Source organism: Mycobacterium sp. NGS54 (assembly GCF_059812465.1).
The window spans coordinates 56,213-109,408 of the sequence record NZ_JCALCS010000007.1 but is presented as its reverse complement, the minus strand read 5'-3'; the positions used below and the strand labels follow the sequence as shown (position 1 = coordinate 109,408).

The following is a 53,196-nucleotide window of genomic DNA, read 5'->3' as shown; positions in this document are numbered from 1 at the left end:
AAGGCCTCCCTGGCGCACGTTCCGGGGCTCTACCGCTTGATGCGGATCCCGCCCGAGGCGGTCGACTACTTCGCGCACCCCACCACGTACCTGACCGAGCATTGCCGCGCCGACCTCGAGGGCAGCGGCATCGATGCGCCCGCTTTCGGAAGCTACGTCGATCGGCTGGTCGAGTACATGCGCGCCCATCCCGAAGTCGGCTCGGCGGCGATGTTCTAAGAGCCCTTCGCGTCCCGCGCCGTTCGCGGTCTAATGGGTGGATGGAAATGATGGCCCCCGCCGACGGCGTATTTCTGTTCGCGGAAACGCGCGAGCACCCTATGCACGTGGGGGGCCTGTCGTTGTTCAAGCCACCCGAGGGCGCCGGACCGGAATTCGTCCGTGAGTTCACCGACGCCCTGATCGCCAACGACGAATTCCAGCCCACGTTCCGCAAGCACCCCGCGACGGTCATGGGCGGAATCACCCCCATGGCGTGGGCCGTCGACGACGAGATCGACGTCGACTACCACGTCCGGCGCTCGGCGCTGGCCTCTCCCCGGCGCGTCCGCGAATTGCTCGAGCTCGCCTCGAGGCTGCACACCAGCCTGCTCGATCGCCACCGCCCGCTGTGGGAGCTGTATGTGGTGGAGGGGCTCGACGACGGCCGGTTCGCCTTGTACAGCAAGATGCATCACGCGCTGATCGACGGCATTTCGGCGATGAAGCTGATGCAGCGCACGCTGTCGGTCGACCCGGACGACCGCGAGGTGCGCGCGATGTGGAGCCTGCCCCGGCGACCACGCCCCAAGCCGGCCGCCTCGTCCCCGTTGAGCTCGCTGGTCAAGGCGGCGGGATCCGTTGCGGCACTTGCCCCGTCGACGGTGAAGCTGGCCCGCGCCGCCCTGATCGAGCAGCAGTTGACCCTGCCGATGGCGGCCCCGCACACCATGTTCAACGTCAAGGTCGGCGGTGCGCGCCGCTGCGCCGCCCAGTCCTGGCCGGCCGATCGGGTCCTGAGCGTCAAAAGGGCCGCCGGGGTGAGCTTCAACGACGCCGTCCTGGCGATGTGCTCGGGTGCGCTGCGCTATTACCTGCTCGAGCAGAACGCGCTGCCGGAGGCCCCGCTGATCGCGATGGTGCCGGTGAGCCTTCGCTCCAAGGAGGAGGCCGACGCCGGCGGCAACATGGTCGGAAGCATCCTGTGCAACCTCGCCACCGACGTCGAGGATCCGGCGACGCGGATCGAAGTGATCAGCCAATCGATGCGCGCCAACAAGAAGGTTTTCGCCGAACTGCCGCGGCTGCAGGTGCTCGCGCTGTCGGCGCTGTACATGGCGCCGCTGACGCTGGCCGGCGTCCCGGGTTTCATCTCGTCCACCCCGCCGCCGTTCAACATCGTCATTTCGAACGTCCCGGGGCTGGCGGAGCCGATGTACTACGGCGGCGCGCGCCTCGACGGCAGCTACCCGTTGTCGGCCATCCCGGACGGGCAGGCGCTGAACATCACCCTGGTGAACAACGCGGGCAACCTCGACTTCGGTCTGGTCGGATGCCGTCGCAGCGTCCCGCACCTGCAGCACCTCCTCACGCACCTGGAGTCGTCGCTGAAGGACCTGGAACGCGCCGTCGGGGTCTGACCGCCCATGCCCACGCTGAGTGCGGGTGTGCTGTTGTACCGGGCGCGTGACGGCGTCGTCGAAGTCCTGATCGCACATCCCGGCGGTCCGTTCTGGGCCCGCAAAGACGAGGGATCCTGGTCGATACCCAAGGGCGAGTACGCCGACGGCGAGGACCCCTGGACGGTCGCGCAGCGCGAGTTTTCCGAGGAGCTCGGGTTTTCGGTGCCGGCCGGACCGCGACTCGACTTCGGCGCTCTGAAACAACCCAGCGGCAAGGTCGTCACCGCGTTCGCGGTCGGGGGCGACCTCGACGTCACCGACGCGCACAGCAACACCTTCCAGATCGAGTGGCCGAAGGGCTCGGGCCGGATGCGGGAGTTCCCCGAGGTCGACCGGGTCGGCTGGTTTCCGGTGGCGCAGGCGCGCACCAAGCTACTCAAGGGGCAGCGTCCGTTTCTCGATCGATTGATGGCAGATCCGGCATTGGCGGGCTTAACCGAAGGGGACTGATATGCAAACACTGCGCACACCCGACGAGCGGTTCGACGACCTGCCCGACTTTCCTTATGCCCCAAGCTATTGCGAGATCGCCGACGGCGACGGCGGGACGCTGCGCGCCGCCTGGGTCGAGGACGGCCCGCGGGGCGCCGACCCGGTTTTGATGCTGCACGGCGAGCCGTCGTGGTCGTACCTGTACCGCAAGATGATCCCGATCCTGGCTGCCGCCGGGCATCGCGTCGTCTGCCCCGACCTGGTCGGGTTCGGGCGTTCCGACAAGCCGACCCGCCGCGAGGACCACAGCTACGCGCGCCATGTCGAATGGATGCGCACCGTGGCCTTCGACGTCCTCGACCTGCGCAACGTGACCCTGGTCGGCCAGGACTGGGGCGGGTTGATCGGCTTGCGGCTGGCGGCCGAGCACCCCGAACGGTTCGCCCGGCTGGTGGTCGCCAACACCGGGCTGCCGAACGGCGAGCAGCCGATGGCCGACGTGTGGTGGCGCTTCCGCGAGGCCATCACTACCGCACCGAATCTGAACATCGGCTGGTTCGTGCAGGGCGGGTGCCGCCAGGAGCTGAGCGGCGAGGTGCGCGCGGGCTACGACGCACCGTTCCCGGACGACCAGTATTGCGCCGGGCCGCGCGCCATGCCCGGCCTGGTGCCCACCTCACCGGACGATCCCGCGGCGCCGGCCAACAAGGCGGCGTGGGCCAAGCTGTGCGTGAGCCCGACGCCCATGCTCGTCGCGTTCAGCGACAGCGATCCCATCACCGGGCCGATGGCCGCGATCTTCCGGCGCGAGATGCGCGGCGCGCAGGGCATCGATCACCCGACGATCGCCGGGGCCGGCCACTTTCTGCAGGAGGACGCCGGCGAGGAACTCGCCAACCACATCGTCGAGTTCCTGCGCCGCTGAGCCGCCCCGCGCGGCGCGGGCAGAATGTGGGGCATGACGACCGCCGCCCAGGCCGAATCGCAGGCGCTGCTGCTGCAGCTGCTCGACCCGGCCAATCGCGCCGACCCCTACCGGCTGTTTGCGCAGTTTCGCGACCACGGACCGATCGTGCTGCCGGAGACGACGCTCGCCGTCTTCTCGGCGTACCGGGACTGCGACGAGGTTTTGCGGCACCCGTCGTCGAGCAGCAGCAACGCGAACTCGACGGTCACCAAGCGCCAGCTCGAGGCGGGTGTGGTGCAGCCCCGGACGTTCCCGCCGGGATTTTTGTTCCTCGATCCGCCCGACCACACCCGGCTGCGCAAGCTGGTCAGCAAGGCGTTCGCGCCGAAAGTGGTGAGCGGCCTGCATCCGGAGATCACCGCGCTGGTGGACGGGCTGCTCGATCGGATCGCAGAGCAGGGTGAGTTCGACGTCGTCGACGATTTCGCCTACCCGCTGCCGGTGGCGGTGATCTGCCGGCTGCTCGGAGTGCCGCTGGACGACGAGCCGCTATTCAGCCGCGCGTCGGCGGTGCTGGCGCAGGCGCTGGACCCGTTCTCGACGCTCACCGGCGTGCCGCCGGACGTGATGAACGAGCGGATGCAGGCGGTGAAGCGGCTGCGTGGATACCTCCACGAGCTGGTCGACCGGCGCCGGTCTGAGCCCGGCGACGACCTGCTGTCGGGCTTGATCGCGGTGGAGGAGTCCGGCGATCAGCTGACCGAGGAGGAGATCGTCTCGACCTGCAATCTGCTGCTGATCGCGGGACACGAGACCACGGTGAACCTGATCGGGAACGCGGTCTTGGCCATGCTGCGCAACCCCGTTCACTGGTCCGCGTTGGGTGCCGACGCCGGCCGGGCGCCGGCGATCGTCGAGGAGACCCTGCGTTACGACCCGCCGGTGCAGCTGGCCGGGCGAGTCGCCCTCGCGGACATGACGATCGGGGACCTCGACGTGCCGGCGGGCGACATCATGATGGTCCTGCTGGGCGCGGCCCAGCGCGATCCCGCCGAATTCGACCGGCCCGACACCTTCGATCCGGATCGAGGGACCTTGCGGCACTTGGGTTTTGGCCGCGGCATCCACTACTGCCTGGGTGCGCCGCTGGCGCGACTGGAAGCCGGCGTCGCCTTGTCGGCGGTGACGGCGCGCTTCCCGAACGCGCAACTGGCCGGCGAGCCGCAATACAAGGCGAACGTCACGTTACGCGGCCTGTCGGAGCTGATGGTCGCCGTCTAGTTCGCGCCTGGTCCACGGCGCTCGGACGTTTGAGTGTTAAGTCGTGGGCGTCGTGCGGGAGTTCTGGGCGGACGGACCGCCGAAATCCCCCTGACCTCACGCTGAAAACCGCCATTGCACACCGAAAGTCCTGAACGCCCTCTCGCCGAAGGGTCACATGATGCGCTGGCGGTACGTCTCGTCGTTGATCCCGCTGCGCACCACCGGCCAGGCGGGGACGGACGGGTTGTTTTCCGTCCCGTGCGATTTCAGGTGGCGTGCGGTAAGGGCTATGACCATGGTTGCCTGGGTGGCCCAGCAGTACCACGTCATCGGGGTGATTCTCGTCCTAGCATGCCATCACCGTACGAAACCGCTGTTGCGGCAACGCTGCCCGCGATGATCGACTTGCTACAACCTGCTCACTGGCAACCGCCGCGGCCGGTGAGTTCAGCCGCGTTCCCACGGCGCGCTTTCGTCCATTTTGCGGTAGTACTTCGCCAGGTGGCTCTTGACGCGGTCGACGTCGGCCTTCGGTAGGTCGATGCCGCCGCGCGCACCGTCCATGATCGCGCCGGCGATCATCACTCCCCGCGGTACCGCCTGGAGTTTGCCGTCGATCACGTCGGCGAACAGCAGCTTGTAGCCGGTGAAGTTGTCCTTCTTGTCGCTGTCGTACCAGATGTGAGCGTCCCGGTATTTCTGGTTCGGCTTGTCCTCCGCGCCGGCCCACTTGCGCACCCGCTTTTCGGCGGCGCCACCGTCCCACTTCCGGTCGCGATCGGCCAGCGGAAGATCCTTGAATGCTGTTACTGACATCCTTTTCGCGTGCCCGCTCCCGGGCCCGGATAAACGCCGCCTAGCCTTCGGGGTCGGTGCCGCCCCCGCCTTCGCCGCCCGGATTCGCCGCGACCAAAGAAATCGAAATCGGTATCGGTGTGGCCATCTCGATTTTGCCGTGCGGGTCGTAATAGGCGCCGATTGTGTACTCGCCTTCCGCTTCGACGGAGATGACGAGGTCTTGGGTAAAGCAACGGTACTTCGACGGTTTATCGGCTTCGTCCGGCCAGTGCCAAGATCCCTGGAGGCTGCCGCGCGGCACCCCCGCCGGGTCTTTGCACACGACATGCAGTTCCGCGTCGTAGTCACCGCCGCAGCGCGCGTGCACCACCAGGACGACCGGAACCTTTGCCGTCAAAGGGATTTGCGCGACCTGAAAGTCCGTCGTGGGCACGCGGGTGGCATAGATCGCACCGGTCTCGTCGAGGGTGGCGGTACCGGCCACGAACAGCGCGGCGACATTCAGCATCACGACAGCTTAGTGGTCGTAATCGCAAGAATTTCGCAAGTCGGGGGCGATACCTTACGGCCCATAGCGGCGAAAGGAACCCATATGGATAGCACCCGCACCCTGAAAGCGATTTTTGCCGGCGCGCTGCTTTCGGGTGGGCTGGCGGCGGCCGGGCTCGGGCTGGGGGCGGGCACCGCCCACGCCGACGGCCCACACCGCTGGTGCCCGGGGAATCCGAAGAACATGCCCTATGTGGTCAACGGCTTGATCGACTGGGATTGGAACGTCTGCCACACCTGGTACCCCACCAATTACGGGATGGGCAACGTGACCAGCCAGGGCCGGCCCATTTCCATTTGGGACGGCGATAACCCGCCGCCGGAGGCGATCACACCGCGAGGGTGTCCACCGATCTCGTTCATGTGCCCGTAGCCGAAATTGGGACCGGTAGCGACGCGGGCGATGTCGACTTTGCACAGCAAACGCGGCCCACAGGACCGCAATCACCGGAAAGGACAACGATGAACAACGTTCGTTCCATGACAGGGCGCATCGCTCGGCTGGCGACCACCGCGCTGGTGGCCGGCGGCCTCGGCGTTGCCGGTTTGGGCCTGACCGTGGGAACCGCGTCGGCCCATCCCGCTCCCGCGCCGCTGAATGCCTGGCCCGGTTGCCCGGAGGACCACCCGCAGGGGCCGTGCCGCTGGTGCCCGGGGCAACCGCTGCCGCCGACCGGCAACCACGTCACCAACCCGGTGATCTGGGACAACAACATCTGCCACACCTACTACTACGTGTACTTCGGGCAGGGGAATGTCGCCCAAAACATCTGGGACGGAGAAAATCCGCCGCCGCCGCCCCCGCCGGCGCCACCGGGCCTGATCAACAAGGACAACTGCCAGCAGATCCTCGGGATGTTCTGCCCTCACGCGTGATCGGAGCCCGGCCCCAGGCCGGGCACGATGTCGCCGAGGCTGAAGGTGACCGGCTGTTCGAGTTGCGCGTAGGTGCACGAGCGCGGGTCGCGGTCGGGGCGCCAGCGGCTGAACTGGGCGGTGTGGCGGAACCGCGGGCCCTCCATGTGGTCGTAGCGCACCTCGACCACCCGCTCGGGCCGTAGCGGCACGAACGAGAGGTCCTTGCCGGCGTTCCAGCGCGAGAACTCGTTCTTGCGCGGCGTCCGTTCACCCGCCTCGTGCGCGGCCCAGTTCCACGGGTGACCCTCGAAAGTGGTGACCAACGGCTGCAATTCGGCGAACAGCCGCCGCCGTTCGGCCATCGGGAAGGCGCCGATCACGCCGACCGACGCGAGCTGGCCGTCGTCGGTGTAGAGCCCGAGTAAAAGCGAGCCGATCGCGTCACCGCCGGACTTGTGCACCCGGTAGCCGGCGACCACGCAGTCGGCGGTCCGCTCGTGTTTGACCTTGAACATGACGCGCTTGTCCGGCTGATAGGTGATGCCCAGCGGCTTGGCGATGACGCCGTCGAGGCCGGCGCCCTCGAACTCCTCGAACCAGCGCTGCGCCGTTGCCATGTCGGTGGTGGCCGGCGTGACGTGGATCGACGGCCCGGAGTGCGCCAGGGCGTCGACGAGGGCCGCGCGCCGCTCGCTGAACGGGCGCGCGGTGTAGTCGTCGTCGCCCAGGGCGAGCAGGTCGAATGCGATGAAGGACGCGGGTGTCTTCTCGGCGAGCATCCGCACCCGCGAATCGGCCGGGTGGATCCGTTGTTGCAGCGCCTCGAAGTCCAGGCCGTGGCCGGTGGCGACGACGATCTCGCCGTCGATCACGCAGCGCTCCGGTAGCTCCGCCTTGGCGGCCGCGACCAGCTCGGGGAAGTAGCGCGTCATCGGGCGCTCGTTGCGGCTGCCGAGTTCGACTTCCTCGCGGTCGCGGAAGCAGATGGACCGGAAGCCGTCCCATTTGGGTTCGTACGACGCGTCCGGCGGCATCGAGCGCACCGGCTTGGCCAGCATCGGCGACACCGGCGGCATGACGGGCAACTGCATGAGGTCATTGTGCTGGAATCAGAATGTGGCGGCTGCAGCGGAGGAAATCGACGTCGACGGCATTGCGGTGCGGGTGACCAACCCCGACAAGGTGTACTTCCCCGCCCTCGGGTCGCAGGGCACCAAGCGCCGGCTCGTCGAGTACTACCTGGCCGTGGGCGGCGGGCCGATGCTGACCGCGCTGCGCGACCGGCCCACCCATCTGCAGCGCTTCCCCGACGGCATCGACGGCGAGGAGATCTACCAGAAGCGGGTGCCGCAGCACCACCCCGACTACCTGGAGACCTGCCGGGTGACGTTCCCGTCGGGGCGCACCGCCGACGCGCTGAAGGTGACCCATCCGTCGGCGATCGTGTGGGCGGCGCAGATGGGCACCGTCACGCTGCATCCCTGGCAGGTGCGCTGCCCGGACACCGACCATCCCGACGAGTTGAGGATCGACCTGGATCCCCAGCCGGGCACCGGTTTTCAGCAGGCGCGGTCGGTTGCCGTCGACGTGCTGCGTCCGCTGCTCGACGAACTCGGTCTGGTCGGGTACCCGAAGACGTCCGGAGGACGCGGGGTGCACGTCTTCCTGCGCATCGCCACCGACTGGGACTTCGTCGAAGTGCGCCGGGCGGGCATCGCACTGGCCCGCGAGGTGGAACGGCGCGCCCCCGACGCGGTGACCACGTCGTGGTGGAAGGAAGAACGGGGCGAGCGGATCTTCATCGACTTCAACCAGAACGCCCGCGACCGCACCATGGCGTCGCCGTATTCGGTGCGGCGCACCCCGATCGCGACGGTGTCGACGCCGCTGACATGGGACGAACTCGCCGGTGCCGATCCCGACGACTTCACGATGGCTACGGTGCCGGATTTCGTGGCGCGCCGGGAAGACCCGTGGGCGGGCATGGACGACGTGGCCCAGTCGATCGCGCCACTGCTCGAGCTGGCGTCGGCCGATGCGGACCGCGGGTTGGGCGACATGCCGTATCCGCCGAACTATCCGAAGATGCCCGGCGAGCCGAAACGTGTTCAGCCGAGCCGGGATACGGATCTAACCAGGAAAAACAAGCCGAAGTGAACAGTCGGACTGCTGGCGGCTTCCCGACACCCGATTGTCAACCTAACCGCCGGGCGCATTGCGCTTGATCTCATCGGCCCTACACTGGTGGGAAATGACCGGCTATCAGACCATCGTGGTCGGCACCGATGGCTCTTACACGTCGATGTTTGCGGTGGACCGCGCAGCGGCGATCGCTGCGGATCAGGGCGCGAAATTGATTGTCGCTACGGCCCATGCCCCCGTCCGCGAGGAAAAGGGCCGCTACGCCATTCCGCCGGGGAGCGACCATGGCGCGGACTACCGGACGCAGCGCGAAACCCCCTTCCGCGAGATCCTGCGGGACGCCAGCGAGCGGGCGTACAAAGCCGGGGCCAAGAACGTGCTGCAGGAGGCGATCGTCGGCCATCCGGTCGATGCGCTGGTGCAGCTGGCCGAGGAGGTCCATGCCGACCTGCTGGTCGTCGGCAACGTCGGGCTCAGCAAGGTCGCCGGGCGGCTGCTGGGAGCAGTCCCATCCGAAGTCTCCCGCAGGGCCAAGACCGACGTGTTGATCGTCCACACCAGCGACTGAGGCACCGTCAGAAAGGCGCGTAGTGCGCGTCTGCTCTGTTAGATGTGCCATTGCAGGGTAATGAGGGCGGTTTGCGTGCTCACGGTCAGGCTTGCACGAGCAGGCTGATCGCCAGCCGGTCTACGGCTTGGTCGATCCTGTCTTGGCTTTGTAGCTCTATGGCGACGAACGCGCGGGTCAGCTGATAGTCGATCCGGTCGGGCGTGGCGTGGATGTTCATTTCAAGGCTCCGATCTTTTCGCGTCCCTCGTCGAAATGAACGGTTTACGATTCCGAATTGATCTCCGCCCAACCGGCATTCATTAGAGATCATGATCACAAAGCTTCGTTGTGCCGTACTAGGTGCGCCATCGGTGAGCGCCCCGACGTACCGGCCTAGTTGCGCGACGGCCCCGCGGGCGGTGCCCGACGCAAAACGTGCCCAAAATTCGCCCGATACACCCGCACAACGCCACCGACGGATCTGCGTTCTGTTAGTGAGAACAACGCTTAAGGGCTAGCCGCCCAAACCGCCGTGGCCGCCCGTGGCTTTGCCGAGGCCGGAGCCCGCGACGGTGGCGCCACCGCCGCCGCCGCCGCTGCCGCCGCTGCTGCCGGAGGCGGCGTTGGTGCCGCCGCCGATGCCGCCGGTGCCGCCGCCGGTGCCGCCGCCGGGGTTGCCGAAGCCGCTGAAGCCGCCGGCGCCGGGTATGCCGCCGGTGCCGCCGAGGGGCTGCCCGAAGCCCGCGATGCCGCCGCCGGTACCGCCGGTGCCGCCCGTGCCGCCGGTGAATGCGGACCCACCGCCTCCTCCGCCGCCGCCGGCGGCGTCGATGGTGCCGAGGCCGCCGTTGTAGCTGGAGTTGCCGCCGACGCCTCCTCCTCCGCCGCCATTGCCGCCGCCGGTGCCGCCGGTGTTTCCGGTGACGTCGACACCGCCGCCGACCTGGCTGGAGGCGCCGCCACCGCCGCCACCGCCGAAACCGCCGATGCCGCCCGCGGTGCCGCCGCCTTGGCCACCGCTGCCGCCGAAGGCCTGGAGGCCACCGTTGCCGACGATCTGGGCGCCGCCGCCGGCACCACCGGCGCCGCCGACGCCCGAGGTTCCGGCGAGCACGTCGCCGCCGAAGCCCCCGCTGCCACCGCCGCCGCCTATGGCGAAAGCACTGATACCGCTGGCGGTGACGGTTGTGGTGGCGCTGCCGGCGTCGCCGCCGTTGCCGCCGTTGCCGCCGGTGCTGCCGAAGCCGCCCTGACCACCGTTGCCGCCGTTGCCACCAACGACGCCGCCGTCGACGCCGGTGGTGAGGGTGGCGTTGCCGCCGTGGCCGCCGTCGCCGCCGGCGCCTCCGGTGCCCGCGGCGCCGCCAGCGCCGGCCAGGCCGGCGGTCCCGCCCCTGCCGCCGTCCCCGCCGCTGCCGGCGGTGCCGGTGCCGGAGAGGTCGGCGCCGATCCCGCCGTGGCCGCCCTGGCCGCCCGTGCCGCCGCTGCCGCCGGTGCCGTTGGCCCCGGCATGGCCGAGGGCCCCGGTTAGGCCGCCGGCCCCGCCGGCCCCGCCGGTGCCGCCCTGGCCGCCATCGGTGCCGCTGCCGCCGTTGAGGGAGCCGGCCGTGCCGTCGATCCCGTGCCCGCCGGTGCCGCCCGTCCCGCCGATGCCGCCCACACCGCCGGCGCCGCCGTTGCCGAAGATCAGCCCGCCGGTGCCGCCGGCCCCGCCGGCTCCGCCATTGCCGCCGATGCCGCCGTTAATTTTGGTGGGGTCCGGGCTGCCGGCGATGCCGGTGGCGCCGGTGGTGCCCTGTCCGCCGGCCCCGCCGTGGCCGCCGTTACCGAAGAACCAGGCGTTGCCGCCGCGGCCGCCCGGCTGTCCGGGCGCGCCGGACCCGCCGTCGCCGCCGGGCCCGAACAACAGCCCGCCCGGCCCGCCGTTCTGCCCTGTCCCCGGCGCACCATCGGTGCCCTTGCCGATCAACGGGGTGCCCAGCAACAACTCGGTGGGCGTGTTGATCACCCCGCGCACGTCTTGCCAAACGGTCTGCAGCGGTGAGGCGTTGGCGGCCTCGGCGGCCGTGTAGGCACCTCCGGCCGCGGTCAACGCCTGGACGAACTGAGCGTGAAACGCGGTCGTCGCAGCGCTCACCTGTTGATAGGCCTGCGCGTGCCCAGAAAGCAGCGACGCCACCGCCGCCGACACCTCGTCCGCGCCCGCGGCCAATAGCCCGGTCGTCGGGCCTGCCGCGGAGGCACTCGCCGCGGTTATGGCCGAACCCAGACTGGCCAAGTCGGATGCTGCCGTTGCAAAAACGTCGGGGGCTGCTACCAGGTACGACATCGCTATCCACCTACCGTCGCGACCCCCGGGCAAATCAGATCGTATCGACGGACCCGCCCGACCGCCATCCCTGGCGATGCATTCGCACCGTTGCCACGAGCAGTACCGCGCCTAAACAGGCTGCGGGACGAATTCCGACCGCGAGGCCTCGTTGCTCGGCCGCGATACCCGGGCGGTGAGAAGCGCGACCAGCATCCCGGCAAGACCGGCGACCGTCGTCACCGGCGACGACCCGGACAGCATGAAGTACCCGAACGCGGCACCGCCGATCAGCAAGGCGACCCGCGTGGGGGTCCAGGCGGCCGTCGCAGGCAGCCGATAGGACAGACCGATCCCGAGCAGCAGCGCCAGCACGTGGCCGACGGCCGTGAAGTCCGCTCCCGCGGCCGCCATCAGCGCGATCCCGAGCCACCACCCGACCCACGCCGGTCGCCAGCCCGACGGAATGGAGGCCGTCAGAGCGCCGAGGACACAAACCGCGCCGTAGCTGACCCCCACGTCGCTCGCGTGCGCAATGGAGAACGGCAGCCAGCCGACCTCCACCGCGACGACCAGCCCGGCCGCCACGAGGAGGGTGGCGCCGATATGACCGACGGCGAACGCGATGATCAAACCCCTGCCGCGCCAGATCAATTCGCCCAAAGCCAGCAGGCAGACGAGTCCGGGCAGGCAGGCGCAGATCTCGCCGCCGTCGTCGACGAACGCGCTGCCGATCAGCGTGCTGAGGCGGCCGTGGGCCAAATTGTGGAGGTTGGTGCTCATGCGGCTCACGGCGACTTCGCGCGCGTGCGGACCGAGCGCGTTCAACCCGAGCGAGATCGCGGCCAAGAGGACGGCGTACGCGGCGGTGATGCGCACCGACGCCGCGCCCGACAGGGTCCGCGCTGCCCAACGCTCGGTGCTGTCGCGAATAGTCATGGTGGCCACGGCTATTCGCCTCGATCCGAATGGCCCGACCAGCCCCGGTCCCGGCCGAGCAGGTCTGCGGTGGTTTCGCGGCGCACCAGTTCGCGCGCTCGGCCCGCGGTGACCGCGACCAGCGGCGGGCGTCCCACCACGCTGCAGCTCGATCCCATCGAGTAGTGGTAGGCGCCGGTACAGGCCACCGCCAGCAGATCGCCGGGATGGATGTCGGCGGGCAGCTCGATGTCGCGAGCGATCTCGTCGCCGGCCTCGCAGTGCCGGCCCACCACCGTGACCGGGGCGGTGGCCGTCGACGGCTGCCGGTTGGCAAGTGCCACCGTGTATTTCGCGCCGGCAGGAGCCATCCGGGGGTTGTCGCTCATCCCGCCGTCCACCGCGACGAGGGTGTGCCCGTCGGGCCGGCGCTTGACGGCGACCACCCGGTACAGCGTCATCCCCGCCCGCGCCGCGATCGCGCGGCCCGGCCCGATGATGATCCGTGGTCGCGGATAATCGTATTGGGCGCAAGCGGATTGGAGCGCGGCGTCGATGACCGTGCCGAATGCCCGCGGGTTGAAGGCGGGTTCGCCGCTCCGGTAGGGAACCGCATGTCCGCCGCCGAGGCTGAGTTCGGTCAGCACGACGTGATGGCGATCGCGGACCTCCGCCATCAACGCCAGAATCTGCCGGATGGCGGCGCCGTACAGCGCGGCGTCGGCCAGCTGCGAACCCAGTTGGCAGTGCAGCCCGACCAGGTCAAGCCACGGCTCGCCCAGGAGGCGCTTGACCGCACCGGCCGCCTGGCCGCCCGCCAGGGCGAAGCCGAATCTCTGGTCGCCGGCGTCGATGTCGGGGATCACCCGGATCAGCACGCGTTGACGACGGCGCACCCGCCCGGCGAGCAGCGCGATCTCGTTCGGGGTGTCGATCACGATTCGGCCCACCCCCGCCGCGACCGCGTCGTCGAGTTCCGCGGCGCTCTTGGCGGTGCCGTTGAGGACGATGTTCGACGGCGGCACCTCGCCGGTCAGGGCGGTGGCCAGTTCGCCGCCCGAGCAGACCTCCACGCCGGCGCCCTCCTCGGCGGCCCACCCCGCGACGGTCGCACTGAGCAGGGCCCGGCCGGCGTAGATCAGCTCGACACCGGGCAGCGCCGCGCGATAACCCCGGATGCGGGCCCGGAAGTCCTCCTCGTCGAGCACGTAGGCCGGCGTGCCGAACTCGGCCGCGAGCTCGGTGACCGCCAACCCGCCGATGCACAATCGGCCCGTTTCGTCGACGGAGCTGCTCAGCGGCCAGATCGCGCGGTCGAGGTGCGGTCGCACCTCGCGCCGCTGCGACGAAAGCAGCTCGGACAGCGTCATGCTTCCACGGTGCAGGCGCAAAGCGGGCTCTGCCGCCTTCTTAACGAAGCTTTCACACGCGTGTGATTAATCTTCACGGAATCATCACGGCGGGCCGGCTGACCGGGGTCCGACTAGGCGAAATAGGCCGCCGGGATGAAGGGAACGTCGTCGGGCGCCGCGTGACGGGAAGACAGCAATGCCCGCGCGGCGTCACCGATAGGGATACGCAGCGGAAGTTGCGGTTTCTCTGCCCCTTTCACAACGCGGCCGTGGAATCCGCCGGGTCGCTGCCGAGCGCGGACGAGATCGTGCGGGCGCACAAGCAGGAGTTCACCCGCCGCCTCATCGCCGTGGCGCAGCAGGCGGGTGCCGCCGATCCGCACCTGCTCGGCCAGCAGCTGGCCGTGCTGTTCGAGGGCGCCGCGGCGATGGCGACGTCGCTGAACGACACCGCGCCGGTGGTCCACGCCCGGGCCGCCGCCGCCACGCTGATCGATGTCGCGTTACGCCCTTGACGAGCGCCTCCCGGGGCTGCTACACATGGCGTGCGCCCATATTTGGGCGATCGCCCAAATATGGGGATCGAGGTGGCAATGGGCCGGATGGAGGGCAAGGTCGCGTTCGTGACCGGCGCCGCGCGCGGGCAGGGCCGCAGCCACGCCGTCCGGCTCGCGCGGGAGGGCGCCGACATCATCGCCGTCGACATCTGCCGCAAGTTCGAGGCCTCGCCGGCCGACGGGGCGACGCCCGAAGACCTCGACGAGACGGCCGGATTGGTGAAGGACGCCGGTGGCCGCGTCGTCACCGCCGAAGTCGACGTTCGCGATTTCGACGCGTTGCGCGCCGCCGTCGACAGCGGGGTCGAACAGCTGGGGCGCCTGGACGTCATCGTCGCCAACGCCGGCATCGGCACCACGGCGGGCAAGCTGCACAAGACCGACGAGGCGCTGTGGCAGGAGATGATCGACGTCAACCTCAGCGGGGTGTGGAAGACGGTGAAGGCCGGCGTCCCCCACGTTCTCGATGGCGGCCGCGGCGGGTCGATCGTTTTGACGTCGTCGGTGGCCGGCAACAAGGCGTATCCGCACGTCGGGCATTACGTCGCGGCCAAGCACGGTGTGATCGGGCTGATGCGCTCGTTCGCGGTCGAATTGGGCCAGCGCATGGTCAGGGTCAACGCCGTCCTTCCGACGCACGTGAATTCGCCGCTGCTGATGAACGAGGCGACCTACCGCGCCTTTCGGCCCCAGCTGGAAAACCCGGGGCCCGACGACCTGGCGCCGGTGTGTCAGAGCTTCCACTACTTGCCGATCCCCTGGGTGACCCCCGAAGACATCAGCAACGCCGTGCTGTTTTTGGCCTCCGACGAAGCGCGCTACATCACCGGCGTCGCGCTGCCGGTGGATGCCGGCAGCTGCCTGAAGTGAGGAAGCATCGATGACCGTCACCAGCGACACCGACGTCTATTACGACCCCTACGACACCGGCATCATCGCCGATCCGTACCCGACCTACGCGCGGCTGCGCGAAGAGGCGCCGATCTACTACAACAAGCGGTACGACTTCTGGGCGGTATCACGGCATTCCGACGTCGAACGGGCGCTGGCCAACTGGGAGACGTTCTCCAACAGGAGAAGCGACATCCTCGAGCTGATCCAGTCGAAATTCGACATGCCCGGCGGCGTCATGATGTTCCAGGATCCGCCCGAACACACGCGGCTGCGCGGCCTGATGTCGCGGGTGTTCACGCCGCGCCGGATGGCCGAGCTCGAGGACCAGATCCGGAGGTACTGCGTGCGGTGCCTGGACCCGCTGGTCGGGTCGGGGGGATTCGACATCATCGCCGAACTCGCGTCGATGATGCCGATGCGGGTGATCGGCATGCTGCTGGGAATCCCCGAGTCCGAACAGGTTTCGGTCCGCGACGCCAACGACGCCAACCTGCGCACCAAGCCGGGGACCCCGATGAAGGTCGCCGACGCCGACTCGATCGCCGACGGCCGGATCTACGCCGACTACGTCGAATGGCGTTCCAAGAACCCGTCGGACGACCTGATGACCACGCTGCTCAACGTCGAGTTCGGCGACGAGCGCGGGGTGCACCGAAAGCTGACGCGCAAGGAGGTGCTGCACTACACCCAGGTGGTCGCGGGCGCTGGCAACGAGACGACGGGCCGGCTGATCGGCTGGCTGGCCAAGGTGCTCGCCGAGCACCCCGACCAGCGCCGGGAGGTCTACCAAGACCGGTCGCTGCTGACCCGGACCGTCGACGAGACGCTGCGGTTCGAGCCCACCGGCCCACACGTCGCCCGTTGGATGGCAAAGGATTTCGAGTGCTACGGCAGGACCGTCCCGGCCGGCAGCGCCATGCTCCTGCTGTTCGGCGCCGCCAACCGCGATCATCGCCGCTACCGGGATCCGGACACGTACAACATCCGCCGCGACAACATCTCGCACATCACCTTCGGCAAAGGTGTGCACTACTGCCTGGGTGCGAACCTCGCGCGCCTCGAGGGCCGCGTCGCGCTGGACGAGATCCTTAACCGGTGGCCCGAGTGGGACATCGACTACGACACGGCGCAATTGGCGTCGACGTCGACCGTGCGCGGCTGGGAGCGCCTGCGGGTCGTACTGCCCTAGGTCAGCCGCGCGGCTTCTTCGGCGCCGGCATCTCGAATCGGTCCAGGAACCGGTTGACCAGCTCGATGGCCTCTTCGTGACCGCCTTTGGTGCCGAGAGTCTGCTCGAGGATCAGCGTGCGCCCGACCGCGGCGATGACGACCGCGATACCGGCGGGCGAGAATTCGCTTGTGTCATAGCCGTGTTCGCGGACGATGAAGTTCAGCGCGGTGATCTGCTGCTCGCGCCACCGCTCCTGCCACGCGGAGATCTCCGCCCGGATCTCCTTGCGGTGGTTGGCAAGTCCCATGAACTCCAGCAGCAGCCGGGCGTCCTTGGGTTCGATGAGCGTCTGCCAGAAGGCGTGCAGCGGCCGGTCGGAGGCCAGCGCTTGGCTCTGCCGTTCCAGGTAGGCGGCGGCCCCGCGCCGGAACACGTCGAGGTACAGCTCGTCCATCGTGGGGAAGTAGTAGTGCACCAGGGCCGGTTTGACGCCGGCTTCGGCCGCCACCCGCCGCGACGTAGCGGCGGCGTAACCCTCGTCGACCATGATCCGACTCGTCGCGTCGATCAGCATGTCCCGCGTCGTCGAGTCCCTGGCCATCCCCGACCCTAAATTGGGCGATCGCCAAAAATCAACCGGCCGCCGCGATGACCGGGGGACCACTTGACCGACCTCGCGGAGGGGTGATAGGCAGTGTCGAGCCCACGTGCTGGGCGATCGCTCAGGAAGGCGGGTGGGCGCGGGTGAAGACGGCGGTGGTGACCGGCGGCGCCTCCGGGATTGGCCGCGCGGTCGCGGAGCGATTGCGCAGCGACGGATTCCGCGTGGCCGTCATCGACTTGTCGCCCACCGGCGACGGCTTCGGTTACGTCGCGGACGTCACCGACCGCGCGCGGGTCGACGCGGCGGTAGCGGCCATCCGCGACGCGCTCGGCCCAGTCTTGGTGCTGGTCAACGCGGCCGGCGTGGAAGGCTTCAAGAAGTTCCTGGACATGTCCTTCGAGGCGTGGTCGAAGGTGATCGACGTCAACCTGAATGGTGTGTTCCACACCATTCAGGCCGTGCTCCCGGACATGGTCGAGGCGGGATGGGGGCGCATCGTCAACATCTCCTCGTCGAGCACTCATTCCGGCCAGCCGTTCATGGCCCACTATGTGGCGGCCAAGTCCGCGGTCAACGGCCTGACCAAATCGCTGGCCCTCGAATACGGTCCGAGCGGGATCACCGTCAACGCGGTGCCGCCGGGGTTCGTCGACACCCCGATGCTGCGCAGCGCCGAGCGGCGCCAGCTGCTCGGCGGCACCGTGGAGGACCACATCGCACGCACGCCGGTGCGCCGGGTGGGCAGGCCCGAGGACATCGCGGCGGCGTGCGCGTTCTTCGTGTCCGACGAGGCCGGCTACATCACCGGTCAGATATTGGGGGTCAACGGCGGTCGCAACACCTGATAAGCATGAGGTGTGGCTCCCAGTTTTCAGGACGTGATCAAGTCCAAGTACCTGCTCCTGACCACCTTCACCAAGGACGGCCGCCCCAAACCCACGGCGATCTGGGGAGTGCCGGACGGCGACAAGCTGCTGGTCATCACCGACGACGGGTCGTGGAAGGTGAGGCGGATCAACAACACGCCCCGGGTGACGATCGCTCGCAGCACCGCACTCGGCAAGCCCAAGGGCGAACCGGTCGAAGGGGTTGCCCGGGTGCTGCCGAAATCCGAAACACAGCGGGTCTACAACGCCGTGCTCAAGCGGTACTGGTACCACGCCTGGTGGTTCTATGCGCACTCGATCGTGCGCGGCGGCATCGACAAGGTGCACGTCGGGCTGGAGATCACCCCGGCTGCTTAGCGTCGCTCTTGGGGTCGATCAGAATCTTCGCGTGCGCCTCGGGATCGCCGAGCGCGTCGAACGCGGCCGCGACGCCGGACAGCCCCACCGTCCCGGTGATCAACGGGGTGACGTTGACCTTGCCGTCGGCGAGCATGTGCAGCGTGTCGCGGAACTCCAGCGGGGTGTAGCCGAGCACGAATCGAAGGTCGGTCTCCTTGTTGATCGCCATCGCCGGGCGGATGTGGTCCGAGCCCATGCAGACGCCGACCACGACGATGCGCGAAAACAGCGGCGCGCCCGCGATGATGCCGTCGATAATGCCTGGGACGCCGACACATTCGAAGATGATGGGGTGCTTCGGCGTCGTGGCGCCGGCGGCTTCGGCGGCGCGCCACACGTGCCACCAGGGCAGCCGCAGCCGTTGCAGCTTTTCAATGGTGCCGACCGCCAGATCGAACGCCTCGAGGATGCCTTGCAGGTGTTTGCCGCTCGCGTCCGTCGTGTAGGGGGAGTCCTGCGCGGGATCGACGACGGTGTCGGCGCCGCAGGCTGTCGCCAGCGCGCGCCGGCCGGGCGAGAAGTCGCTGGCGATCACGGTGCGCACACCGTGCGCCTTGAGCATGCAGATCACCGCGAGACCGATTGGCCCGCAGCCGATCACGATAGCGACGTCACCCTTGCCGACCTCGCCGCGCCGCACCGCGTGCCAGCCGACGGCCATCGGCTCGGTCAGGGCGGCCACCTCGGGCGCCAGCCCGTTGGGGACGGGCAACGTCAGCGACTGCTCGACGAGGAGCTGCTCGGCGTAGGCGCCCGGGGCCATCGTCGACAGCCCGATCCCGTGCACCTCCTTGCCGCGGCGCAGCAGCGGCAACGCGACGACGCGGGTGCCGGTCCGCGGAGCCTTGCGGGTGCCGGGCCCGTAATCGAGCACCTCGCCACAGAATTCGTGACCGAACACCACGTGCTGGTTCGATCGCATGAACGCGTCGTACCCAGATTCGGCCATCACGTCGGCCAGTTCGTCGCAGTGGTGGCGCGCATGCAAGTCGGACCCGCAGATGCCACACCGCAGCGCCTCGATGAGCAACTGGCCCTTCGCCGGGGTCGGGGTCGGGGCGTCGACGACTTCGAGCTTTGCATTGGTGCACGTGACGCTCTTCATGCTTCGGATAGTCCTCGGGCGATCGCGAAAGTGCAATGGGCGACCCGTTTCCCGAGTGGACCCGTCGGTAGTTGCATTTCGCGGGGCCCTAAGAGCCGGCGCTACGCAGGGCCTCGAAGGTGTCGGCGACGGTTTCCTTGGGGTCCCGATAGGTGATGCCGAGCTCCCGCTCGCTGGGCGAGTCGTCCGACGCCGGCATCTGCGTGTAGTACTGCATCCCCGCCGACGTGAACGGCGTGTCGAAGGGCAGGAACCGGCCCGCCCGGTCCAGTACCGCCCCGGCGACGCGCAGCGCGGCGTCCGGGATGGGAACCGCGACCATCGGGGTGCCGGCGACCTCGCCGAGCATGGTCGCCAACTCGGCGGCGGGGACCCGATGACCTCCCGCGGTGTAGCGGCGCGGCCCGCGCCCCGGCTCGAGGAGCGCGGCGTGCAACGCGGCCAGATCGCGGGCGTCGACGATCAACCAGGCCGCGCTGCGCCCCGGAATCGCGTGCATCTGCACCGCCGCCCTGACGCCCTCGCCGGCCTCACCGAACTGATCGCCGACCGGCGGGCCGAGGACCATGCCGGGATAGGTGATGTTGACGGGTGCGCCGGCGTCCTGCAGCCCGCGCGCATAGATTTCCACCTGCGCCTTGGACGTTCCGTAGCCGTCGGCCCCGCCGACGACCGGCAGGTCCGCGTTGAGCGTTTCCAGGCCGGGATGGAACAGCGCCGTGAAGCTCGAGACGTGAATGATCGGATCCAGACCCAGCTCGACGGACTGGCCGAGGACGTTCTGCGCGCCCTGCATGTTCGTCGTCAGCATCTCTTTGGTCTGGCGCGGGTCGGTCGCCACCAGGGCGGCGCTGTGCACGACGGCGTCGCAGCCGCGCAGCGCCTCGCGCACCGACACGCGGTCGGTGATGTCGCCGACGGCGAAGTCCGAGATGTCGACGCCCAACTTGGCGACGGACGTCTTCAGCCGATCAGGATTGCGAACCAGGAACCGGATGGAGTGCCCGGCGTCCGCGATGACCTTGGCCGTCCAACCGCCGACGAATCCCGTGCCGCCCGTGACCAGAACATGCATGCTGCGATTCTGCACGGAGCTACAGATGGCTCGCGGCGTAGGTCGCCGCTTGGTCCGTCATCCCGTTCACCGAATAGGACACGTGCGCGAAGGCGTCGTTGCCGTTACCGCAGATCCCGTCGCCGGGCGCGCACAATTCGAGGGTCTTGGGCTGATACAGCGGGCCGATGGCGATCACCGGTGCGCCGTACTTCTGCAGCCACGGACCCGACGGCGTCCCGAACAGCGTGACGGCGGCGACATGGTTCGCGACCTCCCTCGGCATGGGCTGGGGCACCACCGACGCCGGTACGCCCGGCGGCACGGCCGCTGAGGTGACGAAACCGGCCACCGCCGCCCCCTGGGAATACCCGCCGAGAACCTCGCGGGTCTTGGGGCAGTTCGTCGCCATCGACTCGATGTGCGACCCCGCGTCACGGATGCCGTCGATGACGGTCAGTGGGAAGTCGCTGTTGGAAAAGTCGGTGCTGGCGGGGTAATTGACCGGATAGACCCCGAGTGACCGGCCGCCGATCTGCCCGCGCAGCGCATCGACGAACGACCCGCCGATGCCGCCGACACCGGGCGGCTCGCCGGAACCGCGGGCAAACACCACCTCGACGTCGGGGCAAGGGTCGGCCGACGAGGCGGGCGCGGGGGAGCCCAGCAGTGCGAAGGCGGCCGACAGCGCCGCCACTCCCAGGGATGTCGCGAATCGGCGCATGTTCGTAGACCTTCGTCTCATCGGTGTCCTTTACCTGACATTCGACGCCACGAAGGCCGTGGATTGCCAGACCGGTCGGCGATCGGTTACCTCTTGAAGGCGTCCTTCACCTTCTCGCCGGCGTCCTTCAGGCTCGACTTCGCCCGATCGGCCCGGCCTTCGTCCCGGGTCTGGTCGTCCCCGGTGGCCCGGCCAATGGCTTCCTTGGCCCGGCCGCCCAGGTCCTCGATCTTGTTCTTTGCCTTGTCTGTAGCGCTCATGGGATTGTGGCTACCCCGCGGCGGGCCATATCGAAACCGCAGGTCGTCCCGCCTGTCATCATGGACGTTGTGGGCACCGCAGTGGTGGTGGCAATCGTGGCCACACTGATGTTGTTGGGCATCGGCATGGTGGTCAATCAGCTTTTTCGGCTCAGAAAGTGGTTGAACACCCCACACCCGGATCAACCGCCAGGCGAACAACCCCACCAGCCCCCGGATTGAGCTGTGTTCAGCGCTTTTGCCGGCTGATAGCTTGATGCCGTGATGGCATCGCGCCGCGGATCGACCCTGCTGGTGACCGACGACGGCTTGCCGCGCGGCGTGTCCGGTGCCGCCGACCCCCATTTCACGAACGTGGTCGGGCTGTTCTCGCGGCTGTTCCCCGGTCGCCGCTTCGGCGGCGGAGCGCTGGCCGTCTACATCGACGGCGTGCCGGTCGTCGACGTCTGGACGGGCTGGTCGGACCGGGCCGGCACCGAGCGCTGGACCGCCGACACGGGCGCGATGGTGTTCTCGGCGACCAAGGGCGTCGCGTCGACCGTGATCCACCGGCTGGCCGATCGGGGCCTGTTGTCCTACGACGATCCGGTCGCCGAATACTGGCCCGAATTCGCGGCCAACGGGAAGGCCGACATCACGGTCCGCGACGTCCTGCGGCATCGATCGGGGTTGTCGCACCTGCGCGGCGTCACCAAGACGGAGCTGATGGACCACGCGCTCATGGAGGAGCGCCTGGCCGCCGCGCCCGTCGATCATCTGCGCGGCGTCCAGGCCTATCACGCGCTGACCTACGGCTGGCTGCTCTCCGGCCTGGCCCGGGCGGTGACCGGCAAGGGCATGCGAGAGCTGATCCGCCAGGAAGTCGCGCGCCCCCTCAACACCGACGGCCTGCACCTCGGCCGCCCGCCCGAAGGGGCGCCGACCCAGGCGGCCCAGATCCTGATACCGCAGGGCAGGCTGCGCGCCCCGGTGTTCAACTTCATCGCTCCGAAGCTGGCCGGCCTGCCGTTCTCCGGCGCCCTGGGCGCGATGTATTTCCCCGGCGTCATATCCCTCATCAAGGGGGACACCGGATTCCTGGACGGCGAGGTGCCGGCGGCCAACGGCGTGGTGACCGGCCGCGGGTTGGCCAAGATGTACGCCGCGCTGGCCAATGGCGGCCGGATGGACGGCAAGAAATATCTGTCCGAGGAGTTGGCGGGTGGCCTGGCGGGGCAGGCGCAACGCAAGTGGCCGGACGCAAACATGGTGGTGCCCATGCCTTTTCACCTGGGCTACCACGAGTCTCCGGTGCCCGGCCTGCTCAAGGGTTTCGGCCACGTGGGTCTGGGCGGAACCCTCGGCTGGGCCGACCCCGAATCTGGCAGCGCCTTCGGGTTCGTCCACAACCGGCTCTTGACGCCGTTGCTGTTCGACATGGGATCGTTTGCGGGACTGGCCAGTCCGCTGCGCAACGCCATCGAGGCCGCCCGCCATCAGGGTCCGCTCGAGGTGCCGGCGCTCGGCGCGGCGTACAAGGCCGCGAGGCGTCGGGCCATCGCGTCCAGCGGTTAGGCGCTGTTCGCCGGCTACACCTTGGCGAAGCCCCTGGGAAGCGTCAGCGGCAGATCGGTGTAGGTGACGATGCCCGGCGGGGCGGCGACGACCGCGGGGATCGCGTTGATGACGGGCAGCGCCGTCATGATGTGCCCGAGCGCCATGAAGTCGGCGATCGTCTCGGCCTGGAAGTACGGGGGCGGTAGGAAGCCGACTTTGGTTGTCACCGTTGGCTGCCCGTCGATCTGGATGACCCAGCCGTCCTGGTCGATCTTCCAGTCGGGCTCGAGTGTCTGTCCCTTGCGCCACCGGACGTTGAGGTCGATCAGCGTCTTGTCGCCGACGACGCCCTGCCAGCTGATGTAGACGCCCGCGACGCATCCGGCCGGAATCGTCCAGGACGCCATCTCGAGATCGGCTGTGGTCTGGGCGAATTCGGCCACGCAGCGCACCTCGTCGAGCTCGACGCCGAGCGCGTCGGCCACCAGCCGCACGGCCTCGCCGAAAATGGCCGTCCCCTTCTCCGCCATCGCCGCCAACTCCGGGTGGTCGATCGGCTGGCCGAAGCCGACCGGCCTCTCGGTGTCGGGCGAGTCGTAGAACGTGGTGTCCGCCGCCTCGATGACCGAGACCTTGTCGATCCGGTTGCACACCATCGCCGAGACGATGGCCAACAGCTCGGCGAAGCCCGGGCTGACCCCGGAGCCGAACATCGTCGAGCCGCCCTTCTGGCAGGCCTCGACGATCCGGTCGCGGCCCTCGCCGAGGTTGGCTCCGGTGATGAACGACGCCGTCGTCACCACGTTGACGCCCGCGGACAGGATGCGGACCAGTTCGTCGACGTTGATCCACATCGGGTTGTAGACGACGCAGTCGGGTTTCAGGGCGAGCAGCGCGTCGACGTCGTTGGTGGCGCTCACGCCCAGGGGGGCGATGCCGACGAGTTCACCGGCGTCGCGGCCGACCTTGTCTTCCGACCAGGCGTAGCAGCCCACGAGTTCGAGCATGGGATTGTCGGCGATCGACTGCAGCGAGCTCTTGCCGACGTTTCCGGTGTTCCACTGGACGACCCGATAGTTGTTTGGCACTCGCTCAGCATAGGGACTGGCGGGGCCACCGAGAAGCTCAGTAGTCGGATTCGCCGGCCAGGATCTCCGCCAGGAACGCGTCGTTCGGCGGCCGGTCCAGCCGGGCCCTGGCCCACCGGCGAACCCGCTCCCGGGTCTCGCGGGCCTCCGACACCTGGGCGCCGACGGTCACCGACGTGGCCGACCAATCGTGGTCCCAGGCGGCCGCCTCCGTCACCGGGCGCTGGTCGCCGTCGACGAGCGGCAGGACCGCGCCGCCGTGGGCGTCCAGGGCGCCGCTGCCGCTGACGTCCCCGGACCGCAGTCGCACCGCGATGCCGGTGGCTGGGTCCGGGCCGATGACGGCCGCCCGCACGACGGCGACCACCGCCGCGTCGGCCATCTGGACGGTCCAGTCGACCGTGTGCTCGCCCGCGTCGAAGATTCCGGGCGGAACCGCGCCCCAGCCGATGGACGCGACGCCGCGGGCGATCGGGACCGCGCCGCGCGGAGCCGCGTCGGCGCCGGCGGCCAGCGCGTAGTCGTCGCGGCGCCCGCTACCGACGGCGAGCTCCGTGCCCGGATCGTCCAGCGCCGCATACAGTTCCGGCCAGCCGTCGCCGTCCACACCGACCTCCTCGGCCAGCCCGGCGCCGGCCCGCACCAAATCGCGGATCCGCGGGTCGCCGTCGCGCAGGTGTGCGAGCAGGGCGGGGCCGTGCGGCGCCAGCAGCCCCACCACGTCGGAATCGAGCGTGTCGTCGGTGAAGAAACCCTGCGCCCCGGACGTCAGCAGCGCGACCTCGACGTCGAGCAGCGCACGATCGAGGCCGGCGATGCCGTCGAGGCGACTGGCCGGCCACCACCGCCGCAGCCAATGCCCGATGGCGAGCCGCCGGAGCGGGTCGACCGAGCCCGGCACGATGTCCACCCCGGCGAGCTCGATGCCGCGCGGCTCGCTGTCCGTGTCGTCCAGCGCGGACGCTATCGCGACGTGCCCCGCCTCGCCCAGGACACGCCAAAGCCAGTCGGCGCGTGACAAGTCGGTGAAGGTGATCCGGGCCGAGCCATCGTCGGGTGGGTCGTCGATCGTCCACGACAGCACGCCGCCGCTGACCTCCAACACTGCGGCCAGCGGCGAATCGGCGGTGACTGGACCGGTGCTCCACAGTCCGGAATCGGCGACCAATCTCATCCGGCCACCTGCAATTCCAGCATCGCCTTGATGCGTTGCCGATGGTCGAGGCTCACCGACCGCGCGACGCCCTCAAGCAGCGAGCGCACCTCGTCGACGTCGTCGCACGGCTCCTGCCAGACGTCGCGCCCGTGCAGCCGCGCCCACAGCCGGCTCAGGTAGGGCTGGGCGTACGCGGCGAGGTCGTCGACCACCTGCCGCTGGCGCGGGTGGATCGGGCCGCCCTCGGCGAGGTAGCGCCGGGCGTGCAGCACGTAGGCCTCCTTGCGCAGCCGCGCCTGGATCTGGGCCGCCAGCGCGTAGCGGCTGGAGACCGAGGGGTCGAGCGGCGCCAGCTCGACGGCGACCTCGATGCCGGCCACCAGGGTCGCCTGTTTGTCCTCGGACAGTAGCCCCCAGGGCGCCGCGGCCCGGTCCACCTCCTCCTCGCACAGCAGCGGGATGTCGGGCAGCGCGTCGCGGTCCAGCGCGCGCCGCAGCGTCGCGCGTACCCGGTCGACCACGGTGCGATCCAGCGGGCGATCGCTGTCGGGGCCGCCCGCGATCGGTGGTTGTCGTTGTGGCTGAACCGAACTCAGGCCCAGCCCGATGATCGACCACGGCAGCTCGGCGGCCTCGACGCGGGCCAGGGCGCCCAGGTTGTACGGCGTGGTGTCGGCGATCACGGCCGACCAGACCCGTTCCCGGGCCGCCGCAGCCCGGTGGCTGTTGGCCGGCCCCAGCACCGTGCCGAGCTCGGCGAAAAACGCCCCGGCCCCGGTGGCCGGGTCCGTTTCCGCGGGACGCACGTCTCGCCAGCTGCGGTCGAGCTGAGCGGCCAGCCCGGCCACCACGTCGGGGCTCGCCACGTACTGGTGCAGCACCTCGATCGCGGTGCGGTCGCGGCCCTGGTGAATGTCGTGCAGCACCGCGGCCGCCGTCTCGCTATCCTGCGGCGCCGGTGGGCCTTTCGTCACCGCCAGCTCGAAGCAGACCGGGAAGTACAGTTCCTGGGCGTTGCCGGTGCGGATGCGCTGCCTGCGGCGCTCGAGCTTGAGGGTATCGAACCACGCTGCGGCGGAACGCAGTTCGCGTGCGCTGCCGACGATGAGCTCGTGCATCGCCGCCGCGGTCTCCGGTGCGACGACGGGGGCCGAATACTGGGGATTGGATCGCAGCCGGAGCACCAGCGGATCGATGATGCGCTTGACGGTCCGGCTCAAGGGCCCGCCGTCGTCGCTGCTGAGCACCTCGACGCCGGGGCCGATCGCGCGCCACGCCGCCTCGATCACCGACCGGCGCGGGTGGCCCACGACGGCGACAGTCGCAACCTGCGAATCCGCGCTCACCTGGACAGGATAGGGGCTTTTGAAAAATATCGGCAGCCGAAAAGTTGGGTTCGGTAGCCGTTTGGCCGTTAGAGCCTGGTGGCATGAAGAAGCTGATCATGCTGCTGTTGGGGGCCCTCGGGCTCCGGTTCGCCCGGCGCCGGAACGCGGCGGGACCGACCGTCGGGGTCGGCACCGTGCGCACCGTCGGCGACGAGCGCCAGGTTTTCATCGAGGTGGTGGCCGTGTCCGGTGAGACGTTCATCGGAAAGTTGGCACCCTGCGGCGACGACGCCGACGTGTCGATGCTTCGCCCCGGCCTGGTCGTGTTGGTGGCGTTCGATCCCGCTGCCCGCGAGGAGCTTTCGCTGCCCGACGACGTGATGGCCGTAAACGCGTCCTGGCTGGCGTCGATCTGACGCTATCGCGCGCCGTCCACCGCGAAACTGACCATGGCGCCCCAATACAGGGGGCTGGCGGCGAGGACGCCGTCACGCCAGCGGCGCATCTGCGCGCGCTGCCAACGGTTGACCGCGCACCCCGCGTCGTCGCCGTCGTGCGCGTCGTCCACGGCGACAACGGCGTCGGCCATCGGGTCGCCGGATTCGTGGCCCGCGAACAGTCGATAGGCCGCGGAGGTGGGCAGCGACCACAACGTGGCGCTGACCAGCTGGGCGCCACCCAGCACCATCGCCGCCACCAGGCCGGTCGCCTCGTCGAATTGATAGTCCCCGCCGGATCCGCAGGCCAGCAGGGCGACCCGCGGGGGAAGCGGCAGTTGCAAGGAGATCACGTCCGACGCGGTCAGCGGGCGATGGTCCCCGATTGCCTCGGCGTCCCCGGGAATCTCGGCCGTACATGCCAGGTGCAGCGCCGCGCGGTCGGCCTGGCCGTGTGCCGAACTGGCGTGGCCGACGTACATGAGCCGGCTCGGGGATTGCGCCAGCTGCTTGGCCAGCCAGACGCGGTCGGCGTCCTGGCGGCGGAACAGTTCGACCGCGTCGTCGACGTCCGGCAGCACCGGCCGGCGCTTCATCAGCTCGGCGAAGTGTTGCGCCAGTGGGGTTTCCGCCGAGGGCCTGCCCAGCACCGAGCCGAGCGCGGAGTCCGGGCGCTGCCCGGGCACCCGGGGGTCGAGGACCAGCACCGGCGGCCCGTCCCGCCGGGCCTCCCACCCGGCCGGCGCCCGCGGCGAGTGCACGATGTTGGGCGGCACCGCCATCAGCACGTCGACGAGTTCCATCAGCCGGTGGCCATCGGTGCGGGCGTCGATATCGTCGAGCTGCCAGGGGATCTGGGCGGCCACCCGGCCGCTGGCGGTGATGGCGTCCTGGCGGGCCCGCACGAGTTCTTCCTTGCTCGGCCCCGATTTCGGCACCGCCAGCAGGCCCCACGGCACGCGCGCCAGCCGGGAGCTCGGCGAGACGAACAACACCGCGCGCGGGGTCGCCACGCACTCCGTCAACAGTTGCCAACCGGCCGCGCCGATCAGCAGCACACCAAGGATGTAGGCCATCGTCAGCTCGGAGTCCGGGGCCGCGAACGGCCCCGTCGTCAGCGCCCGCTCGATCGCGTCGCGGCGGCTCTCGGTGCCGTGCGGCTCGGGCAAGGCACCGACCAACTCCTGTAGGGCGGCCAGCAGGATCGGCTCCTCCACCACCCAGTTGACGGTCCGGGACGGCTGACCGACCACCCGCAAACTCGCGTACGTGACGATCCCGACGTCGGCGAACCGCAGAACCAGAGTCGGCCGGCCCGTATCGCTCATGGCCAAGTGGACCAGGCGGGTTCGCCGGCGGTGACCTCGCGGCCGTAGCGCTGCAGCGCCAGTTCGCGATAGTGGCTCATGATCGGTGCGGCATCGGGCTGCATCTGCAGCGGCGGCAACGGGCCCAACCGCGTGAGCGTACGGCCACCGCCCGCCGGCGGGCCGGCCGCGGCCAGCGCCTGGCCGTCCTCGATGAGCAGCGGTGGGGCCGCGGTGGACGCCCACTCACCGATCTTGGCGCGCTCCGGCTCTATGTCGAAAGTTCCTCGGGCGCTGTGATATTCGACCAGCTCGCTGACCAGCTCGGTGTTCTCCCATTCCCACGCGACGGCGAAGGCCCCGGCCAGGATGGGCGCCGAAACACTGGTCGCCCAGCGCGATCTCGCGTCGGCGTCGGCGATCGAATACCGCACCGAGTCGACCGCGAGCGCGGCCGGCACCTTGAGCTCCGCCGCCTGTTCGAGCTTGCTCATCCCGCGCCAGTATTCCGGGGTGCCGATCTCGCCCTTGAGGATGCCGAGGCCCTCGGCCTGGCGCGCCTCGGTTTCCTCCAGCGTCTCGTCGGGATCGCCCGAGCTGTCGAAGCCGAGGTCCGCCAACGCATCCGCGCGCCACACCGTGCCGAGGTGGTTGTCGAGCTGGGCGTACTGCAGCCAACTGCTGCGCGGCGACGAGTCGAGCAGTTCGCGCGCCTCGGCGATCAGCTCGACCGCGTCGGCGAACTTACTCCAGAAGATCGCGATCCAGCTGCGTTGCAACAGAATACGGTGTAGATACAGCGGCTTGCCGAGCTCGCGCCAGTGCCGCTCGGCATGCTCCCAGCACTCGTCGGCCGCCTGCAGGGCACCGGATCCCAGCCGGGTGAATCCCATGTACAGCCAGCACCGAGCGATGTCGTGCGCCCGGTCGTAGCGCGCGATCACGGGGTAGGCCTCCGAGACCAGTTTCTCGGTGCCGGCGTGATCGGCCGATGCCCAGCGGGCCGCTGCGCGTTCCAATTGTGTTCTGGCCGCTGCCAATTCCCAGCCGTTCGTCTGCGCGCGGGCTCCCGCGCGGCGCAGCCAGGGTTCCGCCTCGGCCAGTCGCCCCGTCTCGACGCAGAACCTGCCGTACTCGGTGGCCGCCGCGACCCGGAGATAGTCGCCGAACGGGCTGTCACCGCTCAGGCGGTCAAAGTCTTCTAGCACGGCGAGTATCTGCTCCCACAACGGAACCGACTGCACGTGCAGGTCGTCGTCGCAGAGCGCGCTCGCGCATAGCGTTTGCGCACGTGTTACGAGGTAGCCGTGCTCGTCGGCGAGGTCGGCGAAATCGTTCGCAGGGTCCGCGGCCGCCAGCGCATCCAGCGCCGCGGCGGCGCCCTCGTGATCGCCGAGGGCCGCGGCCAGGCCGGTCTGAAGAAACTGCGCCCGCCGCGAGTACCGCGCGATCAGGTGCGCCACCTCGGCGTCGGACATGCGCACCTGTTCGGCCGCCTCCGGCATGGTGCCCGCGGCGATTCCCTGGTAGACGGCCACGCAGTCGCGGATGCGCCGGATCGACTCGCGCACGCCGTCATTCGCGCCTCGCGCCAGGTAGATCTCACCGAGCTGCGCGAGGGCCTCCAGCATCAGATCGTCCCGGTCTTCCCGCTCGATCTGCGGGATCAGCGACAGCAGCAGATCGCGCGCCCGGGTTTCGTCGGCGGCAAACGCCAACCGGCGGGCGTTCTCCAATTCGCCGGGGATCGACACGGCTGCATCATAAGTCCGCCGCCGCGGACGTGGCGAGGAACCGTAGCGGCGGGCGTGTGAGTGAAGGCACGCCCGCCGCCGCGGTGTTCGATCGATCAACCGCAAGTCACCTTGATGCTGAAGTCCTTGGTGATCATGCCGGCCATCGGGTTCTTCATGTCGGCGCCCTGCGCCTGGCCGGTGATGGTGTAGGTCTTGCCGTCCACCGCCACGTTGGCCGAGCCGACCTTCGCGCCCATGCCGTTGCTGACCGACAGGGCGTTGCCGTCGACGAAGAGCGCCAACGACTCGACCGACGGGGGGTTCGCGTCGGTCATCACCACGGCCAGCGCCTGCTGGGGCCCACTGGTGGTGCCGCTGCCGATGTCGATCTTGCCGCCGGTCCGGACGCAGGTCACCGCGGACGGGTTCAGGCCGGGCAGGTCGGTGCCACCCACCTTGACCTGCGCGTTGGTGCCGGCGCCGGTGGAGGCACTGGGCGCGGTGCTGGACGCCGGGCTGGCTGAGTGTCCGCCGCTCGAGCAGCCCACCAGCGCAGATGCGACACCGAGGGTTCCAATCGCTCCCACGAGAAGACGTTTCACTGCATTTCCTTCCTTCATGCGTCGCCCCAGTGGCGTCGTCATGGGCGCAAGTACAGACCTGCCGCGTTGCTACCGATCCCAATTTCGAAGCTCAGCCGGTAGGCTGCCTCGACACGGCCCACGAAGGGAGACGCGCAATGGCGAGCGTGAAATGGCTGGAACAGCCTGAGGCGCACGACTTCCCGGCGGCGGCCGACTACCTCGCCCTGCTCGCGCAGCCCGGCACCGCCAACGAGTTGGCCGAAAAGCTCAAGGCCGGAGTCGTCAGCCACAAGAAGGCCAAAGACATCCTGCGGGCGGCGCAGCTGAGGCTGCTGCCCGACGACAACCCGCACGTCGCCGCCGACCTGTCCAAGATCAAGAAGGGGCAGGCGCTGTCCCCGATTCTGCTGGTACGCGGCGACTTCACTTCGGGTATCCCGTTGCAGATCGCCGACGGCTACCACCGGGTATGCGCGAGCTATCACACCGACGAGAACACCGACATCCCCGTCGTTATCGTTTCACCGTGATCGAGATCGAAGCCGCCGGCGCGGTCCAGGTACTGACCCTTTCGTCGGGGCGCGTCAACGCCCAGGACGTCGAGCTGCTGAAGGAGCTGACCGAGGCGCTCGGGCAGCTGCAGCATTCCGGCGGCGGCGCCCTCGTGGTCACCGGCGCCGGCCGCGCGTTCAGCGCCGGGGTCGACCTCAACCGGGTGGTGGAGGGCGGCGCCGGCTACACCGACCGGCTGATCCCGGCGCTGACCGAGGCGTTCGAGGCGATGTTCTGTTACCCCGGCCCCACGGTGGTCGCGATCAACGGGGCCGCCATCGCGGGCGGGTGTGTGCTGGCCTGCGCCTGCGACCGCCGGCTGATCAGCCCCGAAGCGCAGATCGGGGCGTCCGAGGTCCGGGTCGGGGTGCCGTTCCCGGTCGCCGCGCTCGAGGTGATGCGCTACGCATGCGGCGATCGCGCCGAGGAGGTGCTGCTCGGCGGCGGCGTCTACCGCGGCGACGAGGCCGTCGCCAACGGGCTCGCCCACCGCGTCGTCGCCGACGACCTCGTCGGGGCGGCGGTGGCGGAAGCGTCCGACCTCGCCGGCATCGCGGCCGAGGCGTATCGCCACACGAAGGCCCAGCTGCGGGCCCCCACCCTGGCGCGGATGCGCGAGGGCGCCTTGGTCGACAGCGAGGTCCGACAATTGTGGGGCGCCGCCGAGACGCAGCGGCGCCTCGCCGCCTACGTCGAGAGCCTGCGGCGCCGCTGAAGCTGACTCAGCAGGCGAATCACTCGTCGAGCGCGACGCCGCCGCGGGTGCGCCTGCGCCGCATCCGGTGCGAGCCCTTGCCGGTCGGGCGGCGGTTTTGCAAGCCGCCCCGGGGCTCCTCGGCGTCCTCGGCGTCCTCGGTTTCCGCCGGCGCTTCCTCGGTGTCCTTGGTGTCCTCGCCGGCCTCGGCGGCCGATTCGGATTCGGCAGTGGCCTCGACGGGCTCTTCTGCCGTTTCCGGCTCTTCGGCCTCGTCGGTGTCTTCGGCCTCTTCGGCCACTTCGTCGGCCTCGTCCGCCTTCTTGCGGCGCAGGCCCCGCTTCTTGGGCTCCTTGGCCTTCTTGGGCTTGATCGGTTTCGGCGGTGGCGGCGGCAACTCGGCGATGAACGACAGGTAGAAGGCGAAGATGCCGATGACGCCGATCGCGGCGGCGGCCCCGTAAATCGCGAACAACCACTGACCCGCGTGGTCCAGGCTGAGCCAGATCTCGCTGATCGCCGCCCCGATGATCAGCACACCGGACAGCACGTGGGCCACGATCGACCACAGCCTGATGGACAGCGCCAACTGCGGCGTCCCCAGCTCCGGCTTGCGGGTGCGCAACTGGGTGAACACCACGGGCAGCGCGGCCAGGGCGATCAGCACACCCGTCACGATCCGAAGCGTCGTCCCCACCGAATGCGTGGTGTCGCCCATCAGCTCAGGCCAGCGGGGCAGCACGAAAAAGAAGTAGAGGACGCCGGCAGCGACCGAAAACGACGCGTGCCACGGTATGGCGACCTTGCGCCCCATACGCCTCCTCATGCTGCGGGTGAGCCCAAGCCAGCCTAAAGGCCGGTCAAAGCGATTCCAAACAACCCCGTGCGTGGTCGCGCCTCGACCGAGGACGACCGGTGGCGGAGGATGCGGGATTTGAACCCGCGAGGGCTGTTAACCCAACCCGCGTTCCAGGCGAGCGCCATAGGCCACTAGGCGAATCCTCCGTGGGCCATGGTAACCGAGTGGCGCGCGGTCGCCGCCGGTTGCTTCCGGCCAGGTACTAGACTCGCCGGAGGACCCCGCGCGGCGTCTATCCTGTGAACTCCCCCAGGGCCGGAAGGCAGCAAGGGTCAATGGGCTCTGTCGGGTGCGCGGGGTCCCCTATGTAGATAGGTGGCGACCCGCTGCAACCGGCTTTGCCGCGTTTGCGATCGCCACGTGACCCACCCCCGGTCGGACCGCGAAAGGGCCCGCATAGCTATGGCGTCGTTCGATTCCCTGAGCCCTGACGAGCTGGCCGCGGTGCACGCGCGCAACCAGCAGGATTATGCGGAGTTGCAGGGCAAGAAGCTGGCTTTGGATCTGACCCGCGGCAAGCCCTCGCCCGAACAGCTCGACCTGTCCAACCAGCTGCTGAGCCTGCCCGGCGACGATTACCGCGACGCCGAGGGCACCGACACCCGCAACTACGGCGGCCTGCACGGCCTGCCGGAACTGCGGGCCATCTTCGGGGAGCTGCTCGGCATCCCCGTGCAGAACCTGATCGCCGGCAACAACTCCAGCCTCGAGCTGATGCACGACCTCGTCGCGTTCTCGATGTTGTACGGCGGCGTGGACTCGCCGCGGCCCTGGAAGGACGAGGCGAGCGTCAAGTTCCTGTGCCCGGTGCCCGGCTACGACCGGCACTTCGCCATCACCGAGACGATGGGCGTCGAGATGATCCCGGTCCCGATGCTGCCCGAGGGCCCGGACGTCGACCTGATCGAGGAAGTTGTCGCCGTCGACCCCGCGATCAAGGGGATGTGGGCGGTGCCCGTGTTCGGCAACCCCACTGGAGTCACCTACTCCTGGGAGACGGTTCGCCGGCTGGTGCAGATGCGGACCGCGGCGCCCGACTTCCGGCTGTTCTGGGACAACGCGTACGCGGTGCACACCCTGACGCACGATTTCATCCGGCAGGTCGACGTGCTCGGTCTGGCGGCCGCGGCCGGCAACCCCAACCGGCCGTACGTCTTCGCGTCCACCTCGAAGATCACCTTCGCCGGCGCCGGGGTCAGCTTCCTGGGCGGATCGCTGGGCAACATCGCCTGGTACCTGCAGTACGCGGGCAAGAAATCGATCGGCCCGGACAAGGTGAACCAGCTGCGGCACCTGCGCTTCTTCGGCGACGCCGACGGCGTTCGCCTGCAGATGCTGCGCCACCAGCAGATCCTGGCGCCCAAATTCGCGCTGACGCTCGAGATCCTCGATCAGCGGCTGAGCGACTCGAAGATCGCCTCGTGGACCGACCCCCAGGGCGGCTACTTCATCAGCCTCGACGTGCTGCCCGGCACGGCGCGGCGGACCGTCGCCCTGGCCAAGGACGCGGGCATCGCGGTGACCGAGGCGGGCGCGTCGTTCCCGTACCGCAAGGATCCGGACGACAAGAACATTCGGATCGCGCCGACGTTCCCGTCGCTGCCGAACCTGCGTGACGCGGTCGACGGGCTGGCGACCTGCGCGCTGCTGGCGGCCACCGAGTCGATGCTGGTCTCCTCCCCGTCGAGCGTGAGCTGACGGCTTTCTCACACTCGACGCCGCCCGGGCCTTAGTCGGCGCGCGCCGGTAGCCTGCTGACCGTGGCCCTCTACCGCAAATACCGACCGGCAACCTTCGCCGAAGTAGTGGGGCAGGAGCACGTCACCGAGCCGCTGTCCATCGCCCTGGAAGCCGGCCGAATCAACCACGCCTACTTGTTTTCCGGGCCGCGCGGCTGCGGAAAGACGTCGTCGGCGCGCATCCTGGCCCGGTCGTTGAACTGCGCGCAGGGCCCGACGGCCACCCCGTGCGGGGTGTGCGAGTCCTGCGTCGCGCTGGCGCCCAACGCGCCGGGCAGCATCGACGTGGTGGAGCTCGACGCCGCCAGCCACGGTGGCGTGGACGACACCCGCGAGCTGCGCGACCGCGCGTTCTACGCCCCCGCGCAGTCGCGCTACCGGGTGTTCATCGTCGACGAGGCGCACATGGTGACGACCGCCGGGTTCAACGCGCTGCTCAAGATCGTGGAGGAACCGCCCGAGCACCTCATCTTCATCTTCGCCACCACGGAGCCGGAGAAGGTGCTGCCGACGATCCGGTCGCGCACGCACCACTACCCGTTCCGGCTGCTGCCGCCGAAGACCATGCGGGCGCTGGTCGGGCGGATCTGCGAGCAGGAGGGCGTCGTCGTCGACGACGCGGTGTATCCGCTGGTGATCCGCGCCGGCGGCGGCTCGCCGCGCGACACGCTCTCGGTGCTGGATCAGTTGCTGGCCGGGGCCGAGGGCAATCACGTGACCTATCAACGGGCGCTGGGCCTGCTGGGCGCCACCGACGTCGCACTGATCGACGACGCCGTCGACGCGCTGGCCGCCGCCGATGCCGCCGCGTTGTTCGGCGCGGTCGAATCGGTGATCGACGCCGGGCACGACCCGCGGCGCTTCGCCACCGATCTGCTGGAGCGCTTCCGCGATCTCATTGTGCTGCAAGCGGTTCCGGATGCAGTGAGCCGCGGCGTGGTGGATGCGCCCGAGGACGTGCTGGACCGGATGCGCGAGCAGGCGGTGCGAATCGGCCCGGCGACCCTGACGCGCTACGCCGAGGTTGTGCAGGCCGGGCTGGGCGAGATGCGCGGCGCGACGGCCCCGCGCCTGCTGCTCGAAGTGATCTGTGCGCGGCTGCTGCTGCCTTCGGCCAGCGACGCCGAGTCGGCACTGCTGCAGCGCGTCGAGCGGATCGAGACCCGGCTGAGCGTCTCCATCCCGGCGTCGGAGGCCGCCGCCGAGCCGAGCCCCCCGCCGCGGCGGGCGGCCTTTTCCAGGCCCCAGCCGAAACCCGAGCCGAAACCCGAGGCGAAACCCGAGCCGGCTCCGCCGCCCGCGCCCGAGCCCGCGCCCGAGCCCGAATCCGCCGCTGCCCCGGGCGAACTCAATGCGTCGGCGGTGCGGACCATGTGGCCGACGGTGCGCGACAAGGTGCGCCAGCGTTCCCGCACCACCGAGGTGATGCTGGCGGGCGCCACCGTCCGCGCGCTGGAGGACAACACGCTGGTGCTGACCCACGCGTCGGCGCCGCTGGCCAAGCGGCTGTCCGAACAGCGCAACGCCGACGTGATCGCCGAGGCGCTCAAGGACGCGCTGGGGGTGAGCTGGCGGGTGCGCTGTGAGGTCGGTGCGGCCGAACCCGGGCCGACCACCGCGCCCGCCCCCAGTCAGGAAGCGCCCCCGGACGAACCCGCCGACGCGAATTCTGCCCAGCGAGACGAAGAGGAGCACATGCTCGCCGAGGCCGGTCGCAGCGAGGCGGGGCCGCGGCGCGACCCGGAAGAGGCCGCGCTCGAGCTGCTGCAGAACGAGCTCGGTGCGCGCCGGATCGACGGCGCCTAGGCCCTAATCAAGGCGTCCACCACGGCCGCAGCGGCAGTTCGTCGTCGCCGCGGGCGTCGACGTTGGCCGCCAGCACGTGGTGCAGCTGAAGGTTGTTCTGCTCGAAGGCAACTCGTGAGGCCGCCATGTACAGGCCCCACACCTTGGCCGTCGCCAACCCGACCTCGGCGACCCCTTCGTCCCAGTGGTCGACGAGGTTGTGGCACCAGTCGCGCAGCGTCATCGCGTAGTGATGCCGGAAGTTCTCCTCGTGCAGCACCTCGAAACCGGCGTCCTGGATGTCGGTGACGATGCGGCCCGAGCCGGTCAGCTCGCCGTCCGGGAACACGTAACGGTCGGTGAACCCGCCGGCGAAGGAGGTCGCCTTGTTGTCGTGCCGGGTGATGCAGTGATTGAGCAGCAGGCCCCCGGTGCGCAGCTTGGACTTCAAGAAGCCGAAGTACGCGGGGTAGTTCCTGACACCGATGTGCTCGGTCAGGCCGATGGAGGAGACGGCGTCGAATCCGTCCTCGCCGACGTCGCGGTAGTCGGAGTGGCGGACCTCGGCGAGGTCCGCCAGGCCCTCGTCCTCGATCGCCTGCCGCGCCCACTTCGCCTGCTCGGCCGACAGGGTGGCGCCGATCGCACGGACACCGCGGCGCGCCGCGTAGCGCACCATGCCGCCCCAGCCGCAACCGACGTCGAGTAGCCGGTCGCCCTCCCGCAGCCGCAGCTTTTCGAAGATCAGCCGGTACTTGTTGTCCTGGGCCTCCTCCAGCGTCGCGTCGGCGTGCGGATAGACGGCGCACGTGTAGGTCATCGACGGGCCGAGCACCCATTCGTAGAAGGTGTTGGAGACGTCGTAGTGGTGGTGGATGGCCTCGGCGTCCCGGGTCTTGCTGTGCATGACGCCGGCGGCAACCCGCCGCCACCGCGGCGGTGCCTCCTCCGGCGGCGGGGCGACGGGCAGCAAATGCTCGAAGCCCAGCGAGCGGACGACGTTGGCGAGCACCCGCGCGGACGGCCGCTTGAAGTCGACGCGGTCGGTCAGCGTCTTGAGTAACTGGTACGGATCGCCGGGATGCACGCCGTATGTCTGCAGGTCACCCGAGACGTAGGCGCGGGCGAGGCCGAGTTCGCCGGGGGCGGTGGCCAGATAGGTGGCGCCGCGCGGCGAACACAGGTCCAGGCCCAGCTCGGCGTCCTCGTTGCCGGCGGTGCTGCCGTCGTAGGCGGTGAACTTCAGTGGGTGGCGCCCGGTCGCGGCGAAGATCTCCAGGATCTCGGCCATGCTGAGCTTGCCGGTCGTGGTGTGGTGGGGCTCTTTGGTGGTCGTCATCGCCGTTGCACCGCCTTTGCGTACAGGTCCAAAAGACGCGAATCGGGATCGTAGGTCTTTTTCACGGTGTTGTAGGTCTCCCCGCCGTAGAGTTCGTCAAACTCCTCGCGGGTGTAGAAGGAGTCCGAGTACAGCGACTTGTGGCCGTCGAGCTCGCTGACCTTGGCCTCGATGGCACGGTTTGTCACCCCCGCCGAGCTTCCCCCGGGGCCGGCCGGCACCGAGGACCAGAACCCTATGTTGACGTATGTGTGGTCCGGCCGCATCGGATACAGCGGCCAGCCCTCGTGGTCGCGCAACCGAAGCGGGCACAGCCAGATCGGGGTGATGGGCACGTTGCCCAGGAACCACTCCAAGAACCCGCAGGTCCGTTCGACCGGAACCTCGACGTCCTGCACGACGCGTTCGCGCGGCGGACGGCCGTTGCGTTTCTCGATCCGGTCGGCGATGCCGAAACGCTGGTCCAGGGCGACGAGCTTCCAGTAGAAGCTGCTGCGTCGGTACCGGCGCGGCCACCAGCGCCGCACCCGCGGGTTCTGCGCGCCGAACGCGCGTGAGCACCAGAACCAGTCGGTGTCCCAGCGCCACAGGTAGTCGTGGATCGTCAGCCGATCGTCCTTGGTGGCTTCCACCCCTGCCGCGTCGTGCCGAATCGATTGGTAGTAAATGTTTTTCCCGGTGTAGTCGCCGACCGGACCCGGCGTGGCGGTTCGTCGCCCCACGCACAGGTAACTTTCGTCGGCGCTGAACACCACGCCGTCCAGGTAGTCCACCGGGGTGCCGCCCTGCCCACCGGTATCGATGATGCGCTCCATCGCCGCGACCAGGTCGGGTAGCGAGCGGAAGCGGATGTGCCGCAGCGCCACGAACGGCGCGACGGGTTCCAGCTCGATCCGAAGTCGAGTCGAATAACCCAGTGTGCCATAGGAATTCGGGAAGGCGCGGAACAGGTCGGGATGCTGGGTGCGGGACGCGGTGAGCAATTCGCCGGCGCCGGTGAGGATGTCCATCTCCAGCACCGATTCGTGCGGCAGGCCGTTGCGAAACGACGCCGACTCGATGCCCAGGCCGCTGACCGCGCCGCCGAGGGTGATGGTCTTCAATTGCGGAACCACCAGTGGCGAAAGGCCATACGGCAGCGTCGCGGCCACCAGGTCCTCGTAGGTGCACATGCCGGCGACGTCGGCCGTCCGGGTTTCGGGATCGACCGAGAGAACGCCGGTCAAACCGGAGGTGTCCAGGCCGCGGCTATCGCGTTTGGTGCGGGCGCGGAACAGGTTTGAGGTGGGCTTGGCGAGCCGGACGGCGGACGTTGCGGGGATGGATCGATAACTCGCCATCAACCGATCGACGCCCGCTGCGTGAGCCGAGAGTGCAGATCCAGGGACAGGCACCACATATACCCTAGTCTTCGAAAACAGCCCGTGCACCCGCGCGCGGGCGGCATCAACGGAGGAGTCGGGCCTGATGGGCCAGGTGAGCGCAGCCAGTACGATCTTGATCAACGTCGGGCCAGAGGCCACCCTTGCCGCGGTCGCGGACTACCAGAAGGTGCGCCCAAAGATCCTGTCCCCGCAGTACAGCGAGTACCAGGTGGTGCAAGGCGGCCAGGGCGCGGGCACCGTCGCCAAGTGGAAGCTGCAGGCCACCAAGTCGCGGGTGCGCGACGTGCAGGTCGACGTCGACGTCGCGGGCCACACCGTCATCGAGAAGGATGCGAACTCGTCCATGGTCATCAACTGGACGGTGGCTCCGGCCGGACCGGGGTCCAGCGTCACGGTGAAGACCACCTGGAACGGCGCGGGCGGCGTCAAGGGGTTCTTCGAGAAAACCTTTGCGCCGTTGGGGCTGAAGAGGATTCAGTCCGAGGTGTTGGCGAACCTCAAGAAGGAACTGGAAGGCTAGCGCGCCTGGCCCTGGGTGGCCAGGAAGCCCGCGACGCCGCGGACCAGCGCGTCGGCGTATTTCTGCCGGCCATCGGCCGACTCCATCAACGCCGAATCCACCGGGTTCTTCATGTTCCCGCATTCGACGAGGATCGACGGGTACTGCGCCAGGTTCAGGCCGGCGAGGTCCGAGCGCCCGTACAGACCGTCCTGGCCGATGTAGTTGGCCGGCGGAATGCCCGAGGCCTGCAACTGGTCGCGCATGATTCGGGCGTACTGCACCGACGGCCCGGCCTGCGCCGGGTTCAGCGGCGGCGCCGAGTAGTTGACATGAAAGCCCCGCCCGGACGGCGGGCCGCCGTCGGCGTGGATGCTCAGGATCGCGTTGGGGTGCAACGAATTGGCCATGTTGGCGCGCGCGTCGACGCACGGACCCAGCCCCGTGTCGTCACCGCGCGACAGGGCGGTGCGCACGCCCAGGGCGTTCAGCTCGGCGCGGACCCGCAGCGCGGTGTCCCAGGTGAACGTGTGCTCCCCGTAGCCGCTGTTGGTCGACGTCCCGCTGGCCTGGCAGTCCTTCGTGCCGCCGCGCCCGGTGGGCACCTGGCGGGAGATCGACGCGTCGTTCGAGCCGTTGTGGCCCGGGTCGATGAAAACGACCATTCCGGCGATATTGGACGGTACGGCGGTCGCCGTCGGCATGATCGCCGTGGAGGCGGCAACCAACACGCCGACCGCCAATTTGATTCCGACACGCCTGCTCAGTCGTAGGTCCACCGCGCAAAGGTAGCTTCGCGCGGTCTACGCTGGGTGTTCCGAATCGCCCGACATCCGCAGGCGAAACCAACTCGAGACCAAGATGCGAGGGGATTGTCATGCAACCCGGAGGCGACATGTCGCAACTGCTCGCCCAGGCGCAGCAGATGCAGCAAAAGCTATTGGAAGCCCAGCAACAGCTCGCCAACTCCGAGGTGCACGGTGAGGCCGGTGGCGGCCTGGTCAAGGTGACCGTCAAAGGCAGCGGCGAGGTGGTCGGCGTGCAGATCGACCCCAAGGTTGTCGACCCCGCGGATATCGAGACCCTGCAGGACCTGATCGTCGGCGCGATGGGTGACGCCTCGGCGCAGGTCACCAAGATGGCGCAGGAGCGGCTGGGCGCGCTGGCCGGCGGCATGGTCGCCCCGGCCAAACCGCCGGCGCCGCCCACCCAGCTGCCTGGGCTGTGACGCCATACCGACATGTTTGAGGGACCCGTCCAGGACCTGATCGACGAGCTGGGCAAGCTGCCGGGCATCGGGCCCAAGAGCGCGCAGCGCATCGCGTTCCACCTGTTGTCGGTCGAGCCGCCGGACATCGACCGGCTGACCGCGGTGCTGGCGAAGGTCCGCGACGGCGTGCGGTTCTGCGCGGTGTGCGGCAACGTCTCCGACGACGAGCGCTGCAGAATTTGTTCTGATACCCGTCGAGATGCGTCTGTGGTGTGCGTCGTCGAGGAACCGAAGGACATCCAGGCCGTCGAGCGCACCCGCGAATTCCGCGGCCGCTACCACGTGCTCGGCGGCGCGCTCGATCCGTTGTCCGGGGTGGGTCCCGAGCAGCTGCGCATCCGCGAGCTGCTGACGCGCATCGGTGAGCGCGTCGACGATGTCGACATCGCCGAGGTGATCATCGCCACCGACCCCAACACCGAGGGCGAGGCGACCGCCACCTACCTGGTTCGGATGCTGCGCGACATCCCCGGCCTGACGGTGACGCGGATCGCGTCGGGGCTGCCGATGGGAGGCGACCTGGAGTTCGCCGACGAGCTGACCCTGGGCCGCGCGCTCACCGGCCGCCGGGCGATGGTCTGACTTTGTCTTCTGCTCGCTATGCGGCGAGCCTGTAATTTCGCAGGCCCTTACCCGCACTTCTTCTGCGGATTTACAGGCTCGGCGGCTGCTGGCGCGAACAAGCGTTACCTGGTCACGACGGCGAAGTTGTCGCTGGTGTTCCACGCGGCTTCGAAAGTGGCGATGGAGACCTGCTCGTTGCGGCCGGCCCTGATGCCACTGTCGTTGAGGTGCACCAGATTTGCCTGGGTGTCGATGCCGATGACGACGACGAAGTGGTTTTCCACGCTGCGGTCGCCGGGGTCGTTCCAGATGACCCTGTCGTTGAGCCCGACGATCACCCTGCGCCCCTGGTCGAGATCCTGCTCGAGGGAGCCGACGTTGGTGTGCACCGCGTCGGCCGCGATGCCGTAGTGCGCCAGCAGCACCGGCAGGTCCGAGTTCTTGGTCTTGCCGCCGGGCTGGTAGATGGGGCCGGGGTGGCTCACGCTCGGGATGTTTCCGGCCGCGCGGGTGACCTCGTCCTCGGAGGGCTCGCGGCCGGTGATCTGTCCGACCACGTCGGCGACCGCCATCTCGCCGCAATCGAGGTCCTGCTGCTGGTAGCGCCAGTACGGCGCGGCGGCGGCCGGGTCGCCGTGCATCCCCTCGTGGCGCGGGGCGGGGGCCGCGTCGGCCGTCCCCGCGAACGCGACCATCGAGCCGGCGGCCGCGCTCAGCAGGGCCGCGAGGCCGACGATGCGCGCGGCGCCGGCGACCCTGGTTCTCGTGTTGCGCATGGGGTTCCTTTTCTCGGTAGGGCTTCGAGAAAAGGCTGGGCGGCGGCCCTAGACGGATCCTTGAAGGATTCTTGGCGCGCGAGCGGCGCCCCGCAAGACATAAACCGCGAAGCAAAGGGCCTCAGGCGCGCAGCCGCTCGCGGCGCAGCAGATCAACCTCGGGCAGCTGCAGCGGCGGCAGCTCGCCCACCACCTTGCCCAGCAACAGGTCGGCCAGCTCCGGGTTACGGGCCAGGCACGGCCCGTGCATATAGGTCGCGACCACGCTGCCCTGCACCGCGCCGTCGACGCCGTCGCCCGCCCGGTTGCCCGCGCCCTTGATTACCGCGCCCAACGGTGACGCCGCGGGCCCCAAAACCGTTCCGCCGCGGTGGTTTTCGAAGCCGGTGAGCGGTTGCGTCAATCCGGTCGGCAGCGGCTCGCTCACCAGCTCGCCGATGGTGCGCTTGTCTTGCGGCGAGGTGGTCAGGTCCAGCATGCCCACGCCGTCGACCCGTTCCCCGGCCGACGTCTCGTACCAGTGCCCGAGCACTTGGATGGCCGCGCAGATCGCCAGCACCGGAGCGCCCCGGTCCGCCGCGCGCTGCAGACCCGGGTGCTTGATCAGGTGCTTGGTCGCTAGTCGCTGCGCGTAGTCCTCGGCGCCGCCGAGCGTGTACAGGTCTAGCGACTCGGGCACGGGATCGGCGAGCGTGATCTCGACGATCTCGGCGGCCACACCCCGCAGCCGCAGGCGTTGGCGGAGCACCAGGGCGTTGCCGCCGTCGCCGTAGGTGCCCATCACGTCGGGCAGCATCAGCCCGATCCGCACGGTCGAGTCAGGCATGGCGCGCCAATGCTCGTTGCAGCTGCAGGAAGGCGGTGTAGTTGGCGACGACCTCGACGCGCCCGGGCGGGCACGACGCGATGGCCGCCATGGTGTCGTGTACGAGCGTGTGCTTGACGCCCGCGTACCCGAGGCGCACCGCCAGGTCGGTGCCGCGTTCGCCGGCCGCGACGACCGGTGTGTTTTCGAAGTGCTCGAACCGCACGTCCCACAGCCAGGACAGGTCCTCGCCGTCGGGCACCTGCCCGTTGACCGCGATCACCACCCCGGCCGCGTGCTTGTCCACCATCGACAGCGCCTCCTGCCAGCCGGCGGGATTCTTGGCCAGCAGGATCCGCGCTTCGTGCTCGCCGACTCGGACGCTCCGGTAGCGTCCCGCGACCTCGTCGACCTGAGAGACGGCCGCCACCGCCCGCGCGGGGTCGGCGCCCAGCGCGACGGCGGCGGCGACGGCCTGGGCGGCGTTGCCGCGGTTGACCGCGCCCGGCAGTGCCAACCGCATGGGCACGGCCAGGCCGTCGGGACCGTGCAGCGTGTCGTCGTCGAACCACCATTGCGGGCTGGGCCGCTTGAAGTCGGCGCCGGTGGAGTACCAGTGCCCCGTGTCCCGGACGATGATCTCGCCGCTGCGCGGGCAGCTGACCGAGTCGTTGGCCCACGCCCCGCCCGCGGCCACCCACACCACGTTGGGGCTGTCGTAGGCCGCGGAGGTCATCAGCACGTCGTCGCAGTTGGCGACGACGAGCGCGTTCGGGTGCCGGGCCAGCCCGGCCCGCAGCGTGCGTTCGATCACGTTGATCTCGCCGACCCGGTCCAGCTGGTCGCGCGACAGGTTGAGCAGCACGATGACCCTGGGTTCCACCGCATCGGCGACGTGCGGCACGTGCATCTCGTCGACCTCCAGGGCGGCCAGCCCGGCCTCGCGGTCGGCGGCCAGCGCGGCCACCAGGCCGGCGTCCATGTTGGCGCCCTCGGCGTTGGTGGCCACCGGGCCCAGGGTCGCGAGCGCGGCGGCCGTCATCCGCGTGGTGGTCGACTTGCCGTTGGTGCCGGTGACGATCACGGTGCGCCGCCCGGCGCCCAGCTGGCGCAGCACCGAGCGGTCCAGCGTCATCGCGACCAGCCCGCCGATCATGGCCCCGGCCCCGCGCCCGGTGACCCGCGACGCCCACCGCGCGCTCGCTCCCGCGGCGAGGGCCAGGCGCGCACGGGTGGTGATCACCCGGCAGAGTTTATTAGGGCGATCGCAAGCGCGGCGCCGTGCGCCGGGCGCCGCGGGTCGCCCGCGTGGATTTAAGCGCGATCGCAAGCGCGGTGCTATGCGCCGGGCGCCGCGGGTCGCCCGCGTGGATTTAAGCGCGACACGACTCGTAGCGAACCGGCGATGTCGGCCTGCCGTGCCATCCTCAGTTCATGAACCGGGTGTCCTGGGGGCGGCCGGCCAGCGAGCCGGCCGGGGGTTGGGCCGTAATCGACGTCGAGACCTCGGGGTTTCGGCCGGGTCAGGCGCGGATCATCAGCATCGCGGCGCTCGGCCTCGACGCGCGCGGCCGGGTCGAGCAATCCGTGGTCAGCCTGCTCAATCCCGGGGTCGACCCCGGCCCCACCCACGTGCACGGCCTCACCCCCGCAATGCTGGAGGACCAGCCGCAGTTCGGCGACATCGTCGGCGACCTTGTCGAGGTGCTGCGGGGCCGCACGCTGGTGGCGCACAACGTCGCCTTCGACTACTCGTTCCTGGCGGCCGAGGCCGAGCTCGCCGAGGCGGAGCTGCCCGTCGACCACGTCATGTGCACGGTCGAGCTGGCGCGCCGGCTGGACCTCGGGGTCGACAATCTGCGGCTGGAGACGCTCGCGGCGCACTGGGGCGTGATCCAGGAGCGGCCGCACGACGCCTTCGACGACGCAATGGTGCTGACCGGAGTGCTGGAGTCGGCGCTCGAGCGGGCGCGCGAACGCGACGTCTGGCTGCCGGTGCGCCCGGTGACCCGGCGCCAATGGCCCAACGGGCGGGTCACCCACGACGAGCTGCGTCCACTCAAGGTGCTGGCCTCCCGAATGCCGTGCCCCTATCTCAACCCGGGGCCGTACGTCCGCGGCCGGCCGCTGGTCCAGGGCATGCGGGTGGCGCTGGCCGCCGAGGTGGCCCGCACGCACGAGGAGCTGGTCGAGCGGATCCTGCACGCCGGGCTGGCGTACAGCGACGTCGTGGACGGCGAGACCTCGCTGGTGGTCTGCAACGACGCCGCCCCCGAGCAGGGCAAGGGCTATCACGCCCGGCAGCTCGGGGTGCCGGTGGTGTCCGACGCGCAGTTCATGGACTGTGTGGGCGCCGTCGCCGGCGGCACCAGCATGGAGGAATTCACCGACGTCAACACGGCGCACCCGCAGCTCGCACTGTTCTGAGCGACCCCTTGCATCACTACATCCGTAGTAGTACCGTCAAGCGGCATGGCAACCACTACAGATGTAGTACAGCGAAAGTCCTGGTGGGTGGCGTACCGCCGGCACGGCTACTTCTTCCGCCCGGCGGCCATGCTGACCATCTCGCTCGGTGTGCTCATCCACCTCTACCGGGTGATCTTCGGCGACGACCTCACCTTGAAATACGCGCTGACCCTGACGACCGACCGGATCCTGCTCGTCCCCATGACGTATGCGGCCGTCACCGGCATCCTGGTGTGGCGTCGCGTGCGGTTCGCCAACAAGCCGCACCGGGCGTTCTTCACCGCGTCGCTCGTGTACATCGCCGGCAGCGTGCCGCTGCATATCTATTGCTCGTACGTGACCGAGGATCTTTCGCTCTACATGTGGTTTGGGATGTGGTTCAGCTACCTGTTGCTGATCGTGGTCTATCCCGCGTTCCTGACGATGTTCTGGCGGCTGCGCTACAAAGACTGATGGCCCCCAACCCGGAACGCCGCGCTCAGCTCCTCGACGCCGCCATCGGCATCCTCGCCGACACCGGGGTCGGGGGCCTGACGCATCGCCAGGTCGACGAGCGGGCGGGGCTGCCCGCGGGCACCACGTCGAATTACTTCCGCACGCGCCAGGCGTTGCTCGAAGCCACGGCGGCGCGCACCGTGGACCTGCATTGGCAGCGCGTCGAGGCGTTACAGGCCGCGATCGGGTCGCTCACCCGCGACGGCATCAAGGCACTGCTGACGCGGATGCTGTCCGACCCCGACGAACAGGCCCGTCGCTACACGCTGGCCCGGTTCGAGCTGTTCATGGAGGGCACGCGCCGCCCGGAGCTGCGGCCTTTCCTCAAGGACCTGCAGGCCGCCGCGGTGAAGTCCGCGACCCTCATCTTCGAGGCGGCGGGCTTCACCCCGGAGCCGTGGCAGATGGAACAGCTGAGCCGGCTGCTCAACGGCTACGTGTTCAGCAACCTCACGATCCCGGGCGGCGACGACCCTGCGGGGCTGGTCGACCGCCTGCTGCGCGCGTTCTTCGACGGCTAGGCCCAATGGTGCCGACCCGGCACTAGGCCCGCGACGCCCGGTTCACCGCCGACACCACCGCCCGCAGCGACGCGGTCGTGATCGACGGCGCGATCCCGACGCCCCACACGGTCCTGCCGTCGACCGAAGCCTCCACATACGCGGCGGCCTGCGCGTCGTCCCCGGAGCTCATCGCGTGCTCGGAGTAGTCCAGCACGGCGACGTCGAACCCGACGGTGCCCAGCGCGTGCACGAAGGCCGCGAGCGGCCCGTTGCCGACGCCGACGATCTCGGTCTCCACCCCGTTGACCTTGACGGTGGTGGTGATCGTGGTGCTGCCGCCGTCTTCCTCCGAGGCGTCGACCCGCTGCTTGATCCGCTCCAGCGGCCAGATCGGGGCCAGGTACTCCTCGGAGAACGCGTCCCACATCTCCTTCGGCGAGACCTCGCCACCCTCCCCGTCGGTGATCTTCTGGATCACCTGCGAGAACTCGATCTGCAGCCGACGCGGCAGCGCCAGGCCGTGGTCGGCCTTCATGATGTAGGCCACCCCGCCCTTGCCGGACTGCGAGTTGACCCGGATCACCGCCTCGTAGGTGCGTCCGACGTCCTTGGGGTCGATCGGCAGATACGGAACCTGCCAGAGCATGTCCTCGACGTCGGAATCCGCTTCGTCCGCGTCGATCTTCATCTGGTCGAGGCCCTTGTTGATGGCGTCCTGGTGGCTGCCGGAGAACGCGGTGTAGACGAGGTCACCGCCGTAGGGGTGACGCTCGGGCACGGGCAGCTGGTTGCAGTACTCGACGGTGCGGCGGATCTCGTCGATGTTCGAGAAGTCGATCTGCGGGTCCACGCCGCGGGAGAACAGGTTGAGCCCCAGCGTCACCAGGCACACGTTGCCGGTGCGCTCCCCGTTGCCGAACAGGCAGCCCTCGATCCGGTCCGCGCCCGCCTGATAGCCCAATTCGGCTGCGGCGACGGCGGTTCCGCGGTCGTTGTGCGGATGCAGGCTCAGGATGACCGACTCCCGGTTGGCCAGGTTGCGGCTCATCCACTCGATCGAGTCGGCGTAGACGTTCGGCGTGGCCATCTCCACGGTGGCGGGCAGGTTGAAGATGATCGGGTTGTCCGGCGTCGGGGCAATGATTTCGCCGACGGCGTCGCAGACCTGCTTGGCGTACTCCAGCTCGGTGCCGGTGTAGGACTCCGGTGAGTACTCGAAGCGCCACTGCGTGCCCGGGTGCTTGGTTGCCTCCTCGACGCACTTGCGCGCGCCGTCGGTCGCGATGGCCTGCACGGCGGCCCGGTCGGCGCGAAACACCACGCGGCGCTGCAGGATCGACGTCGAGTTGTAGAAGTGCACGATCGCTCGCGGCGCGCCCTCACACGCCTGGAAGGTGCGCTCGATCAGCTCCGGGCGGCACTGGGTCAGCACCTGGATCGTGACGTCGTCGGGGATGGCGCCGTCGTTGATGATCTCGCGGACGAAGTCGAAGTCGGTCTGGCTGGCCGACGGGAATCCGACCTCGATCTCCTTGTAGCCCATCCGCACCAGCAGATCGAACATGCGGCGCTTGCGGGCCGGGCTCATGGGGTCGATCAGCGCCTGGTTGCCGTCGCGCAGGTCCACCGCGCACCAGAGCGGGGCCCGGGTGGTGACCCGGTCCGGCCAGGTGCGGTCGGCCACGCGGACGGGCTCGACTTCCTCGGCGAAGGGCCGGTACCGGTTGATCGGCATCGACGAACCGCGCTGGGGATTCCACGCGGGTTGTTCGGGCCCGGGCGGGCCCGCGGGTTTGACGATGGTGCGCGCCGACTTGTAGGCGTCGGGCGAATCTGGATGGGTCACGATAATTGCTCCGGGGGATGAGAAGGAACCTCAGACCGGCGCATCGCGAACTCCCGCGACGGGAAGCCGGTCTTGATCAGACCCCGTCGCGGCGTCCGAGGAGGAGCACCCGCTGCACGTTGTGCACTCTACCGCGCCGAGGCCGGGCGCCAAAACCAGTGCTGGTGTGCTTGAGCGTCACCCGGAACTGCGTCGTCCGGTACGGCCAGCCCGTCGCGGTGTCCCACTGGGACACCACCAGCCCGACACCGCCCTGAACGTCCAGCCGCGAGAACGGAAGGATGTATCCGCCGTACAGCTGGGTGACCCGACTGTTCGGAAGGTCCTGGGCATCCCAGCTCGTCTCGACCACGGGCGTTTGGACCTCGGCCTCGTAGAGGTTGGCGGTCGGGGAGTCGATCGTCCGGTACCCCAACGCGTAGCCGGACGACAGGAAGCCGCCCAGGATCCAGGTGCCGGTCTCGAGCCTGCGCAACGCCAGCTCGCCCCAGGTCTCCTCGGACATCGGCGACCTGCGCGCCCAGGCGCGCTGGGCCAGTCAGATCTACCAGCGCTACGGCTACTGGACCTCGGTCGGGTCGGCCATCGCGACGTGGGCCGTCATCGCCAACATGAACTGAGCGGGCGGGTCGGCGGCCGCAAAAAACGATTCGGCGTCACACGTATTCTGTTGTGGACCTATACCCCGAGGACCGAAAGAACAACAGTGGCGCTCGTCGTGCAGAAATACGGCGGATCGTCGGTGGCGGACGCCGACCGGATCCGCCGCGTCGCGGAGCGCATCGTCGCGACCAAGAAGCAGGGCAACGACGTCGTGGTGGTGGTATCCGCGATGGGCGACACCACCGACGACCTGCTGGACCTGGCCCAGCAGGTCTGCCCGGCCCCGCCGCCGCGGGAGCTCGACATGCTGCTGACCGCCGGTGAACGCATCTCCAACGCGTTGGTGGCCATGGCGATCGAATCGCTCGGCGCGCAGGCCCGCTCGTTCACCGGTTCGCAGGCCGGCGTCATCACCACCGGCACGCACGGCAACGCGAAGATCATCGAGGTCACCCCGGGGCGGCTGCGGACCGCGCTCGACGAAGGCCGCATCGTCTTGGTCGCCGGCTTCCAGGGGGTCAGCCAGGACACCCGCGACGTCACCACGCTCGGCCGCGGCGGCTCGGACACCACCGCCATCGCGCTGGCCGCCGCCCTCGGCGCCGACGTCTGCGAGATCTACACCGACGTGGACGGCATCTTCAGCGCGGACCCGAGGATCGTGCACAACGCCCGTCGGCTCGACACGGTGACGTTCGAGGAGATGCTCGAGATGGCGGCCTGCGGCGCCAAGGTGCTGATGCTGCGCTGCGTGGAATACGCTCGCCGCTACGACATTCCGGTGCACGTCCGCTCGTCGTACTCGGACAGGCCGGGCACCGTCGTTACCGGATCGATCAAGGACAAACCCATGGAAGACCCCATCCTGACCGGCGTCGCGCACGACCGCAGCGAGGCCAAGGTGACCATCGTCGGGCTGCCCGACATCCCCGGCTATGCGGCACGGGTTTTCCGCGCCGTCGCCGACGCCGACGTGAACATCGACATGGTGCTGCAGAACGTGTCCAAGGTCGAAGACGGCAAGACCGACATCACCTTCACCTGCTCGCGCGACAGCGGCCCGACCGCGGTGGAGAAGCTCGCCGCGCTGCAAGACGAGATCGGCTTCACCCAGCTGCTCTACGACGACCACATCGGCAAGGTATCTCTGATCGGGGCGGGGATGCGCAGCCACCCGGGCGTCACCGCGACCTTCTGCGAGGCGCTGGCCGCCGTCGGCGTCAACATCGAGTTGATCTCCACCTCCGAGATCCGGATCTCGGTGCTGTGCCGCGACACCGAACTAGACAAGGCCGTCGTGGCGTTGCACGAGGCGTTCGGTCTCGGCGGCGACGAGTCGGCGACGGTATATGCGGGGACGGGTAGGTAGATGGTTGACCATCGGGTCTCAATAGGGGTAGTGGGGGCCACCGGCCAGGTGGGCCAGGTGATGCGCCGGCTACTCGACGAGCGCGACTTTCCGGCGACCACCGTCCGGTTCTTCGCGTCCGCCCGCTCGCAGGGCCGCAAGCTCGAGTTCCGCGGCCAGGAGATCGAGGTCGAAGACGCCGCGACGGCGGACCCGTCCGGGCTGGACATCGCGCTTTTCTCGGCCGGCAAGACGATGTCGCTGGTGCAGGCGCCGCGGTTCGCCGCGGCCGGAGTGACGGTGATCGACAACTCCTCGGCCTGGCGCAAGGACCCCGACGTGCCGTTGGTGGTGTCCGAGGTGAACTTCGGGCGGGACGCGGGGCGCCGACCGAAGGGCATCATCGCCAACCCGAACTGCACCACGATGGCCGCGATGCCGGTGCTCAAGGTGCTGCACGACGAGGCGCAGCTGGTGCGCATGGTGGCCTCGACCTATCAGGCGGTGTCGGGCAGCGGCCTGGCCGGCGTGGACGAGCTCGCCACGCAGGCCCGCGCGGTGATCGCCGACGACATCGAGCGGCTGGTGCACGACGGCGGCGCGCTGGAATTCCCGGCGCCGAAGACGTATGTCGCGCCGATCGCGTTCAACGTGCTGCCGCTCGCCGGATCGCTGTTGGACGACGGTTCCGGGGAGACCGACGAGGACGCGAAGCTGCGCTTCGAGAGTCGCAAGATCCTCGGCATCCCGGAGCTGTCGGTCAGCGGCACCTGCGTGCGCGTTCCGGTGTTCACCGGGCACTCGCTGTCGATCAACGCCGAATTCGCCCGGCCGCTCTCGCCCGAGCGCGCCCGCGAGCTGCTCGACGGTGCCCCGGGCGTCAAGGTGGTCGACGTGCCGACGCCGCTGGCCGCCGCCGGTGTCGACGAATCGCTGGTCGGCCGGATCCGCACCGACCCGGGCGTCCCCGACGGGCGTGGCCTGGCGCTGTTCGTGTCGGGGGACAACCTGCGCAAGGGGGCCGCGCTGAACACCATCCAGATCGCCGAGCTGCTGGCCGCGGAACTATAGTTCCCGGGTGAGCTCGGCCCGGGTCGCCCTGCTAAGTATTTTGTGTTTCGTTGCGCCCCAGCCTGTTTGGCATGCGTCCGCCGACCCGCCGGCGCCGGCGCCGGAGCCCGTCCTGCAGCCGCTGGCGCCGGGCCAGGTGGTGCGCATCGGGCCGACGGCCGGCACCGGAACCCCGACGGGTGACTACGGCATCGGCGCGACGGACCTGTGTGAGTTCCTCGAGTTCCCCACCGAGCTGTTGCAGGTCTGCGGCGACAGCTTCGCCGGCCAGGGCGTCGGGTTCGGCGGCTGGTACTCGCCGATCGCGCTGCACGTCGACGCCGCGTCGGTCGACGACCCCGCCGGGGTGCGCTACACCGGGGTCACCGGAATCGGGAAGCCGCTGCTGGCCGACCCCACGCCGCCCGGGGATTCTCAGCTGCCGGCCGGCGTGGTGCAGGTCAACCGGCGCAACTACCTGATGGTCACGACGACGAAAAACCTTGAGCCGCAAAGCTCCCGGTTGGTGATGGCCGAACCCGCGCGCGGCAGCTGGCAGACCGTCGCCGGGACCCGCCGCGACGGCTCCTATCAGGGTGGGCGACAGTCGCAGATCAGTGGCTACTACGACCCGATCCCCACCCCGGACTCGCCGGGCGGCTGGGTGTACATCGTCGCGAACAGCTTCACCCGGCGAGATCCCGTGCTGCTGTACCGGGCGACGCCGCAGACGTTCATCGACCGGTCCCGGTGGCAGGGCTGGGCGTCCGGGCCCGACGGTGGCTGGGGCAGGCCGCCGACACCCCTGTGGCCCGATCAGGTGGGCGAGATGTCCATCAGGCAGATCGACGGCAAGGCGGTGCTGTCGTACTTCAACGCCAGCACCGGCAACATGGAGGTCCGGGTGGCCGACGACCCGACGTCGCTGGGCGCCGCGCCCGTGACGACGGTGGTGCAGCACGACGAGTGGCCCGATCCGGCCGAAAGCCTGCCGCCCGCCTACGACAACCGGCTCGCGCAGCCGTACGGCGGATACATCTCGCCCGGGTCCACCCTCGATGAGCTGCGCATCTTTGTCAGCCAATGGGACACCCGCGCCCGTGCGCGCGCGCCATACCGGGTGATCCAGTTCGCGGTCAACCCGTTCAAGCCCTAGTCGGCATCGGCTTTCGAACCCGTCATCGCTGCCGCCGTTGTTCGAGCATGACGCCCAGCCACAGGAATGCCGGTGGAGCCAGAACGGCCCACGCCAGCAGCACAACCATCATGATGCTGCCCGCGGTCACGGTTCCTCCGGCGGGTATTCGCGGCGTTAGTAGCAGCTGATGTTGCCAGACCCACTACCGGCGTTCAACGAACCGACTCCAATCGGCGCCGCGCCGAGGTCGGTTAGGGTAGCGGCGCTGCGATTTCGCCAGGTGAGGTGGGGTTTCAGCTCATAGCTGCTACTTAACTAACGCATAGCCACAACTACTCTTAACGCAAGCATCATTTGTCTCATGAGTGAAACATCTGAAACCCCCACCGTGCGGACCGCCACCGCAACTGAACCCGCGCCGGCGGCAGCGTCGGTGCTATACCGGACCCCCAAGGTCTTCCTCGCCGCGGCATGGGTCGCCATCGTCGCCGGAGTCGTGTTCATCATCTCGGTGATCTTCTTCACCGGAATGGCGCTCGGGCACGGCCACGGCGGCATGCACCACCACAAGCACCACGCGGCGTTCATGCATCCGCACCGCTTCGGCCCCGGCGGCCCGGGCGGACCCGGTGGACCGGCCGGACCACCGGCGGCGATCCAGGGCGGCGGCCCCGCCTCGGCGACCCCCGGCGCCCCGGGACCCAGCCAGATTCCGTCGTCTGTCGCCCCGACGCGGACCCCGTAGCCCCGCGGGTCGTTAAACCCACATCCGATGGCCCGGCGCTCGCACGAGCGCCGGGCCGCTCGATTCACAGCAACATTTGTGTCTCGGACCTGTTCTCGCGGCCGGCGGCGGGGGCAGTATTCAAGGCATGACCCAAACACCCGAACCGTCAACGCAACCGACGCCCG

General features: G+C 69.2%; 60 protein-coding genes, 1 tRNA gene, 1 other RNA gene and 1 pseudogene (2 of these 63 only partly in view). 34 read left to right on the top strand and 29 right to left on the bottom strand.

The window, feature by feature from the left end:
* The 5 genes in view from AC5Y5E_RS22660 to AC5Y5E_RS22640 are tightly spaced (at most 41 nt apart) and all read left to right on the top strand, a layout consistent with a single transcriptional unit that may run on beyond the window.
* Positions 1–219: the 3' portion of an SDR family oxidoreductase gene (locus tag AC5Y5E_RS22660; RefSeq protein ID WP_499905203.1), read on the top strand. 858 nt of this gene lie to the left of the window's left edge; only the last 219 of its 1,077 coding nucleotides appear in the window; its start codon lies beyond the left edge, outside the window; its stop codon occupies positions 217–219.
* Positions 220–260: 41 nt separating this feature from the next.
* A complete protein-coding gene (locus AC5Y5E_RS22655) occupies positions 261–1,619 on the top strand; it encodes a WS/DGAT/MGAT family O-acyltransferase (protein WP_499905202.1) in 1,359 nt (452 codons plus the stop codon).
* Between the two features lie 6 nt (positions 1,620–1,625).
* Positions 1,626–2,111, top strand: coding sequence for an NUDIX hydrolase (locus tag AC5Y5E_RS22650; RefSeq protein ID WP_499905200.1), 486 nt, complete (start codon positions 1,626–1,628; stop codon positions 2,109–2,111).
* Position 2,112: 1 nt separating this feature from the next.
* Positions 2,113–3,018: a haloalkane dehalogenase gene (locus tag AC5Y5E_RS22645; protein WP_499905198.1), complete on the top strand. Its 906-nt coding sequence runs from the start codon at positions 2,113–2,115 to the stop codon at positions 3,016–3,018.
* A gap of 33 nt (positions 3,019–3,051) precedes the next feature.
* Entirely contained in the window at positions 3,052–4,281 is a 1,230-nt protein-coding gene (locus tag AC5Y5E_RS22640) for a cytochrome P450 (protein ID WP_499905197.1), read from the top strand.
* 153 nt (positions 4,282–4,434) lie between these two features.
* Here AC5Y5E_RS22640 and AC5Y5E_RS22635 read toward each other — a convergent pair whose 3' ends face one another.
* From AC5Y5E_RS22635 to AC5Y5E_RS22625, 3 genes are all read right to left on the bottom strand, one after another.
* The gene (locus AC5Y5E_RS22635) at positions 4,435–4,593 is read right to left on the bottom strand and encodes a hypothetical protein (RefSeq protein WP_499905196.1); all 159 of its coding nucleotides are present in this window, start codon (positions 4,591–4,593) and stop codon (positions 4,435–4,437) included.
* 117 nt (positions 4,594–4,710) lie between these two features.
* Positions 4,711–5,079 carry a hypothetical protein gene (locus tag AC5Y5E_RS22630; RefSeq protein WP_499905194.1) on the bottom strand — a complete coding sequence of 123 codons (369 nt, stop codon included), beginning with the start codon at positions 5,077–5,079 and terminating at the stop codon, positions 4,711–4,713.
* A 40-nt stretch (positions 5,080–5,119) separates the two neighbouring features.
* The gene (locus tag AC5Y5E_RS22625; RefSeq protein ID WP_499905192.1) at positions 5,120–5,569 is read right to left on the bottom strand and encodes a hypothetical protein; all 450 of its coding nucleotides are present in this window, start codon (positions 5,567–5,569) and stop codon (positions 5,120–5,122) included.
* Positions 5,570–5,653: 84 nt separating this feature from the next.
* Here AC5Y5E_RS22625 and AC5Y5E_RS22620 point away from each other — a divergent pair, with 84 nt between their 5' ends.
* Complete coding sequence (locus AC5Y5E_RS22620; RefSeq protein WP_499905191.1) at positions 5,654–5,983, top strand: hypothetical protein; 330 nt, start codon at positions 5,654–5,656, stop codon at positions 5,981–5,983.
* Between the two features lie 107 nt (positions 5,984–6,090).
* Positions 6,091–6,486, top strand: coding sequence for a hypothetical protein (locus tag AC5Y5E_RS22615; RefSeq protein ID WP_499905189.1), 396 nt, complete (start codon positions 6,091–6,093; stop codon positions 6,484–6,486).
* On the opposite strand, the gene AC5Y5E_RS22610 is transcribed toward AC5Y5E_RS22615, so the two are convergent.
* The gene (locus AC5Y5E_RS22610; protein ID WP_499905187.1) at positions 6,477–7,559 is read right to left on the bottom strand and encodes an ATP-dependent DNA ligase; all 1,083 of its coding nucleotides are present in this window, start codon (positions 7,557–7,559) and stop codon (positions 6,477–6,479) included. The genes AC5Y5E_RS22615 and AC5Y5E_RS22610 overlap by 10 nt on opposite strands.
* Before the next feature lie 25 nt (positions 7,560–7,584).
* Between AC5Y5E_RS22610 and ligD the strand changes: the two genes are divergently transcribed.
* Together ligD and AC5Y5E_RS22600 are read left to right on the top strand one after the other, a co-directional pair.
* Positions 7,585–8,625 carry a non-homologous end-joining DNA ligase gene (ligD, locus tag AC5Y5E_RS22605; RefSeq protein WP_499905186.1) on the top strand — a complete coding sequence of 347 codons (1,041 nt, stop codon included), beginning with the start codon at positions 7,585–7,587 and terminating at the stop codon, positions 8,623–8,625.
* A 94-nt stretch (positions 8,626–8,719) separates the two neighbouring features.
* Complete coding sequence (locus AC5Y5E_RS22600; protein WP_499905184.1) at positions 8,720–9,178, top strand: universal stress protein; 459 nt, start codon at positions 8,720–8,722, stop codon at positions 9,176–9,178.
* Positions 9,179–9,263: 85 nt separating this feature from the next.
* On the opposite strand, the gene AC5Y5E_RS22595 is transcribed toward AC5Y5E_RS22600, so the two are convergent.
* From AC5Y5E_RS22595 to lysA, 4 genes are all read right to left on the bottom strand, one after another.
* Entirely contained in the window at positions 9,264–9,398 is a 135-nt protein-coding gene (locus AC5Y5E_RS22595) for a hypothetical protein (protein ID WP_255363081.1), read from the bottom strand.
* Positions 9,399–9,674: 276 nt separating this feature from the next.
* Positions 9,675–11,489, bottom strand: a complete 1,815-nt coding sequence (locus tag AC5Y5E_RS22590; protein ID WP_499905182.1) for a PE family protein — start codon at positions 11,487–11,489, stop codon at positions 9,675–9,677.
* 111 nt (positions 11,490–11,600) lie between these two features.
* Positions 11,601–12,407: a rhomboid-like protein gene (locus tag AC5Y5E_RS22585; RefSeq protein WP_499905718.1), complete on the bottom strand. Its 807-nt coding sequence runs from the start codon at positions 12,405–12,407 to the stop codon at positions 11,601–11,603.
* 11 nt (positions 12,408–12,418) lie between these two features.
* Positions 12,419–13,756 carry a diaminopimelate decarboxylase gene (gene lysA, locus AC5Y5E_RS22580; protein WP_499905181.1) on the bottom strand — a complete coding sequence of 446 codons (1,338 nt, stop codon included), beginning with the start codon at positions 13,754–13,756 and terminating at the stop codon, positions 12,419–12,421.
* Between the two features lie 230 nt (positions 13,757–13,986).
* Here lysA and AC5Y5E_RS22575 point away from each other — a divergent pair.
* The 3 genes and pseudogenes from AC5Y5E_RS22575 to AC5Y5E_RS22565 form a co-directional block, all read left to right on the top strand.
* Positions 13,987–14,253, top strand: a pseudogene (locus AC5Y5E_RS22575) (TetR/AcrR family transcriptional regulator); the annotation flags it as partial.
* A gap of 60 nt (positions 14,254–14,313) precedes the next feature.
* Entirely contained in the window at positions 14,314–15,165 is an 852-nt protein-coding gene (locus AC5Y5E_RS22570) for a mycofactocin-coupled SDR family oxidoreductase (RefSeq protein ID WP_499905180.1), read from the top strand.
* A gap of 10 nt (positions 15,166–15,175) precedes the next feature.
* Positions 15,176–16,378, top strand: coding sequence for a cytochrome P450 (locus tag AC5Y5E_RS22565; RefSeq protein WP_499905178.1), 1,203 nt, complete (start codon positions 15,176–15,178; stop codon positions 16,376–16,378).
* A 1-nt stretch (position 16,379) separates the two neighbouring features.
* On the opposite strand, the gene AC5Y5E_RS22560 is transcribed toward AC5Y5E_RS22565, so the two are convergent.
* Positions 16,380–16,934, bottom strand: a complete 555-nt coding sequence (locus tag AC5Y5E_RS22560) for a TetR/AcrR family transcriptional regulator (RefSeq protein WP_499905717.1) — start codon at positions 16,932–16,934, stop codon at positions 16,380–16,382.
* Positions 16,935–17,104: 170 nt separating this feature from the next.
* Here AC5Y5E_RS22560 and AC5Y5E_RS22555 point away from each other — a divergent pair, with 170 nt between their 5' ends.
* On the top strand, positions 17,105–17,809 hold the full coding sequence (locus tag AC5Y5E_RS22555; RefSeq protein WP_499905176.1) for an SDR family NAD(P)-dependent oxidoreductase: 705 nt from the start codon (positions 17,105–17,107) through the stop codon (positions 17,807–17,809).
* Between the two features lie 12 nt (positions 17,810–17,821).
* A complete protein-coding gene (locus tag AC5Y5E_RS22550; protein ID WP_499905175.1) occupies positions 17,822–18,208 on the top strand; it encodes a PPOX class F420-dependent oxidoreductase in 387 nt (128 codons plus the stop codon).
* Here the strand turns inward: AC5Y5E_RS22550 and AC5Y5E_RS22545 are convergent.
* From AC5Y5E_RS22545 to AC5Y5E_RS22530, 4 genes are all read right to left on the bottom strand, one after another.
* Complete coding sequence (locus AC5Y5E_RS22545) at positions 18,192–19,355, bottom strand: zinc-binding dehydrogenase (protein WP_499905174.1); 1,164 nt, start codon at positions 19,353–19,355, stop codon at positions 18,192–18,194. The genes AC5Y5E_RS22550 and AC5Y5E_RS22545 overlap by 17 nt on opposite strands.
* An 88-nt stretch (positions 19,356–19,443) precedes the next feature.
* On the bottom strand, positions 19,444–20,430 hold the full coding sequence (locus AC5Y5E_RS22540; protein WP_499905172.1) for an SDR family NAD(P)-dependent oxidoreductase: 987 nt from the start codon (positions 20,428–20,430) through the stop codon (positions 19,444–19,446).
* 19 nt (positions 20,431–20,449) lie between these two features.
* Positions 20,450–21,133 carry a cutinase family protein gene (locus tag AC5Y5E_RS22535; RefSeq protein ID WP_499905171.1) on the bottom strand — a complete coding sequence of 228 codons (684 nt, stop codon included), beginning with the start codon at positions 21,131–21,133 and terminating at the stop codon, positions 20,450–20,452.
* An 86-nt stretch (positions 21,134–21,219) separates the two neighbouring features.
* Entirely contained in the window at positions 21,220–21,393 is a 174-nt protein-coding gene (locus AC5Y5E_RS22530) for a CsbD family protein (RefSeq protein ID WP_499905169.1), read from the bottom strand.
* Positions 21,394–21,462: 69 nt separating this feature from the next.
* Between AC5Y5E_RS22530 and AC5Y5E_RS22525 the strand changes: the two genes are divergently transcribed.
* A complete protein-coding gene (locus AC5Y5E_RS22525) occupies positions 21,463–21,615 on the top strand; it encodes a hypothetical protein (RefSeq protein WP_499905759.1) in 153 nt (50 codons plus the stop codon).
* Between the two features lie 42 nt (positions 21,616–21,657).
* The gene (lipL, locus tag AC5Y5E_RS22520) at positions 21,658–22,947 is read left to right on the top strand and encodes an esterase/beta-lactamase LipL (RefSeq protein WP_499905716.1); all 1,290 of its coding nucleotides are present in this window, start codon (positions 21,658–21,660) and stop codon (positions 22,945–22,947) included.
* 14 nt (positions 22,948–22,961) lie between these two features.
* Here the strand turns inward: lipL and AC5Y5E_RS22515 are convergent, their stop codons facing one another.
* The 3 genes from AC5Y5E_RS22515 to AC5Y5E_RS22505 are packed head-to-tail and all read right to left on the bottom strand — an operon-like array spanning position 22,962 to position 26,519.
* A complete protein-coding gene (locus AC5Y5E_RS22515) occupies positions 22,962–24,017 on the bottom strand; it encodes an NAD(P)H-dependent amine dehydrogenase family protein (protein ID WP_499905168.1) in 1,056 nt (351 codons plus the stop codon).
* A 37-nt stretch (positions 24,018–24,054) separates the two neighbouring features.
* The gene (locus AC5Y5E_RS22510; protein ID WP_499905167.1) at positions 24,055–25,191 is read right to left on the bottom strand and encodes a hypothetical protein; all 1,137 of its coding nucleotides are present in this window, start codon (positions 25,189–25,191) and stop codon (positions 24,055–24,057) included.
* A complete protein-coding gene (locus AC5Y5E_RS22505; protein ID WP_499905165.1) occupies positions 25,188–26,519 on the bottom strand; it encodes a hypothetical protein in 1,332 nt (443 codons plus the stop codon). The genes AC5Y5E_RS22510 and AC5Y5E_RS22505 overlap by 4 nt, the downstream gene beginning before the upstream one ends.
* A gap of 44 nt (positions 26,520–26,563) precedes the next feature.
* Between AC5Y5E_RS22505 and AC5Y5E_RS22500 the strand changes: the two genes are divergently transcribed.
* Complete coding sequence (locus tag AC5Y5E_RS22500) at positions 26,564–26,917, top strand: hypothetical protein (protein ID WP_499905164.1); 354 nt, start codon at positions 26,564–26,566, stop codon at positions 26,915–26,917.
* A 2-nt stretch (positions 26,918–26,919) separates the two neighbouring features.
* On the opposite strand, the gene AC5Y5E_RS22495 is transcribed toward AC5Y5E_RS22500, so the two are convergent.
* From AC5Y5E_RS22495 to AC5Y5E_RS22485, 3 genes are all read right to left on the bottom strand, one after another.
* Complete coding sequence (locus AC5Y5E_RS22495) at positions 26,920–28,266, bottom strand: CHAT domain-containing protein (RefSeq protein ID WP_499905163.1); 1,347 nt, start codon at positions 28,264–28,266, stop codon at positions 26,920–26,922.
* Positions 28,263–29,999: a hypothetical protein gene (locus AC5Y5E_RS22490; RefSeq protein WP_499905161.1), complete on the bottom strand. Its 1,737-nt coding sequence runs from the start codon at positions 29,997–29,999 to the stop codon at positions 28,263–28,265. Before AC5Y5E_RS22490 ends, AC5Y5E_RS22495 begins: the two co-directional genes overlap by 4 nt.
* A 95-nt stretch (positions 30,000–30,094) precedes the next feature.
* Positions 30,095–30,601 carry a lipoprotein LpqH gene (locus AC5Y5E_RS22485; protein WP_499905714.1) on the bottom strand — a complete coding sequence of 169 codons (507 nt, stop codon included), beginning with the start codon at positions 30,599–30,601 and terminating at the stop codon, positions 30,095–30,097.
* Positions 30,602–30,720: 119 nt separating this feature from the next.
* On the opposite strand from AC5Y5E_RS22485, the gene AC5Y5E_RS22480 reads away from it, so the two are divergent.
* Together AC5Y5E_RS22480 and AC5Y5E_RS22475 are read left to right on the top strand one after the other, a co-directional pair.
* Entirely contained in the window at positions 30,721–31,095 is a 375-nt protein-coding gene (locus AC5Y5E_RS22480) for a hypothetical protein (protein WP_499905160.1), read from the top strand.
* Positions 31,092–31,832 (top strand): enoyl-CoA hydratase/isomerase family protein, encoded by a 741-nt coding sequence (locus AC5Y5E_RS22475; protein ID WP_499905159.1) that lies wholly within the window; start codon positions 31,092–31,094, stop codon positions 31,830–31,832. The genes AC5Y5E_RS22480 and AC5Y5E_RS22475 overlap by 4 nt, the downstream gene beginning before the upstream one ends.
* Positions 31,833–31,851: 19 nt before the next feature.
* Here AC5Y5E_RS22475 and lucA read toward each other — a convergent pair whose 3' ends face one another.
* Both lucA and AC5Y5E_RS22465 read right to left on the bottom strand, forming a co-directional pair.
* Positions 31,852–32,625, bottom strand: coding sequence for a lipid uptake coordinator LucA (lucA, locus tag AC5Y5E_RS22470; protein WP_499905158.1), 774 nt, complete (start codon positions 32,623–32,625; stop codon positions 31,852–31,854).
* Positions 32,626–32,727: 102 nt separating this feature from the next.
* Positions 32,728–32,816 (bottom strand) — tRNA-Ser (locus AC5Y5E_RS22465).
* A gap of 66 nt (positions 32,817–32,882) precedes the next feature.
* Here AC5Y5E_RS22465 and ffs point away from each other — a divergent pair.
* From ffs to AC5Y5E_RS22450, 3 genes are all read left to right on the top strand, one after another.
* An RNA gene (gene ffs, locus AC5Y5E_RS22460) (signal recognition particle sRNA small type) lies at positions 32,883–32,979 on the top strand.
* Between the two features lie 93 nt (positions 32,980–33,072).
* Positions 33,073–34,368, top strand: a complete 1,296-nt coding sequence (locus AC5Y5E_RS22455; RefSeq protein WP_499905156.1) for an aspartate aminotransferase type Ic — start codon at positions 33,073–33,075, stop codon at positions 34,366–34,368.
* Positions 34,369–34,430: 62 nt separating this feature from the next.
* Complete coding sequence (locus AC5Y5E_RS22450) at positions 34,431–36,215, top strand: DNA polymerase III subunits gamma/tau (protein ID WP_499905155.1); 1,785 nt, start codon at positions 34,431–34,433, stop codon at positions 36,213–36,215.
* Positions 36,216–36,222: 7 nt separating this feature from the next.
* Here the strand turns inward: AC5Y5E_RS22450 and AC5Y5E_RS22445 are convergent, their stop codons facing one another.
* Both AC5Y5E_RS22445 and AC5Y5E_RS22440 read right to left on the bottom strand, forming a co-directional pair.
* Positions 36,223–37,533: a class I SAM-dependent methyltransferase gene (locus tag AC5Y5E_RS22445; protein WP_499905154.1), complete on the bottom strand. Its 1,311-nt coding sequence runs from the start codon at positions 37,531–37,533 to the stop codon at positions 36,223–36,225.
* Positions 37,530–38,873, bottom strand: a complete 1,344-nt coding sequence (locus AC5Y5E_RS22440) for an FAD-binding oxidoreductase (protein WP_499905152.1) — start codon at positions 38,871–38,873, stop codon at positions 37,530–37,532. Before AC5Y5E_RS22440 ends, AC5Y5E_RS22445 begins: the two co-directional genes overlap by 4 nt.
* A 127-nt stretch (positions 38,874–39,000) precedes the next feature.
* Between AC5Y5E_RS22440 and AC5Y5E_RS22435 the strand changes: the two genes are divergently transcribed.
* A complete protein-coding gene (locus tag AC5Y5E_RS22435; protein WP_499905151.1) occupies positions 39,001–39,438 on the top strand; it encodes an SRPBCC family protein in 438 nt (145 codons plus the stop codon).
* Here AC5Y5E_RS22435 and AC5Y5E_RS22430 read toward each other — a convergent pair.
* On the bottom strand, positions 39,435–40,196 hold the full coding sequence (locus AC5Y5E_RS22430; protein WP_499905150.1) for an Rv3717 family N-acetylmuramoyl-L-alanine amidase: 762 nt from the start codon (positions 40,194–40,196) through the stop codon (positions 39,435–39,437). The genes AC5Y5E_RS22435 and AC5Y5E_RS22430 overlap by 4 nt on opposite strands.
* A 98-nt stretch (positions 40,197–40,294) precedes the next feature.
* Here AC5Y5E_RS22430 and AC5Y5E_RS22425 point away from each other — a divergent pair, with 98 nt between their 5' ends.
* A complete protein-coding gene (locus AC5Y5E_RS22425; protein ID WP_499878033.1) occupies positions 40,295–40,645 on the top strand; it encodes a YbaB/EbfC family nucleoid-associated protein in 351 nt (116 codons plus the stop codon).
* A gap of 12 nt (positions 40,646–40,657) precedes the next feature.
* Positions 40,658–41,269: a recombination mediator RecR gene (recR, locus tag AC5Y5E_RS22420; protein WP_499905148.1), complete on the top strand. Its 612-nt coding sequence runs from the start codon at positions 40,658–40,660 to the stop codon at positions 41,267–41,269.
* A 104-nt stretch (positions 41,270–41,373) separates the two neighbouring features.
* Here the strand turns inward: recR and AC5Y5E_RS22415 are convergent, their stop codons facing one another.
* The 3 genes from AC5Y5E_RS22415 to AC5Y5E_RS22405 form a co-directional block, all read right to left on the bottom strand.
* Positions 41,374–42,027, bottom strand: a complete 654-nt coding sequence (locus AC5Y5E_RS22415) for a C39 family peptidase (protein ID WP_499905147.1) — start codon at positions 42,025–42,027, stop codon at positions 41,374–41,376.
* A gap of 121 nt (positions 42,028–42,148) precedes the next feature.
* Positions 42,149–42,853: a type 1 glutamine amidotransferase gene (locus tag AC5Y5E_RS22410; protein WP_499905146.1), complete on the bottom strand. Its 705-nt coding sequence runs from the start codon at positions 42,851–42,853 to the stop codon at positions 42,149–42,151.
* Positions 42,846–44,075, bottom strand: coding sequence for a MurT ligase domain-containing protein (locus AC5Y5E_RS22405; RefSeq protein WP_499905145.1), 1,230 nt, complete (start codon positions 44,073–44,075; stop codon positions 42,846–42,848). The genes AC5Y5E_RS22410 and AC5Y5E_RS22405 overlap by 8 nt, the downstream gene beginning before the upstream one ends.
* Positions 44,076–44,266: 191 nt before the next feature.
* On the opposite strand from AC5Y5E_RS22405, the gene AC5Y5E_RS22400 reads away from it, so the two are divergent.
* From AC5Y5E_RS22400 to AC5Y5E_RS22390, 3 genes are read left to right on the top strand one after another with little or no spacing between them, the layout of a single operon-like run.
* Positions 44,267–45,259 (top strand): DEDDh family exonuclease, encoded by a 993-nt coding sequence (locus AC5Y5E_RS22400; protein WP_499905144.1) that lies wholly within the window; start codon positions 44,267–44,269, stop codon positions 45,257–45,259.
* A 45-nt stretch (positions 45,260–45,304) separates the two neighbouring features.
* Entirely contained in the window at positions 45,305–45,754 is a 450-nt protein-coding gene (locus tag AC5Y5E_RS22395) for a hypothetical protein (protein WP_499905142.1), read from the top strand.
* Complete coding sequence (locus AC5Y5E_RS22390; RefSeq protein ID WP_499905141.1) at positions 45,754–46,317, top strand: TetR/AcrR family transcriptional regulator; 564 nt, start codon at positions 45,754–45,756, stop codon at positions 46,315–46,317. The genes AC5Y5E_RS22395 and AC5Y5E_RS22390 overlap by 1 nt, the downstream gene beginning before the upstream one ends.
* Positions 46,318–46,339: 22 nt before the next feature.
* Here AC5Y5E_RS22390 and leuA read toward each other — a convergent pair whose 3' ends face one another.
* On the bottom strand, positions 46,340–48,145 hold the full coding sequence (gene leuA, locus AC5Y5E_RS22385) for a 2-isopropylmalate synthase (RefSeq protein ID WP_499905140.1): 1,806 nt from the start codon (positions 48,143–48,145) through the stop codon (positions 46,340–46,342).
* 76 nt (positions 48,146–48,221) lie between these two features.
* Positions 48,222–48,620 (bottom strand): DUF4185 domain-containing protein, encoded by a 399-nt coding sequence (locus tag AC5Y5E_RS22380; RefSeq protein ID WP_499905138.1) that lies wholly within the window; start codon positions 48,618–48,620, stop codon positions 48,222–48,224.
* Between AC5Y5E_RS22380 and AC5Y5E_RS22375 the strand changes: the two genes are divergently transcribed.
* The 6 genes from AC5Y5E_RS22375 to AC5Y5E_RS22350 all read left to right on the top strand — a co-directional run.
* The gene (locus AC5Y5E_RS22375; protein WP_499905137.1) at positions 48,598–48,765 is read left to right on the top strand and encodes a hypothetical protein; all 168 of its coding nucleotides are present in this window, start codon (positions 48,598–48,600) and stop codon (positions 48,763–48,765) included. The genes AC5Y5E_RS22380 and AC5Y5E_RS22375 overlap by 23 nt on opposite strands.
* Positions 48,766–48,851: 86 nt before the next feature.
* Entirely contained in the window at positions 48,852–50,117 is a 1,266-nt protein-coding gene (locus tag AC5Y5E_RS22370; RefSeq protein WP_499905136.1) for an aspartate kinase, read from the top strand.
* The gene (locus AC5Y5E_RS22365) at positions 50,118–51,167 is read left to right on the top strand and encodes an aspartate-semialdehyde dehydrogenase (RefSeq protein WP_499905134.1); all 1,050 of its coding nucleotides are present in this window, start codon (positions 50,118–50,120) and stop codon (positions 51,165–51,167) included.
* Between the two features lie 7 nt (positions 51,168–51,174).
* Positions 51,175–52,302 carry a DUF4185 domain-containing protein gene (locus tag AC5Y5E_RS22360; protein ID WP_499905133.1) on the top strand — a complete coding sequence of 376 codons (1,128 nt, stop codon included), beginning with the start codon at positions 51,175–51,177 and terminating at the stop codon, positions 52,300–52,302.
* A gap of 343 nt (positions 52,303–52,645) precedes the next feature.
* Positions 52,646–53,029, top strand: a complete 384-nt coding sequence (locus AC5Y5E_RS22355; RefSeq protein ID WP_499905132.1) for a hypothetical protein — start codon at positions 52,646–52,648, stop codon at positions 53,027–53,029.
* Positions 53,030–53,156: 127 nt separating this feature from the next.
* Positions 53,157–53,196 carry the beginning of a hypothetical protein gene (locus AC5Y5E_RS22350; protein WP_499905130.1) on the top strand. 359 nt of this gene lie beyond the right edge of the window, so only the first 40 of its 399 coding nucleotides appear in the window; the start codon lies at positions 53,157–53,159; its stop codon lies off the right edge, out of view.

What these genes read in the sequence shown, in the direction of transcription:
- AC5Y5E_RS22445 (WP_499905154.1), bottom strand. Translation starts at nt 37,533, where the DNA reads ATGACGACCACCAAAGAGCCCCACCACACCACGACCGGCAAGCTCAGC.
- AC5Y5E_RS22495 (WP_499905163.1), bottom strand. Translation starts at nt 28,266, where the DNA reads ATGAGCGATACGGGCCGGCCGACTCTGGTTCTGCGGTTCGCCGACGTC.
- AC5Y5E_RS22480 (WP_499905160.1), top strand. Translation starts at nt 30,721, where the DNA reads ATGGCGAGCGTGAAATGGCTGGAACAGCCTGAGGCGCACGACTTCCCG.
- AC5Y5E_RS22570 (WP_499905180.1), top strand. Translation starts at nt 14,314, where the DNA reads ATGGGGATCGAGGTGGCAATGGGCCGGATGGAGGGCAAGGTCGCGTTC.
- AC5Y5E_RS22545 (WP_499905174.1), bottom strand. Translation starts at nt 19,355, where the DNA reads ATGAAGAGCGTCACGTGCACCAATGCAAAGCTCGAAGTCGTCGACGCC.
- AC5Y5E_RS22560 (WP_499905717.1), bottom strand. Translation starts at nt 16,934, where the DNA reads ATGCTGATCGACGCGACGAGTCGGATCATGGTCGACGAGGGTTACGCC.
- AC5Y5E_RS22565 (WP_499905178.1), top strand. Translation starts at nt 15,176, where the DNA reads ATGACCGTCACCAGCGACACCGACGTCTATTACGACCCCTACGACACC.
- AC5Y5E_RS22655 (WP_499905202.1), top strand. Translation starts at nt 261, where the DNA reads ATGGAAATGATGGCCCCCGCCGACGGCGTATTTCTGTTCGCGGAAACG.
- AC5Y5E_RS22585 (WP_499905718.1), bottom strand. Translation starts at nt 12,407, where the DNA reads ATGACTATTCGCGACAGCACCGAGCGTTGGGCAGCGCGGACCCTGTCG.
- AC5Y5E_RS22600 (WP_499905184.1), top strand. Translation starts at nt 8,720, where the DNA reads ATGACCGGCTATCAGACCATCGTGGTCGGCACCGATGGCTCTTACACG.
- lipL (WP_499905716.1), top strand. Translation starts at nt 21,658, where the DNA reads ATGGCATCGCGCCGCGGATCGACCCTGCTGGTGACCGACGACGGCTTG.
- AC5Y5E_RS22615 (WP_499905189.1), top strand. Translation starts at nt 6,091, where the DNA reads ATGACAGGGCGCATCGCTCGGCTGGCGACCACCGCGCTGGTGGCCGGC.
- AC5Y5E_RS22355 (WP_499905132.1), top strand. Translation starts at nt 52,646, where the DNA reads ATGAGTGAAACATCTGAAACCCCCACCGTGCGGACCGCCACCGCAACT.
- AC5Y5E_RS22645 (WP_499905198.1), top strand. Translation starts at nt 2,113, where the DNA reads ATGCAAACACTGCGCACACCCGACGAGCGGTTCGACGACCTGCCCGAC.
- AC5Y5E_RS22625 (WP_499905192.1), bottom strand. Translation starts at nt 5,569, where the DNA reads ATGCTGAATGTCGCCGCGCTGTTCGTGGCCGGTACCGCCACCCTCGAC.
- AC5Y5E_RS22640 (WP_499905197.1), top strand. Translation starts at nt 3,052, where the DNA reads ATGACGACCGCCGCCCAGGCCGAATCGCAGGCGCTGCTGCTGCAGCTG.
- AC5Y5E_RS22400 (WP_499905144.1), top strand. Translation starts at nt 44,267, where the DNA reads ATGAACCGGGTGTCCTGGGGGCGGCCGGCCAGCGAGCCGGCCGGGGGT.
- AC5Y5E_RS22510 (WP_499905167.1), bottom strand. Translation starts at nt 25,191, where the DNA reads ATGAGATTGGTCGCCGATTCCGGACTGTGGAGCACCGGTCCAGTCACC.
- AC5Y5E_RS22415 (WP_499905147.1), bottom strand. Translation starts at nt 42,027, where the DNA reads ATGCGCAACACGAGAACCAGGGTCGCCGGCGCCGCGCGCATCGTCGGC.
- recR (WP_499905148.1), top strand. Translation starts at nt 40,658, where the DNA reads ATGTTTGAGGGACCCGTCCAGGACCTGATCGACGAGCTGGGCAAGCTG.
- lucA (WP_499905158.1), bottom strand. Translation starts at nt 32,625, where the DNA reads ATGGGGCGCAAGGTCGCCATACCGTGGCACGCGTCGTTTTCGGTCGCT.
- AC5Y5E_RS22595 (WP_255363081.1), bottom strand. Translation starts at nt 9,398, where the DNA reads ATGAACATCCACGCCACGCCCGACCGGATCGACTATCAGCTGACCCGC.
- AC5Y5E_RS22530 (WP_499905169.1), bottom strand. Translation starts at nt 21,393, where the DNA reads ATGAGCGCTACAGACAAGGCAAAGAACAAGATCGAGGACCTGGGCGGC.
- AC5Y5E_RS22650 (WP_499905200.1), top strand. Translation starts at nt 1,626, where the DNA reads ATGCCCACGCTGAGTGCGGGTGTGCTGTTGTACCGGGCGCGTGACGGC.
- AC5Y5E_RS22590 (WP_499905182.1), bottom strand. Translation starts at nt 11,489, where the DNA reads ATGTCGTACCTGGTAGCAGCCCCCGACGTTTTTGCAACGGCAGCATCC.
- AC5Y5E_RS22425 (WP_499878033.1), top strand. Translation starts at nt 40,295, where the DNA reads ATGCAACCCGGAGGCGACATGTCGCAACTGCTCGCCCAGGCGCAGCAG.
- AC5Y5E_RS22455 (WP_499905156.1), top strand. Translation starts at nt 33,073, where the DNA reads ATGGCGTCGTTCGATTCCCTGAGCCCTGACGAGCTGGCCGCGGTGCAC.
- AC5Y5E_RS22630 (WP_499905194.1), bottom strand. Translation starts at nt 5,079, where the DNA reads ATGTCAGTAACAGCATTCAAGGATCTTCCGCTGGCCGATCGCGACCGG.
- AC5Y5E_RS22390 (WP_499905141.1), top strand. Translation starts at nt 45,754, where the DNA reads ATGGCCCCCAACCCGGAACGCCGCGCTCAGCTCCTCGACGCCGCCATC.
- AC5Y5E_RS22535 (WP_499905171.1), bottom strand. Translation starts at nt 21,133, where the DNA reads ATGCGCCGATTCGCGACATCCCTGGGAGTGGCGGCGCTGTCGGCCGCC.
- AC5Y5E_RS22540 (WP_499905172.1), bottom strand. Translation starts at nt 20,430, where the DNA reads ATGCATGTTCTGGTCACGGGCGGCACGGGATTCGTCGGCGGTTGGACG.
- AC5Y5E_RS22410 (WP_499905146.1), bottom strand. Translation starts at nt 42,853, where the DNA reads ATGCCTGACTCGACCGTGCGGATCGGGCTGATGCTGCCCGACGTGATG.
- AC5Y5E_RS22365 (WP_499905134.1), top strand. Translation starts at nt 50,118, where the DNA reads ATGGTTGACCATCGGGTCTCAATAGGGGTAGTGGGGGCCACCGGCCAG.
- AC5Y5E_RS22395 (WP_499905142.1), top strand. Translation starts at nt 45,305, where the DNA reads ATGGCAACCACTACAGATGTAGTACAGCGAAAGTCCTGGTGGGTGGCG.
- AC5Y5E_RS22635 (WP_499905196.1), bottom strand. Translation starts at nt 4,593, where the DNA reads ATGACGTGGTACTGCTGGGCCACCCAGGCAACCATGGTCATAGCCCTT.
- AC5Y5E_RS22435 (WP_499905151.1), top strand. Translation starts at nt 39,001, where the DNA reads ATGGGCCAGGTGAGCGCAGCCAGTACGATCTTGATCAACGTCGGGCCA.
- lysA (WP_499905181.1), bottom strand. Translation starts at nt 13,756, where the DNA reads ATGACGCTGTCCGAGCTGCTTTCGTCGCAGCGGCGCGAGGTGCGACCG.
- AC5Y5E_RS22485 (WP_499905714.1), bottom strand. Translation starts at nt 30,601, where the DNA reads ATGAAGGAAGGAAATGCAGTGAAACGTCTTCTCGTGGGAGCGATTGGA.
- AC5Y5E_RS22620 (WP_499905191.1), top strand. Translation starts at nt 5,654, where the DNA reads ATGGATAGCACCCGCACCCTGAAAGCGATTTTTGCCGGCGCGCTGCTT.
- AC5Y5E_RS22610 (WP_499905187.1), bottom strand. Translation starts at nt 7,559, where the DNA reads ATGCAGTTGCCCGTCATGCCGCCGGTGTCGCCGATGCTGGCCAAGCCG.
- AC5Y5E_RS22440 (WP_499905152.1), bottom strand. Translation starts at nt 38,873, where the DNA reads ATGGCGAGTTATCGATCCATCCCCGCAACGTCCGCCGTCCGGCTCGCC.